Annotated in this window: 38 protein-coding genes, 1 tRNA gene and 9 pseudogenes; 26 read left to right on the top strand and 22 right to left on the bottom strand. The window is 69.2% G+C overall.

Features of this window, described 5'->3' with window-relative positions:
• The 5 genes from ACFE86_RS04200 to ACFE86_RS04180 all read left to right on the top strand — a co-directional run.
• Positions 1 to 372, top strand: a 372-nt coding sequence (locus tag ACFE86_RS04200; RefSeq protein WP_375454069.1) for a transporter associated domain-containing protein, incomplete at its 5' end; no start/stop codon positions are given.
• A 356-nt stretch (positions 373 to 728) separates the two neighbouring features.
• Positions 729 to 1,937 (top strand): diguanylate cyclase domain-containing protein, encoded by a 1,209-nt coding sequence (locus ACFE86_RS04195; protein ID WP_375454068.1) that lies wholly within the window; start codon positions 729 to 731, stop codon positions 1,935 to 1,937.
• A gap of 260 nt (positions 1,938 to 2,197) precedes the next feature.
• Positions 2,198 to 3,226 (top strand): histone deacetylase family protein, encoded by a 1,029-nt coding sequence (locus tag ACFE86_RS04190; RefSeq protein WP_375454067.1) that lies wholly within the window; start codon positions 2,198 to 2,200, stop codon positions 3,224 to 3,226.
• A 121-nt stretch (positions 3,227 to 3,347) separates the two neighbouring features.
• Entirely contained in the window at positions 3,348 to 4,130 is a 783-nt protein-coding gene (locus tag ACFE86_RS04185) for a class II aldolase/adducin family protein (protein WP_375454066.1), read from the top strand.
• A complete protein-coding gene (locus ACFE86_RS04180) occupies positions 4,127 to 4,771 on the top strand; it encodes a pyridoxamine 5'-phosphate oxidase family protein (RefSeq protein WP_375454065.1) in 645 nt (214 codons plus the stop codon). The genes ACFE86_RS04185 and ACFE86_RS04180 overlap by 4 nt, the downstream gene beginning before the upstream one ends.
• A 64-nt stretch (positions 4,772 to 4,835) precedes the next feature.
• Here ACFE86_RS04180 and bfr read toward each other — a convergent pair whose 3' ends face one another.
• The 4 genes from bfr to ruvC form a co-directional block, all read right to left on the bottom strand.
• A complete protein-coding gene (gene bfr, locus ACFE86_RS04175; protein WP_375454064.1) occupies positions 4,836 to 5,333 on the bottom strand; it encodes a bacterioferritin in 498 nt (165 codons plus the stop codon).
• Between the two features lie 49 nt (positions 5,334 to 5,382).
• Complete coding sequence (locus ACFE86_RS04170) at positions 5,383 to 5,661, bottom strand: bacterioferritin-associated ferredoxin (protein ID WP_375454063.1); 279 nt, start codon at positions 5,659 to 5,661, stop codon at positions 5,383 to 5,385.
• 205 nt (positions 5,662 to 5,866) lie between these two features.
• Positions 5,867 to 6,484: a Holliday junction branch migration protein RuvA gene (gene ruvA / locus ACFE86_RS04165; protein WP_375454062.1), complete on the bottom strand. Its 618-nt coding sequence runs from the start codon at positions 6,482 to 6,484 to the stop codon at positions 5,867 to 5,869.
• 21 nt (positions 6,485 to 6,505) lie between these two features.
• Positions 6,506 to 7,069 carry a crossover junction endodeoxyribonuclease RuvC gene (gene ruvC, locus ACFE86_RS04160; protein ID WP_375454061.1) on the bottom strand — a complete coding sequence of 188 codons (564 nt, stop codon included), beginning with the start codon at positions 7,067 to 7,069 and terminating at the stop codon, positions 6,506 to 6,508.
• Positions 7,070 to 7,249: 180 nt separating this feature from the next.
• Here ruvC and ACFE86_RS04155 point away from each other — a divergent pair, with 180 nt between their 5' ends.
• Positions 7,250 to 7,573: a hypothetical protein gene (locus tag ACFE86_RS04155; RefSeq protein WP_375454060.1), complete on the top strand. Its 324-nt coding sequence runs from the start codon at positions 7,250 to 7,252 to the stop codon at positions 7,571 to 7,573.
• A 13-nt stretch (positions 7,574 to 7,586) separates the two neighbouring features.
• On the opposite strand, the gene ACFE86_RS04150 is transcribed toward ACFE86_RS04155, so the two are convergent.
• Positions 7,587 to 8,333, bottom strand: coding sequence for a YebC/PmpR family DNA-binding transcriptional regulator (locus ACFE86_RS04150; protein ID WP_375454059.1), 747 nt, complete (start codon positions 8,331 to 8,333; stop codon positions 7,587 to 7,589).
• 172 nt (positions 8,334 to 8,505) lie between these two features.
• On the opposite strand from ACFE86_RS04150, the gene ACFE86_RS04145 reads away from it, so the two are divergent.
• The gene (locus ACFE86_RS04145) at positions 8,506 to 8,739 is read left to right on the top strand and encodes a hypothetical protein (protein ID WP_375454058.1); all 234 of its coding nucleotides are present in this window, start codon (positions 8,506 to 8,508) and stop codon (positions 8,737 to 8,739) included.
• A 4-nt stretch (positions 8,740 to 8,743) separates the two neighbouring features.
• On the opposite strand, the gene ACFE86_RS04140 is transcribed toward ACFE86_RS04145, so the two are convergent.
• From ACFE86_RS04140 to ACFE86_RS04125, 4 genes are all read right to left on the bottom strand, one after another.
• Entirely contained in the window at positions 8,744 to 9,487 is a 744-nt protein-coding gene (locus ACFE86_RS04140; RefSeq protein WP_375454057.1) for an HAD-IA family hydrolase, read from the bottom strand.
• Entirely contained in the window at positions 9,481 to 10,170 is a 690-nt protein-coding gene (rpe, locus tag ACFE86_RS04135) for a ribulose-phosphate 3-epimerase (RefSeq protein WP_375454056.1), read from the bottom strand. The genes ACFE86_RS04140 and rpe overlap by 7 nt, the downstream gene beginning before the upstream one ends.
• A gap of 109 nt (positions 10,171 to 10,279) precedes the next feature.
• Entirely contained in the window at positions 10,280 to 11,140 is an 861-nt protein-coding gene (locus tag ACFE86_RS04130) for a phosphoribulokinase (protein WP_375454055.1), read from the bottom strand.
• Positions 11,141 to 11,164: 24 nt separating this feature from the next.
• Complete coding sequence (locus tag ACFE86_RS04125) at positions 11,165 to 12,223, bottom strand: class 1 fructose-bisphosphatase (protein ID WP_375454054.1); 1,059 nt, start codon at positions 12,221 to 12,223, stop codon at positions 11,165 to 11,167.
• 203 nt (positions 12,224 to 12,426) lie between these two features.
• Here ACFE86_RS04125 and ACFE86_RS04120 point away from each other — a divergent pair, with 203 nt between their 5' ends.
• Both ACFE86_RS04120 and ACFE86_RS04115 read left to right on the top strand, forming a co-directional pair.
• A complete protein-coding gene (locus tag ACFE86_RS04120) occupies positions 12,427 to 13,389 on the top strand; it encodes a LysR family transcriptional regulator (RefSeq protein ID WP_375454053.1) in 963 nt (320 codons plus the stop codon).
• On the top strand, positions 13,386 to 14,615 hold the full coding sequence (locus tag ACFE86_RS04115) for an NAD(P)/FAD-dependent oxidoreductase (RefSeq protein WP_375454052.1): 1,230 nt from the start codon (positions 13,386 to 13,388) through the stop codon (positions 14,613 to 14,615). Before ACFE86_RS04120 ends, ACFE86_RS04115 begins: the two co-directional genes overlap by 4 nt.
• 36 nt (positions 14,616 to 14,651) lie before the next feature.
• Here the strand turns inward: ACFE86_RS04115 and ACFE86_RS04110 are convergent, their stop codons facing one another.
• Positions 14,652 to 14,834 (bottom strand): hypothetical protein, encoded by a 183-nt coding sequence (locus tag ACFE86_RS04110; RefSeq protein WP_375454051.1) that lies wholly within the window; start codon positions 14,832 to 14,834, stop codon positions 14,652 to 14,654.
• A gap of 267 nt (positions 14,835 to 15,101) precedes the next feature.
• On the opposite strand from ACFE86_RS04110, the gene ACFE86_RS04105 reads away from it, so the two are divergent.
• Positions 15,102 to 16,313, top strand: coding sequence for an efflux RND transporter periplasmic adaptor subunit (locus ACFE86_RS04105; RefSeq protein WP_375454071.1), 1,212 nt, complete (start codon positions 15,102 to 15,104; stop codon positions 16,311 to 16,313).
• A gap of 13 nt (positions 16,314 to 16,326) precedes the next feature.
• A complete protein-coding gene (locus ACFE86_RS04100; RefSeq protein ID WP_375454050.1) occupies positions 16,327 to 19,470 on the top strand; it encodes an efflux RND transporter permease subunit in 3,144 nt (1,047 codons plus the stop codon).
• Between the two features lie 213 nt (positions 19,471 to 19,683).
• Here the strand turns inward: ACFE86_RS04100 and ACFE86_RS04095 are convergent, their stop codons facing one another.
• A complete protein-coding gene (locus ACFE86_RS04095) occupies positions 19,684 to 19,914 on the bottom strand; it encodes a recombinase family protein (protein ID WP_375454049.1) in 231 nt (76 codons plus the stop codon).
• Between the two features lie 670 nt (positions 19,915 to 20,584).
• Between ACFE86_RS04095 and ACFE86_RS04090 the strand changes: the two genes are divergently transcribed.
• Positions 20,585 to 21,331 (top strand): TetR/AcrR family transcriptional regulator, encoded by a 747-nt coding sequence (locus tag ACFE86_RS04090; protein WP_375454070.1) that lies wholly within the window; start codon positions 20,585 to 20,587, stop codon positions 21,329 to 21,331.
• A 771-nt stretch (positions 21,332 to 22,102) separates the two neighbouring features.
• Here ACFE86_RS04090 and ACFE86_RS04085 read toward each other — a convergent pair.
• Positions 22,103 to 22,630: pseudogene (locus tag ACFE86_RS04085) on the bottom strand (ISAs1 family transposase); the annotation flags it as partial.
• Positions 22,631 to 22,790: 160 nt separating this feature from the next.
• On the opposite strand from ACFE86_RS04085, the gene ACFE86_RS04080 reads away from it, so the two are divergent.
• The 3 genes and pseudogenes from ACFE86_RS04080 to ACFE86_RS04070 form a co-directional block, all read left to right on the top strand.
• Positions 22,791 to 22,875, top strand: a tRNA-Leu gene (locus ACFE86_RS04080).
• 85 nt (positions 22,876 to 22,960) lie between these two features.
• Positions 22,961 to 23,209 (top strand): annotated as a pseudogene (locus tag ACFE86_RS04075) (DUF6538 domain-containing protein); the annotation flags it as partial.
• Between the two features lie 468 nt (positions 23,210 to 23,677).
• Positions 23,678 to 24,106, top strand: a pseudogene (locus ACFE86_RS04070) (transposase); the annotation flags it as partial.
• On the opposite strand, the pseudogene ACFE86_RS04065 reads toward ACFE86_RS04070, so the two are convergent.
• A pseudogene (locus ACFE86_RS04065) lies at positions 24,065 to 24,486 on the bottom strand (transposase); the annotation flags it as partial. The pseudogenes ACFE86_RS04070 and ACFE86_RS04065 overlap by 42 nt on opposite strands.
• Positions 24,487 to 24,652: 166 nt before the next feature.
• On the opposite strand from ACFE86_RS04065, the gene ACFE86_RS04060 reads away from it, so the two are divergent.
• Positions 24,653 to 25,783 (top strand): acyltransferase family protein, encoded by a 1,131-nt coding sequence (locus ACFE86_RS04060; protein WP_375454048.1) that lies wholly within the window; start codon positions 24,653 to 24,655, stop codon positions 25,781 to 25,783.
• On the opposite strand, the pseudogene ACFE86_RS04055 reads toward ACFE86_RS04060, so the two are convergent.
• From ACFE86_RS04055 to ACFE86_RS04040, 4 genes and pseudogenes are all read right to left on the bottom strand, one after another.
• A pseudogene (locus ACFE86_RS04055) lies at positions 25,748 to 26,592 on the bottom strand (IS630 family transposase). The gene ACFE86_RS04060 and the pseudogene ACFE86_RS04055 overlap by 36 nt on opposite strands.
• Positions 26,593 to 26,674: 82 nt before the next feature.
• Complete coding sequence (locus ACFE86_RS04050) at positions 26,675 to 27,784, bottom strand: GNAT family N-acetyltransferase (RefSeq protein WP_375454047.1); 1,110 nt, start codon at positions 27,782 to 27,784, stop codon at positions 26,675 to 26,677.
• A 372-nt stretch (positions 27,785 to 28,156) separates the two neighbouring features.
• Positions 28,157 to 28,366 (bottom strand): annotated as a pseudogene (locus ACFE86_RS04045) (IS5/IS1182 family transposase); the annotation flags it as partial.
• Between the two features lie 298 nt (positions 28,367 to 28,664).
• Positions 28,665 to 30,017 carry an O-antigen ligase family protein gene (locus tag ACFE86_RS04040; RefSeq protein ID WP_375454046.1) on the bottom strand — a complete coding sequence of 451 codons (1,353 nt, stop codon included), beginning with the start codon at positions 30,015 to 30,017 and terminating at the stop codon, positions 28,665 to 28,667.
• 329 nt (positions 30,018 to 30,346) lie between these two features.
• Between ACFE86_RS04040 and ACFE86_RS04035 the strand changes: the two genes are divergently transcribed.
• The 9 genes from ACFE86_RS04035 to ACFE86_RS03995 all read left to right on the top strand — a co-directional run bounded on the left by ACFE86_RS04035 (position 30,347) and on the right by ACFE86_RS03995 (position 39,486).
• A complete protein-coding gene (locus ACFE86_RS04035; RefSeq protein WP_375454045.1) occupies positions 30,347 to 31,333 on the top strand; it encodes a glycosyltransferase in 987 nt (328 codons plus the stop codon).
• A complete protein-coding gene (locus tag ACFE86_RS04030; protein ID WP_375454044.1) occupies positions 31,320 to 32,462 on the top strand; it encodes an endo-1,4-beta-xylanase in 1,143 nt (380 codons plus the stop codon). The genes ACFE86_RS04035 and ACFE86_RS04030 overlap by 14 nt, the downstream gene beginning before the upstream one ends.
• Positions 32,459 to 33,433 carry a hypothetical protein gene (locus tag ACFE86_RS04025; RefSeq protein ID WP_375454043.1) on the top strand — a complete coding sequence of 325 codons (975 nt, stop codon included), beginning with the start codon at positions 32,459 to 32,461 and terminating at the stop codon, positions 33,431 to 33,433. The genes ACFE86_RS04030 and ACFE86_RS04025 overlap by 4 nt, the downstream gene beginning before the upstream one ends.
• A complete protein-coding gene (locus ACFE86_RS04020) occupies positions 33,430 to 34,206 on the top strand; it encodes a polysaccharide deacetylase family protein (protein WP_375454042.1) in 777 nt (258 codons plus the stop codon). Before ACFE86_RS04025 ends, ACFE86_RS04020 begins: the two co-directional genes overlap by 4 nt.
• Positions 34,203 to 35,576 (top strand): lipopolysaccharide biosynthesis protein, encoded by a 1,374-nt coding sequence (locus ACFE86_RS04015; RefSeq protein WP_375454041.1) that lies wholly within the window; start codon positions 34,203 to 34,205, stop codon positions 35,574 to 35,576. Before ACFE86_RS04020 ends, ACFE86_RS04015 begins: the two co-directional genes overlap by 4 nt.
• Positions 35,576 to 36,538 (top strand): glycosyltransferase family 2 protein, encoded by a 963-nt coding sequence (locus ACFE86_RS04010; RefSeq protein ID WP_375454040.1) that lies wholly within the window; start codon positions 35,576 to 35,578, stop codon positions 36,536 to 36,538. Before ACFE86_RS04015 ends, ACFE86_RS04010 begins: the two co-directional genes overlap by 1 nt.
• Before the next feature lie 122 nt (positions 36,539 to 36,660).
• Complete coding sequence (locus tag ACFE86_RS04005) at positions 36,661 to 37,692, top strand: GNAT family N-acetyltransferase (RefSeq protein WP_375454039.1); 1,032 nt, start codon at positions 36,661 to 36,663, stop codon at positions 37,690 to 37,692.
• 64 nt (positions 37,693 to 37,756) lie between these two features.
• Complete coding sequence (locus tag ACFE86_RS04000) at positions 37,757 to 38,518, top strand: FkbM family methyltransferase (RefSeq protein ID WP_375454038.1); 762 nt, start codon at positions 37,757 to 37,759, stop codon at positions 38,516 to 38,518.
• The gene (locus ACFE86_RS03995; protein ID WP_375454037.1) at positions 38,515 to 39,486 is read left to right on the top strand and encodes an NAD-dependent epimerase/dehydratase family protein; all 972 of its coding nucleotides are present in this window, start codon (positions 38,515 to 38,517) and stop codon (positions 39,484 to 39,486) included. Before ACFE86_RS04000 ends, ACFE86_RS03995 begins: the two co-directional genes overlap by 4 nt.
• Positions 39,487 to 39,510: 24 nt before the next feature.
• Here the strand turns inward: ACFE86_RS03995 and ACFE86_RS03990 are convergent, their stop codons facing one another.
• Both ACFE86_RS03990 and ACFE86_RS03985 read right to left on the bottom strand, forming a co-directional pair.
• The gene (locus ACFE86_RS03990) at positions 39,511 to 41,178 is read right to left on the bottom strand and encodes a GMC oxidoreductase (RefSeq protein WP_375454036.1); all 1,668 of its coding nucleotides are present in this window, start codon (positions 41,176 to 41,178) and stop codon (positions 39,511 to 39,513) included.
• Positions 41,179 to 41,833: 655 nt separating this feature from the next.
• Positions 41,834 to 43,438 (bottom strand): GumC family protein, encoded by a 1,605-nt coding sequence (locus ACFE86_RS03985; RefSeq protein ID WP_375454035.1) that lies wholly within the window; start codon positions 43,436 to 43,438, stop codon positions 41,834 to 41,836.
• Positions 43,439 to 43,766: 328 nt separating this feature from the next.
• Here ACFE86_RS03985 and ACFE86_RS03980 point away from each other — a divergent pair.
• Positions 43,767 to 43,922: pseudogene (locus ACFE86_RS03980) on the top strand (transposase); the annotation flags it as partial.
• A 178-nt stretch (positions 43,923 to 44,100) separates the two neighbouring features.
• On the opposite strand, the gene ACFE86_RS03975 reads toward ACFE86_RS03980, so the two are convergent.
• From ACFE86_RS03975 to ACFE86_RS03965, 3 genes and pseudogenes are all read right to left on the bottom strand, one after another.
• Complete coding sequence (locus tag ACFE86_RS03975) at positions 44,101 to 44,913, bottom strand: WecB/TagA/CpsF family glycosyltransferase (protein ID WP_375454034.1); 813 nt, start codon at positions 44,911 to 44,913, stop codon at positions 44,101 to 44,103.
• Between the two features lie 280 nt (positions 44,914 to 45,193).
• Positions 45,194 to 45,506: pseudogene (locus ACFE86_RS03970) on the bottom strand (IS630 family transposase); the annotation flags it as partial.
• A 58-nt stretch (positions 45,507 to 45,564) separates the two neighbouring features.
• Positions 45,565 to 46,240, bottom strand: a pseudogene (locus ACFE86_RS03965) (IS630 family transposase); the annotation flags it as partial.

The following is a 46,240-nucleotide window of genomic DNA, read 5'->3' as shown; positions in this document are numbered from 1 at the left end:
GACGAGTACGGCGAGGTGATGGGCCTCGTGACCCTGGAGGACATCCTGGAGGAGATCGTCGGCGACATCGCCGACGAGCACGACGTGACGGTCTCCGGCGTGCGCCCGCAGGGCGACGGCTCGGTCAACGCCGACGGCGGCGTGCCGATCCGCGACCTCAACCGCGCGATGGACTGGAACCTGCCCGACGAGGAGGCGACCACCATCGCCGGCCTCGTCATCCACGAGGCCCGCGCGATCCCCGACCAGGGCACCGCCTTCAACTTCCACGGTTTCCGCTTCCAGGTCCTGCGCAAGGCCAAGAACCGGATCACCACCCTGCGCATCACGCCGCTGGAGCCGCAGCCGGGCACCAGGCGCCCCGACGCGTGAGGCCGGAAGCGGCACGGAGCCACGGAAACGACGGTGGGCCGCCGGCATCGCGGCCGTCTGTCCATGCGGATGCATACTTCCGCAAATGTATAAAAGATGCAGCCGCAGGAGCGATGCTGAAACCCTTGGCTTCGTGCCATGGTAAGGCAACCTTCAGTCCTTCGTTGCAATCTAGAGGGAAGTCTACCGGGCATCTGGGGCCTTTCCGACGACGTTGAGACCCGTTCGTCGGGAAGCGCGTCGCGACGAGGACCGGGAACCATGGCGATCCGCGTGATCGGCTGAGGTTCCGGTGTGCCCGCAAGGTCGGAGCCCGCCGATGTCGGGTCGCGTCGGAGGGAGGTGGCAAGCGGTCCATGCGTCTCGACATCTCGACCCTGCTGCTCGTGAACTTCGTCCTCACCTTCCTCGTCGGCGTGCTGTTCCTGCTGTCGTGGGTTCAGGCGCGCACCACCCGCGCGCTCGCGATCTGGGGAGTCGCCCATCTCCTCGGCGCGCTCGCCTCCGGCGGCCTGGCCCTTCGCGGGACGATACCCGACCGGATCTCCATCGTCTTGGCCAACGCGGTGCTGATCGCCGCCTACGGCCTGATCTGGAGCGGCGTGCGCGCCTTCGAGGGGCGCGGCCTGCGCCTGCCCGTCGCGCTCGGGGGCGGCGCCGTGTACGCGGCCGCCTGCACGGTGCCCGCTTTCTACGCCTCGATCGACGCGCGCGTCGTGCTGGCCTCCTCCATCGCCGCCGCGTTCTGCGCGGGCGGCGCGTTCGAGATCTGGCGCGGGCGCGGCGAGCGCCTCGTCTCGCGCTACCCGGCGGTCGTCCTGCTCTCGGCCTACGCCGTCTGCTACGCGGTGCGGATTCCCGCCGTGATCGCCGCGCCCTCCCCGCACGATCTTGAACCGCTCCAGTCGCCCTGGGTCGCGATCCTGTGCTTTGCCGCGATGCTGTTCACGATCGCGATCGCCTTCACCTTCATGGCGCTGACCAAGGAGCGGGCCGAACGCGCGCAGCGGCTCGCCGCCTCGTCCGACCCGCTCACCGGCATCGCCAACCGTCGCGCCTTCGTCGTCGGCGCCGAGGCGATGCTGGCGCGTCCCGTGCCCAGCGCCCTGCTCTTGTTCGACCTCGACCATTTCAAGGGCATCAACGACAGCTTCGGCCACGCCGTCGGCGACGGCGTGCTCATCGGGTTCTGCGTCATCGTGCGGGCGCTGCTGCCGGACGGCGCGGTCTTCGGCCGGCTCGGCGGGGAGGAATTCGCCTGCCTGATCCCGGACCGGACCCCGGAGGCGGCGCGGGCGGAGGCCGCGCGGCTCGGCCGCGCCTTCGCCGCGCTGCGCCTCCCCACCCTGCCGCGCCTGCGGGTGAGCGTCAGCATCGGCGTCGCGCTCAGCACCCCGGGGGCGGGCGATTTCGATGGCCTGATGCGCCGGGCCGACCTCGCCCTGTACCGCGCCAAGCACAACGGCCGCAGCCGCACGGAACTCGCCGCGGCAGAGCCTTCCCCGCACGGCGCCGGGGGCCCGCTCCCGGCCTGCCGGGCGACCGCGCGTCACTCCGCCGGCTAAGCATCATTGCGCGAAGTGGCCGCCGGTTCGCGCGAAAAAAATGATGCGGCACCAAAGAGATCGAAGCAGGCATTCGTGGGGCGACCCACGAATGCCTGCTTAGGCTGCGCCCGCGCCGCCGCGTCTTCCCGCGCGAGATCCGGTCGGGTCGGGTTCGAGCCGGCCGACGCGGACGGAGGGCCCGGTCCGCGTCAACGGCGCGTTCCTTGAAGCCGAAGCCCGCATCCGCCTATCAGGCCGGATCATCCGGGCGAGGGCCGATGCGCATCTTCCATCACGCCGACGCCGTCCGGCACGATCCTGAGCGTTATTTCCGGCGCGGCGCCCTCGTCGCGCATCCGGAACAGGCGATCCGCTACCGGGTGCTGCGGGATGCCGCGGCCGGCGCCGGCCACGCGCTGATCGACGCGCCCGACCACGGCCTCGACCCGATCCTCGCCGTCCACGAGCCCGGCTACATCGACTTTCTCCGGCGGGCCTGGGATCGACGCGCCGAGATGCCGGGCACTGGCGACGAAGTGCTGGCCGGCATCTTCGCCCGGCCGCAGATGCGGAGGCGGCCGACCGGCCTGCTCGGGCTCGTCGGGTTCCACACCGCCGACACCTCGACGCCGATCCGCGCCGGCACCTGGGCCGCGGTCCGCGGTTCGGCGCAGGCCGCGGTCGCGGCCGCCGACGCCGCGCTGGCCCACGGGCATGCCTACGCCCTGTCGCGGCCCCCCGGGCACCACGCCTATGCCGGATCGGCCGGCGGGTTCTGCTTCCTCAACAACAGCGCCGTCGCCGCCGAGCGGATGCGCCGAACCGCCGGCGGCCGGATCGCGATCCTCGACATCGACGTGCATCACGGCAACGGCACGCAGGGCATCTTCTACGAGCGCGCCGACGTGCTGACGGTCTCGGTCCACGCCGACCCGTCGGACTACTTCCCGTATTACGCCGGCTATCCGGACGAGACCGGCTCGGGGGCGGGTGCCGGCTTCAACGCAAACCTCGTGCTGCCGCCCGGATCGGGTGACGAGCCCTGGCTCGACGCGATCAGGGCCGGCCTCTCGGCGGTCCTGGCGCACCGCCCCCGCGGCCTCGTGGTGGCGCTGGGCCTCGATGCGTCCGAGGACGACCCGATCGGTGCGCTCGCGGTCACGCGCGGCGGCTTCGCGGCGGCGGCCACCGCCATCGCCCGCGCCGGCCTGCCGACCGCGATCGTGCAGGAGGGCGGCTACCTGTGCGAGGCGCTGCCGCACAACCTCGTCGCCGTCCTCGACGCCTTCGACGCCGCCCGGCCCTGATCGGCGCGGGTGGCCCGGCAGGACGCCGAGGCTCCGCCGGCCCTCTACCCTTATGGGTTGCGCGGCCCGGGGCAGCGGTGCAGGTTCCGCGGAGGCACCACGATCTCGCGAGGCGACGCCCATGAGCAATCCGGTCCGGCTCCGGCCGCAAGGGTCCGAGCACCCCGCCGCCGACGCGATGCGCGTCGACCTCGCCGCCGCCTACCGGCTGATCCACCGGCTCGGCCTCGACGACAGCATCTACACGCACATCTCGGCGCGGCTGCCGGGGGCCGAGCACCGCTTCCTGATCAACCCCTACGGCCTGCGCTTCGAGGAGGTGACGCCGGCAAACCTCGTCACCGTCGACATCGACGGACGGGTGACCGACGATCCGCTCGGGCTCGGCATCAACCCGGCGGGCTTCACGATCCACAGCGCGATCCACGCCGCGCGCCACGACGCGATCTGCGTGCTGCACACCCACACGGTCGCCGGCGTCGCGGTCTCCTGCCAGGCGGAGGGGCTGCTGCCGCTGAACCAGTGGTCGATGCAGTTCGCCGGCCGCATCGCCTACCACGACTACGAGGGCATCGCGCTCGACCTCGACGAGCGTCGGCGGCTGGTCGCCGACATCGGCGACAAGTCCGTGATGGTGCTGCGCAACCACGGCCTGCTCACCTGCGGCCGCTCGGTCGGCGAGGCGTTCAAGCTGATGCACAACCTGGAACGCTCCTGCCGCGCGCAGCTCGCGGTCCAGGCCGCGGGCGCGCCCGTGATCCGGCCCTCGGCCGCGGTGGCCGCGAGGACCGCGGGCCAGTACGCGGCCGGCTACGAGCGCGTCGCGGTCGAGGGCGCACCCGACCACGAGTGGGACGCGTTCAAGCGGATGCTCGCGCGCACCGACCCCGATTTCGTTTCATGAGCGAGGCGCCGGACCACGACGCCGACGCTGCCGGGACCATCGACGCGCCCGAGGCGCTGCGGGTGCATGTCGGCCCCGTGCTGCCGCTCGCCGAGCGCAAGGTGATGCGCCGGCTCGATCGCTTCGCCCGCGACTTCATCGCGCTCTCGCCCTTCCTCGTGCTCGCCTCGATGGACGGCGAGGGCCGGGCCGATGCGAGCCCGCGCGGCGACGCGCCGGGCTTCGTCCGGGTGCTCGACGCGGCGACGCTGCTGATCCCGGACCGGCGCGGCAACAACCGCGTCGACAGCTTCGGCAACGTGCTGGCCAATCCGGGCATCGGCCTGATCTTCCTCGTGCCGGGCATCGACGAGACCCTGCGGGTGAACGGGCGCGCGCGGCTCGTGACCGGCGCCGACCTGCTCGAACCGCTGGCCGCCCAGGGCAAGGTGCCGACGACGGGCCTGCGCGTGTCGGTGGACGAGGTGTTCTTCCACTGTGCCAAGGCGCTGATCCGCTCCAGGCTGTGGGCCCCGGAATCCCGGGTGGAGCGCGCGCGCTTCCCGAGCCTCGGCCGCATCCTCGCCGAGCAGAGCGGCACGGTCAGCGTGGCCGACGCCGAGCGCGCGATGGAGGAAGGCTACCGCACGCGGCTGTATTGACCGGCTGGGCGGCCCGCTTGGCGGGGCCGCGGGGCAGGGGACGTCGCTCCCACCGAACCGGCAATCACTCGGCTTCGGGCGCGACCGGCTCCAGGCCGCCGATGTGGCGCTGGGCGTAGAGCGGCAGGCCGATCTGCGCGATCAGCGTCTGCTGCGTCTCGAGGAAGTCGATATGGCCCTCCTCGTCCTCGGCGAGGTCCTCGAACAGGCGCTTCGAGACCCGGTCGTTGATCGAATCGCAGTACTTGGCCGCCTCCAGGTAGAGCGCGCGCGCCTCGACCTCCGCGGCCAGATCGCAGGCGATGATCTCCTCGACGGTCTGGCCGATCCGCAGCGGGTCGAGTTCCTGAAGGTTGGGGAAGCCGTCGAGGAACAGGATGCGGTCGACGAACCGGTCCGCGTGGTTCATCTCCTCGATCGACTCCTTGCGCCAGAACTTGGCGAGGTCGATGTAGCCCCAATCGTTGAGCATGCGGAAATGGAGCCAGTACTGGCTCACCGCGGTCAACTCGCTGCGCAGGCCGCGGTTGAGGTACGCGATGACCTTGATGTCGCCCTTCATGGAACCCGTACTCCCCCTTGGATGGCGGGGGAACGCACCGGGCCACGCCTCAGGCGGCGATCCCCTCCTCCGCAGCCTGGACCTTTCCCAAACCGCAGCCGGTTGCGCAACCCGTCCCGCAGGCATGGGCGTCGTGGCCGGCCTCGATCGCCGCGGCGGCGAGCGCGTCCCGCATGATCGTGCGGATGGTGCGCGCGCAGCGCCCGCATTGCGGGCTGCAGCCGAGGCAGGCATGGACCTGGGCCGGCGTGCGCGGGCAGCCGGGACCGGGCCCGAGGCATCCGCGCACGGCGCCGTCCGACAGGACGTTGCAGGAACAGACGATCATGCGATCCAAAAACCTGCTGACGCGGCACCCGTATCCCGCGGCGGCCCCGGCGCGCGGGGCCGCCCATCGGCCGGCGTTCCAGTTTAGAATTCTTGAAAACCGCATGTTTTCAAGGTGTTGGTCCACCACGTGAGATGCCATCCCGCGTCCCGCGGGTCAAGGCGCCGTCGCGACGGCCGCGCGCGGACGGGTCCCTTGATCGACCCTACCGCGCCAGCTCCCTCAGCCCGAGCCGGATCAGCACCTTCGTCTCGGCGCCTTCGCCGGCGCCCTTCAGGGCGGTCGCGATGGCCGCCGAGGCCTGGAGCTGGGCGTAGCCGAGGTTGACCAGGGCCGAGATCGCATCCGCCACCGGCTGCGGCGCGGTGCGGTCCTCGACCGCGCCGGAGAGCGCGATCAGCGCCGGATCGATCGGCGCGAAGGCCGGCGCCTTGTCCTTCAGCTCGGCCACGAGCCGGGCTGCGAGCCGCGGCCCGACGCCGGGCGCGCGGGCGACGGCGCCCCTGTCGCCGAGGGCGATCGCGGAGGCGAGCTGGGGCGGCTCCAGCACGGAGAGCACGCCGAGCGCGACGCGGGCGCCCACGCCCTGCACCGTCTGGAGCAGGCGGAACCACTCGCGCTCGGCATCCGAGCGGAAGCCGTAGAGCCGGATCATGTCCTCGCGGACATAGGTCTCGATCGCGAGGGTCGCGGCCTCGCCCGGCTTCGGCAGCCGCTGGAGTGTGCGCGCCGAGCAATGCACCACGTAGCCGACGCCCTGGACGTCGAGGATCACGAAATCCTCGCCGTAGGAATCGACCACGCCCTTGAGCTTCCCGATCATGCCGGCCCCCGTGTCCCTGCGTCAGCCGAGCTTGGCCAGCGCCGCCGCGATCCGCGCGGCGCCGGGGCCGGCGGCGTCCGGCGGCGGGTTGGCGCGCTTCAGCGCATGCGCGCCGCGATGGTTGACGTGGGTGATGGCGATGGCGAGCGCGTCGGCCGCGTCCGCGAGCCTGAACTCCGCCTTCGGCAGCAGGAACCGCACCATCGCCTGGATCTGGGCCTTCTCCGCGTGGCCCGAGCCGCAGACCGATTTCTTGACGAGGTTGGCCGCGTATTCGAACACCGGCACGCCGGCCAGCGCCGGCACCAGCAGGGCGATCGCCCGCGCGTGGCCGAGCTTCAGCGTCGCCTGCGCGTCCTTGTTGACGAAGGTCTCCTCCACCGCGACCTCGTCGGGCGCGAAATCCCGGACGATCCGCGTGATGCCCGCGTGCAGTTCGCGCAGCCGCAGGGCGAGCGCCAGGTCGCCGTCCGAGGCGACGACGCCGCAATCGACATACGTCAGCTTGGCCCCCGTCACCGTCACCACGCCCCAGCCGGTGCGGCGCAGGCCCGGATCGATGCCGAGGACGCGGATGGGGGTCATGGACGGGACCTGATCGGAACGGCGCGGGGACCGCATCCGCTCGACCCTCGGCACATAGCGTGAACGAAGGCTTTCGCCAAACCGGCGCGGGACCGGTTTCCGAAGCGGGCCCGATTGGTCTATCCTTCGTGCGAGGGCCAGCCGAACCGGTCCGGGCCGATCACGCATGGGGGCTGGCGGATGACCATCGAGTGGCTCGTGCCGACCGCGTGGCTTTTGCCGACCGCGTCGCTCTTGCCGACCCTGGCCTTCCTGGCGCCGCTGCCGCCGATGCGGCCGGAGCCGCCCAAACCGCTGCGCGGGAACGAGTGGGCAGCCACCGTGGTGATCGGCAGCGTGTGCCTGATGATGGTGCTGCCGATGATCACGATCTGGAGCTTCTGGGGACCGCACGATTCCTTCCGGGTGCGCTGCGAGGCCTCGGGCGGCCACGTGGTGCAGGACCCGGCGGCCGGCGTCGCCCCGTATCGGTGCGATCGCAGCGGGTCGGCAGCCTCACGCTGAGGACCGCCCGCGCTCACGCCTCGAGCTTGGCCACCAGCGCGTCGGAGAGCGCGAAGTTGACGTAGACGTTCTGCACGTCGTCCTGGTCCTCGATCACCTCGACGAGGCGGACCAGCTTCTCGCCGGTCTCGTCGTCGACGTCGAGCGTGTTCTGGGGCTTCCAGACGAGGCCGGTGCGGGTCGGCTCGCCGAAGCGGGCCTCCAGCGCCCTGGCGACCTCGCTGAGCGCATCCTGCGCGCAGAACACCGCGTGGCCGGCCTCGTCCGAGCGCACGTCGTCGGCGCCGGCCTCGATCGCCGCCTCCAGCATCGCGTCGGCATCGGCCACCGAAGCGGAGAAGCCGACGACGCCCACGCGATCGAACAGGAAGGCAACGGCGCCGGTCTCGGCGAGGCTCCCGCCGGACTTGGTGAAGGCCGAGCGCACGTCGCTGGCCGTGCGGTTGCGGTTGTCGGTCTGCGCCTCGACGATCAGCGCAGCCCCGCCCGGGCCGTAGCCCTCGTAGCGGATCTCTTCGTAGCTCTCGCTGTCGGCGCCGGACGCCTTCCTGATCGCCCGCTCGATGTTGTCCTTCGGCACGTTCTCGGCGCGTGCCGCCAGGATCGCGGCGCGCAGACGCGCGTTCATCGCCGGGTCCGGGACGCCGAGCTTGGCCGCCACCGTGATCTCGCGGGCGAGCTTGCCGAACAGCTTCGAGCGGACGGCGTCCACCCGACCCTTGCGGTGCATGATGTTCTTGAACTGGGAATGGCCGGCCATGGCGTCGCGCGCTTCTTGTCGTTGGCGGCGGAGAGCGGTCGCCCTCGACGCCGCCGGGCGGGGAATGCCGGCGTTTATACGCTCGCGGGGCTGGGCGAGGCAACGCGGATGGCCCGCCCGAGGATGATCGCACCGGCGTGGAAGGATCGGGCGCGCCGGGCGTTCACGCAGCATGGTCGATCGCAGCACCGACGAGGACTGGATGCGCAGGCAGGTCGATACCGATCCCGGTGCGCGGAGCGGCTTCCACCGGCGCGCCGCCGGCGGCATGACGGCGACCGATCGGACATGGCTGACGCTCGGCCTCGCCGCCGCCCTCGGGCTGGTCGCCGGGGCGACGCTGTTTGCGACCGAGGCGCAGGGGCGCGACGCGGCACGGCACCGGCCGGCCCGCCGGCCGCGCTGACGGGTCAGGCGGTCGCGTGCCAATCCTTCAGCGCCGCCAGCGTCACGACGCCGTCCGGCCAGGTCGCGCCGCGTATATGCCGATGCGGCCGGCCCGGCTCCCCGAGGTCGGACACCGCGGAGAACGCGCCGTCGAGCCGGTGGCTCCCGGTGTAGCGGCTGCGGGTGGCGAGCACCGGCAGGCCGGCATCCAGCGCCGAGCGGATGCCGGCGGCGGAATCCTCGAAAGCGATCGCCTCCGACGCAGCGATCCCGAGGCGCCGCACCGCCAGATCGAAGATGTCCGGCGCCGGCTTCTTGCGCGCCGCCTCGTCGCCCGAGGCGATGACGTCGAACGGCCGGTCGCCGGCGGGGAAGTTGACGGCGATCAGGCTGTCCACGTTGGGCCGGCTCGTCGTCGTGGCGACCGCGAGCAGGACGCCCGTGGAGCGCGCTTCCGCGACGAGCCGCGCGATGCCGGGCCGGAGCGCCAGCGCCCCGTCCGCGACGAGTCTGCCGTAGATGTGGGTCTTGAGGTCGTGGATCTCCGCTATCCGGGCGCGCAAGGGGGCGGCGTCGGCGTGGCGGGTCGCGATGTAGTGGGCGAGCCGTTCCTTGCCGCCCATCACCGCGAGCAGGTCGGCGTAGAGTCCCGCATCCCAGGTCCAGGGCAGGCCGAGCATGGCGAAGGCGCGGTTGAACGCCTGCCGGTGCAGGTCCTCGGTCTCGGCGAGCGTGCCGTCGACGTCGAAGATCAGCGCCTTCAGCATGAAAACGCGTCGCCGCCGGTCGCCGCCTCGGCCCCGGCGCGGACCGCGGCGATCCGCGCCGCGTAGTGCGCCGGACCGTCCTTGAACACGGCGTTGCCGGCCACGAACACGTTGGCGCCGGCCGCGGCGGCGCGAGCGGCCGTCCCGGGATCGATGCCGCCGTCGACCTGGATGTCGATGGCGCGTCCGGCCGCCATCGCCCTGACCCGCGCCACGGTCTCCAGGGCGCTCGCCAGGAAGCTCTGGCCGCCGAAGCCCGGGTTCACGGTCATCACCAGGACGAGTTCGGCGATGTCGAGCAGCGGTTCGATGGCCGCGGCCGGGGTGCCGGGGTTGATCGCGACGCCCGCGCGCTTGCCCAAGCCCTTGATGGCCTGGAGCGAGCGGTGGATGTGCGGGCCGGCCTCGACATGGACGGTGATGCCGTCGGCGCCGGCCTCGGCGAAGGCGGCGAGGTAGGGGTCGGCCGGCGCGATCATCAGGTGGACGTCGAAGAAGGTTTTCGCGTGCGGTCGCAGGGCCTTCACGACCGGCGGGCCGAAGGTGATATTGGGCACGAAATGCCCGTCCATCACGTCGAGGTGAATCCAGTCGGCGCCGGCCGCGACGAGGCTGCGCGTCTCTTCGCCCAATCGCGAAAAGTCGGCGGACAGGATCGAGGGGGCGATGATGGCCTTGGTCATGCGGGGCGTTCCGGGACGGGAGGCGACGATGCGCGCTCGCGCGGGGCTGATGATGCGTCCGGACGACGGCCCTGACCAGCCGGACGTCCGTCCGCCACGACGTGTCCGCTCAGGCCAGCCGCCGCTTGCGCTCGACCAGTTGCATGATGATCGGCGTGAGGATGAGCTGCATCGCCAGATCGAGCTTGCCGCCGGGGATGACGATGGAGTTGGCCCGGCTCATGAAGCTGCCCTCCAGCATCGAGCGCAGGTACGAGAAGTCGATGCCCTTCGGGTCCTTGAAGCGGATCACCACCATCGATTCATCGGCCGTCGGAATCCAGCGGGCGATGAACGGGTTCGAGGTGTCGACGGTGGGCACCCGCTGGAAGTTGATGTCCGTCCACGAGAATTGCGGGCAGATCGTCTGCACGTAGTCCGGCATCCGGCGCAGGATCACGTCGGTGACGGCGTCCGTCGAGTAGCCGCGGAACGAGCGGTCCCGGTGCAGCTTCTGAATCCATTCGAGGTTGATGACCGGCACCACGCCGATCTTGAGGTCGGGGTAGCGCGCGAGATCGACGCTCTGGTCGACGACGCAGCCGTGCAGGCCCTCGTAGAACAGCAGGTCCGAGCCGGGCTCGAACGCCTCCCAATCCGAGAAACCGCCCTGGCGGATGCGATAGCGCGCGGCGTCCTCGGCATCGTGGGCGTAGTGCCGGGTGCGGCCCTCACCGGATTCGCCGTAGCGGCGGAACACCTCCTCCAACTCCGGCAGCAGGTTGGCGCGGGGGGCGAAGTGCGACAGCGTTGGCTCGGCGGCCATCATCGCGTGCATGGTCTCGCGGTCGAAGGCGTGGAAGCCGTCGCCCTCGATGTAGACCGCCGACACGTCCTCGCGCCGGAAGATCTGCTCGAAGGTGTTGCGCACCGAGGTCGTGCCGGCGCCCGAGGAGCCGGTGACGGAGATGATCGGGTGGCGGGCCGACATGCGGTTACGCGGCGACGGCTGCGGTCACGAGCGCATCAGCCCGCGCTGGCCGAACAGCGGCGAGCGCCCGGCGGCGTGGTTGCGCCCGTCGTAGTACTTGGCGACGCAGGCGACCTCCTCGACCGAGCCGAACACCAGCGGGACGCGCTCGTGGATGCCGGTTGCCGCGATGTCGAGGATGCGGCGCTCGCCGTCGGTGGCGCCGCCGCCGGCCTGCTCCACCAGCATGGCGACCGGCGCGGCCTCGTAGAGCAGGCGCAGGCGCCCCTGCGCGTAGCCCTTCCGCCCGTCGCCGGGATACAGGAACACGCCGCCGCGCATCAGCACGCGCTGCGCGTCGGCCACCAGCGAGCCGAGCCAGCGCATGTTGAAGTCCTTGTCGCGCGGCCCCTCGGCGCCGCGCAGGCAATCCTCGATGAACGCCTTGATCGGCCCGTCCCAGTGCCGGGCGTTCGAGGCGTTGATCGCGTATTCCTTGGCCGCGACCGGCACGTCGAGCGCGGCGTGCGTCAGCCGGAAGGCGCGCTCTGCGCGGTCGAGGACGTAGACCTGCGTGCCGCGGCCCAGCGTCAGCACCAGGGCGGTCGCCGGCCCGTAGGTGACGAAGCCGGCGGCGACCTGCGCGGTGCCGGGGGTGGTGAACGAGGCGATCGGGTCGCCCTCCACGACGACCGTCGGGCGGATGCCGAAGATCGTGCCGACGGCCATGTTGACGCCGATGTTCGACGAGCCGTCGAGCGGGTCGATCGCGACGGCGAGCGGCGCCCCGGCGTTCAGGTGCATCACGCCCTCGGCCTCCTCGGAGGCGACCTCGGCCACCGGCGCCCCCCGCAGCGCCGCGGTGACGCGCTCGTGGGCGATCACGTCGAGCGCCTTCTGCACGTCGCCGTCGCTGTTGTGCTCGCCCGTGGCCGCCAGATCCCCGCCGAGCGCGCCGCGGCCGATCACGTCGCCGATGTCGATGGCGGCCTCGGCGATCGCGGCGATCACGGCGGCGGTGTCCCCGAGCCCCGGCTCGCCCGCGACGGCCTCGGCGAGGCAGGCGTCGAGCCGAGATCCGAGTGCCGCTGATCCTGTCGCCATCCGCCCGACCCTTCCCGCTGGAACTCTGCCCGCCGGACATCCCGCCGCACCGGCGTTCGAGACCCGGCCCGCGCCGCATGCTCTACGCGCCGCGCCACCGCCATGATACCGCCCGGCGTGCCGCGATCACCAGGGACCGTCGCGGCGCGCTCAACAAATCTAAGACATCTTGCGGCGGCCTACAAAAAAACTAGAAACGCCCGATGCGCAACCTGTCCCTCAAGCAGCTCCAGGCAGTCGCCGCGGTGGCCCGGCTCGGCACCATGACGCGGGCCGCGCAGGAGCTCAACGTCACCTCGGCGGCCCTCTACGCCCGCATCCGCCAGTTGGAGGAGGAGGCGGGCCTGCTGCTATTCGACCGCACGCCCACCGGCCTGAAGCCGACGGACGCCGGCCGCGAGATGCTGTGGGCGATCGACGGCATCAACACCGTGCTGGAAACCTGCGCCGACCGCCTCCGGACCCTGAAGGGCGGCGCCGGCGGGCGGGTGACGATCGGCGTGGTCTCCACCGCCAAGTACTTCGCGCCGCGGGTGATCGCTGGCTTCGTCGAGCGCCATCCCGGCGTCGAGATCAACCTCTCGGTGCGCAACCGCGGCAACACCGTCGAGGCCCTGCGCAACTACGAGATCGACTTCGCGATCATGGGGCGCCCCCCGCGCGACTTCGCGATCGAGGCCGAGATCTTCGGGCCGCATCCGCTGGTGCTGATCGCCGACCCCGGCCATCCGCTGAGCCGCCGCCGCGGGCTGGCCCGGGCCGACATCGCCGAGGAGGCGTTCCTCGTGCGCGAGGACGGCTCGGGCACCCGCACGGTGTTCGAGGAGTTCATGAGCGGCATCATCATCAGGCGGGCGAAGCTCGGCATCGATTCCGGCTCGAACGAGACGATCAAGCAGGCGGTGATGGCGGGCCTCGGCATCGCGCTGCTCTCGGCCCACACGGTGGCCGCGGAGGTCGAGAGCGGCCGCCTCGTGCTGCTCGACGTCCAGGGCCTGCCGATCCGGCGCGACTGGTACGCGGTCCGCCGGGCCGACAAGGTGCTGGGCCCCGCGGCCGCGGCCTTCTGGGACTACCTGATGCGCGACGGCGCGCGCTGGTTGCCGGGGGTCGACCTGCCGGGTTTCGCCGCGCTCGCCCCGGCTTCAATGGGTGCCGTATCGTGAGCGCGGCGGGCGTCGTCGTCGTCGGCGCGGGCCAGGCGGGCTTCCAGGTCGCCGCGTCGCTGCGCGAGGCGGGGTTTTCCGATCCCGTGACGCTCGTCGGCGACGAGCCGGGACTGCCCTACCAGCGGCCGCCGCTGTCGAAGGCGTACCTCGCCGGCAGGACCGATGCCGAAGGGCTCGACCTGCGCCCGGCTGCGTTCTTCGCAGAGCACCGCATCGCGCTTCGGGCGGGCGTGTGGGCCGCCGCGATCGACCGGGCGGCCCGGACGCTGCGGCTCGGCGACGGCGATGGGCTCGCCTACGACCACCTCGTGCTCGCCACCGGCGCACGCAACCGCCCGCTGCCGGTTCCGGGCGCCGACCTCCGAGGCGTGCGGCAACTGCGCGGGCTGACGGATGCGGATGCGCTCCGCGCCGCGCTCGGCGACGCCCGCCGCATCGTGGTGGTCGGCGCCGGCTTCATCGGGCTCGAATTCGCGGCGGTCGCCGCCGCCCGCGGCCTCGACGTCACGGTCATCGAGGCCGCCGGCCGGCCGATGGCGCGGGCGGTCTCCGCCGAGACCGGCGCGTTCTTCCGCGGCGCCCACGAAGGGATCGGCGTCCGCTTCGCCTTCGATGCCGCGATCCTGGCGATCGAGGGCGAGGCGGGACGGGTTGCCGCGGTTCGCCTGTCGGACGGCCGGTCCGTGCCGGCCGATCTGGTCGTGGTCGGGATCGGCGTGCTGCCCAATCAGGAGATCGCGGCCGAGGCCGGACTCGCCGTCGCCGACGGCATCCGCGTCGATGCGTTCCTCACGACCATCGACCCGGCGATCTCGGCGATCGGCGATTGTGCCCGCTACCCGAGCCCGTTCGGCCTCGGACACGACGGCACCATCCGGATCGAATCGGTGCAGAACGCGATCGACCAGGGCCGCTGCCTCGCCGCGCGACTCGGCGGACGACCGGCGGCTTATGCCGCATTGCCCTGGTTCTGGAGCGACCAGGGCCGCCACAAGCTTCAGATCGCGGGTCTCGCGGCGCCGTCCGATGCGGGCGTGCTCCGCGGTTCCGGCGATGCCTTCTCGGTGTTCCGGTTCCGCGGCGACCGTCTGACCGCGGTGGAATCGGTCAACCGCGGCGGCGACCACATGATCGCCCGGCGGCTCCTCGGCGCCGGGCGGGCTTTGACCGCCGCAGAGGCGGCCGATCCGCGCTTCGATCTCAAGGCGCTGGCCATGGGCTGACCCCCGCGAGGTCCGCTAGGTCCGGGCGGCGGACGCTCAGGAGATCAGGTCGAGCTTGGCGGCCTCGAGCCCGTCGCCCCGCACCGCATCCGGCAGCGCCGAGAAGTCGCGGTAGCCGGCCTCGCGCGCCATCGCGTCGAGGGCGGTCTGCTCGTCGTCGGCCGAGCCGGTCCAGAGGACCGCGCCGTTCTTCTTCTGACGGACCTGGAAGATGCTCATCGGACGCCCGCAGCTTGGTGAATAGCATTTTAACGTGCTCGACGCGCGCCGGTTGCCAATATCGCGTGCTGAAGCTTTGCTCCTCGCGCCTGCGGCCATCCTGCATCCGATTGCGGACGACGGCCGGCCCTTCCCCGGTGTAGGGTCGGGCCGGCGGACGGCTGGCGCCGGGACGCGCTGCCTTGAGGCGCGGCCATGAAATCGCCGGGCTGCACGGCGACACGGGATGCCGGGCGTTCCGACGCCGGCGAGCGAGACGTGACCGTGATCTTTCCTATCGTTGCCGCCCTGCGCGTCGCCGGCCTCGCGACCCTCCTGTCCGCGGTCGCGCCGCCTGCGCAGGCGGTCGAGACCGCCGCGGTTCCGGAACCGCAGGCGATCGCGCCCGCGATCACCGTCGTGCCGGCCGAGACCCGCGAGATCGTCGAGCGTGCGGTGATCACCGGCACCCTGGTGCCGCGCGACGAGATCCTCGTCTCACCCGAGATCGAGGGTTTTCGCATTACCGCGTTGCTGGCCGAGGAAGGCGACCGCGTCGCCGCGGGCCAGGTGCTCGCAGAACTCTCCACCGAGATGATCGCGACGCAGGAGGCCTCGAACGTCGCGGCTCTGGCCCGCGCGGAGGCGGCCATCGTCCAGGCGCGGAGCCAGATCGTGCAGTCGGAGGCGGCCCAGACCGAGGCGCGGCTGTCGCTGGAGCGGGCGCAGGCCCTGATCAAGACCGGGAACGCCACCGCCGCCATCCTGGAGCAGCGCGTCTCCGCGGCGCAGAGTGCCGACGGCAAGCTCGCCGCCGCCCGCGGCGGGCTCCAGGCATCCGAGGCGGATCTTGCCACGGCGAAGGCGGCCGGCGCCGAGATCGCCCTGCGGCGCGCCCGCGCCGCGATCCGCGCCCCCGAGGCCGGCATCGTCAACCGCCGCACCGCCCGCGTCGGCGGCATGGCGAGCGGCGTCGGCGAGCCGCTGTTCCGCCTGATCGCCCGCGGCGAGATCGAGCTGGAAGGCGAGGTGCCCGAGGGCTGGCTGCCCCGCATCAAGGTCGGCGATCCGGCACGCCTCGACCTCGACGACGGGCGCGAACTCGCCGGCAAGGTCCGCCGCGTCTACCCGGAGGTCGACCGGACGACGCGGCTCGGCAAGGTCCGCATCGCGCTCGGCGACGATCCGGCTCTGCGCATCGGCGCCTTCGGCCGCGGCAGCGTCGAGGTGGCGCGGCGGACCGGCGTGTCGGTCCCGGTCTCGAGCCTGCTGTTCTCCGCCGACGGAAGCGCCGGCGTGCTGGCGGTGCGGGACGGGCGCGTCGAGGCGCGCAAGGTCGTGACCGGCCTCTCGGCGGATGGGTTTTCCGAAGTGCGCAGCGGGTTGTCGGCCGGCGAGACGGTCGTCGCCCGCGCCGGCAGCTTCCTGCGCGACGGCGACCGTGTGCGGGCCGTGCCGCCCAAGGCGGCGACGCCGCTGGCCGACGCGACGGCACGATAGAGGGCCGAAACAGATGCGCCTGAACGTCTCCGCCTGGGCGATCCGCCGGCCGCTGCCCTCGATCGTGCTGTTCCTCGTGCTGATGCTGCTCGGGCTCGTCAGCTTCCGCAGCCTGCCGATCACCCGGTTCCCCAACATCGACATCCCGATCGTCTCCGTGACGATCACGCAATCCGGCGCCGCGCCGTCCGAGCTCCAGACCCAGGTCACCAAGTGGGTCGAGGATTCGGTGGCCGGCGTGAAGGGCGTCAAGCACATCCTCTCGACCATCACCGAGGGGTCGTCGGTCACCACCATCGAGTTCCGGCTCGAAGTGAACAGCGATCGCGCGGTCAACGACGTCAAGGACGCGGTCTCGAAGATCCGCCTCAACCTGCCGCGGACCATCGACGAGCCGATCATCAACCGCGTCGAGATCGCCGGCCTGCCGATCATGGTCTACGGCGCCTCGGCGCCCGCGATGACGCCCGAGGACCTGTCGTGGTTCGTCGACGACGTCGTCGCCCGCGGGATCCAGGGCGTGAAGGGCGTCGGCGGCGTCGAGCGGCTCGGCGGCGTCGCCCGCGAGGTCCGCGTCACCCTGAAGCCCGACCGGCTGCTGGCGCTCGGCATCACCGCGGCCGACGTGAACCGCCAGCTCCGCCTGACTTCGGCCGACATGGCCGGCGGGCGCGGCGAGGTCGGCGGCCAGGAGCAGTCGATCCGCACGCTCGCGGCCTCGGCCACCCTCGACACGCTCGGCGCGACCACGATCGTGGTGCCCGGCAACCGCAAGGTGCGGCTCGACGAACTCGCGACGCTCACCGACACCGCCGAGGAGCCGCGCACCTTCGCCCGCTTCAACGGCGAGCCGGTGGTCGCCTTCGCGATCTCGCGCTCCTCCGGCGCGAGCGACGCGGAAGTCTCAGTCGGCGTCGCGCAGAGAATCGCGGTGCTGCACGCGGCCAATCCGGAGGTGCGCTTCGACCTGATCGACACCTCCGTCACCAACACGGTGGGCAACTACCACTCGGCGATGCTGGGGCTGCTCGAAGGCTCGGCGCTCGCGGTGATCGTCGTGCTGCTGTTCCTGCGGGACTGGCGGGCGACGCTGATCGCGGCCGTCGCGCTGCCGCTCTCGGTGCTGCCGACCTTCTGGGTGATGAGCACGCTCGGCTTCTCGCTGAACGCCGTGAGCCTGCTTGCGATCACGCTGGTGACCGGCATCCTCGTCGATGACGCCATCGTCGAGATCGAGAACATCGTCCGCCACATGCGGATGGGCAAGACGCCCTACCGCGCGGCGCTGGAGGCGGCCGACGAGATCGGGCTCGCGGTCATCGCGATCACCGCGACGATCATCGCGATCTTCGCCCCCGTCTCGTTCATGGGCGGCATCGCCGGGCAGTACTTCAAGCAGTTCGGCCTGACGATCGCGGCCGCCGTGTTCATGTCGCTGCTGGTCGCGCGCCTGATCACGCCGCTGCTCGCCGCCTACTTCCTGCGCGACCACGGGCCCGACCACACCCGCGAGGGCGTGGTGATGCGCGCCTACACCCACCTCGTGGCGTGGTCGGTGCGGCACAAGTTCGTGACGCTGGTGGCGGGCCTTGCCTGCTTTGCCGCCTCGATCATGTCCACCGGCCTCCTGCCGGCGGGCTTCCTCCCGGCCGAGGACGCGGCCCGCACCCTGTTCGTGGTCGAGCTGCCGCCGGGCGCCAAGCTCGCCGAGACTGCCCGCGTCACCGACGGGCTGGTGGAGAAGATCCGCGGCCTGCCGGAAGTCCGCAGCGTCTTCGTCGACGGCGGCCGGCAGTTGCCGGGCAAGAAGGAGGTCAGGCTTGCCAGCCTCACCATCAACCTGACGCCGAAGAACACCCGTCACCGCACGCAGAAGGAGGTCGACGTCGCAGTCGGCGCGATCTTGCGCGATGTGCCCGACATCCGCTTCTGGGCGCTGCGCGAGGGCGGCCAGCGCGACCTCGCGCTGATCCTCTCGGGGCCGGACAAGGCGGTGGTCGCCGACGTGTCGCAGCGCCTCCAGCGCGAGGCGGCAGGCGTCCCTCACCTCGTCAACGTCATCTCGACGGCGCCGCTCGACCGCACCGAGATCCGCATCCGCCCGAAGGCCGGGGTCGCGGCCGACCTCGGCGTCTCGACCGACCTCATCGCCGAGACGGTGCGCGTTGGCACGATCGGCGACATCGGCGCGAACTTGGCCAAGTTCAACGCAGCCGACCGACAGGTGCCGATCCGGGTGCAACTTCCCGAGATCTTGCGCGGGAACCTGAGCCAGTTGGAGACCCTCAAGGTCCCGGTGAAGGGCGGTACCGCCGTGCCGCTCTCGACGGTGGCCGACATCTCGCTCGGCCAGGGCCCGACGGCGATCGACCGCTACGACCGGGCGGTCCGCGTGGCGCTGGAGGGCGACATGCAGGGCTCGGACGCGCTCGGCTCGCTCATCGATCAGGTGATGAAGCTGCCGACGGCCACCAGCCTGCCGCCGGGCGTGACCATCAGCCAGACGGGCGATGCCGAGGTGATGGGCGAGGTGTTCTCCGGCTTCGCGCTCGCCATGGGCGCCGGGCTGATGATGGTGTTCGGGGTGCTCATCCTGCTGTTCGGCTCGTTCCTGCAGCCGATGACCATCCTGTTCTCGCTGCCGCTCTCGATCGGCGGCGCGATCCTCGGCCTGCTCGTGTTCCACAAGCCGATCTCGATGCCGGTGGTGATCGGAATCCTGATGCTGATGGGGGTGGTGACCAAGAACGCGATCATGCTCGTCGACTTCGCCGTCGAGGAGATGGCCCGCGGCGTCGACCGCGCCACCGCGATCATTGATGCCGGCCGCAAACGCGCGCGGCCGATCGTGATGACGACGATCGCCATGGCCGCCGGCATGGTGCCCTCGGCGATGGCGCTCGGCATCGGCGGCGAGTTCCGCGCGCCGATGGCGATCGCGGTGATCGGCGGCCTCATCGTCTCCACCGGGCTGTCGCTGGTGTTCGTGCCGGCGATCTTCGTGCTGATGGACGACCTCTCGCGCCTGATCACCCGCGTCTTCTCCCGCTTCGTCGGCGAGCGCGACGACCCGGACGACGAAGCGACCGCTCAGCCCGGTTATGCGGCGAACGACGGGCGGATCTATCCGGCCCCGCCGCGGGTGGCGGCGGAGTAGGGGATGGAGTTCTCGGCGGCGGTATTTCCGATCAAAGGGTATGGGTTGCCTTCGCGCGACGCAGAATCGGTTTTAAGAGCTCGTTAAGCTTGCTGGCGGCGGAAGGCCCTTCGGCTGCCCGAACGTCTCCCGCACCTGTGCCACGAACGCCTCGGCCTGCGCGACAGCCCATGCGGCGTCGCCCGACCACCGCTAGAGCCGTGTCCGATCACTTTAGGTCGGGCACGGCTCCAGGTCCTTGTTTTGACGTGCTTGCCTGCGACGAACCGGCATCCACTTCGTCGGAGTGCGCTCTAGGAGGCGGGCAAGCTGCTGACGGTCAGCGCGCGCACCGCCCACCGTGTCACGGAACACTTTTTCACACCCGGCAGCCTGCAGCCCCTCCAGTTGGGCGTCGAGGGTCTGGCCGTCAGTCTCCACAAGATCATAGCCGTACACGGTCATGCTATCAGCCTAGCAAGATCAGCATACTTAAATGAAAGTATCTTTTGATAAGATGGACCTTTGAGAAATTGGCCTCTCGGTCTTATGCAAAAGTCCTGATTTGCGCATGGCGCCGCATGCCGTACGCGGGGCAGCGTCGTGGTATTCATCGGCAAGGAGTCTTTGTCCCTCCTCACTCTGCCGGCGCCACCGTCGCCGCCTGCACGTTCGCGCGCAGCGAGGCCGCGGCGAAGCCCTCGGTCTTTATCGCCTCGACGAAGCGCCTGAGATAGACGTCGGGCGCGGTGAAGGCGATGCGGTCGGCGCGCGTTCGCGGACGCTCGCCGACGGCTCCTCGGCGCGTGCCGCGGAGCCGAGGATGATTGCGAGGGCGAGCATCGCCGGAAGGCTTCGCATGGTCCCTCCGGCCTTCACGACGCGGTCATCTGGATGAGCGGCTTTGCGGAAGGGCGGGATAAGCGCGGACGGGTTCTCGGGCATCGGTGAGCGGCCTGCTGCGGCAAGCCCGCGCGAAGGCACTGCCAGCCGACGGGTCCGTACCTACATAAGGGCGGCCTGCATATCGCCACCGAGCCCGCGCTGGATCGGGACGGGGGCCGGACAAGGCTTCGGGCCGCCCGCTCCCGACGGGGCGGTCGCCTTGAGACGACGGACGAGGAGAGACCGCATGATCGAGACCGCAGGCTCGCCGCGCAGGGGCCGCAAGGCGGCTGTTCCGCCCGGCCCCGAGACCGCCGCTCCGACGAGGCCGCCGCGCGAGGCCGCGATCGAGGCGCTGATGCGGCTTGCCGCCGAGCAGCCGTGGAACGACATCGAGGTCGGCGACATCGCCCGCGAAGCCGGCTTGAGCCTCGCCGAACTCCGGGAGCTTTTCCCCTCGAAGGGCGCGGTGCTCGGCGGCCTGTCGCGGACCATCGACCGCACGGTGCTGGAGGCGGACGGCTCCGACCTCGCCGAGGAGCCGACGCGCGAGCGCCTGTTCGACGTGCTGATGCGCCGCCTCGACGCGATGACGCCCTACAAGCCGGCGCTGCGCCGGATCGCGTATGCCCTGCGCGGCGACCCGCTCTCGATGCTCGCGCTGAACGGCCTCGCGCTCAATTCGCACCGCTACATGCTGGCGGCGGCCGGCATCGACACCGAGGGGCCGCTCGGCCGGCTCAAGCTCCAGGGCGTGGTGATCGCCTTCGCGCGCGTCGTCGAGACCTGGCTGGACGACGACGACCCGGCGCTGGCCAGGACCATGGCGCGGCTCGACAAGGAGATCCGCAAGGGTGAGCGTTTCATGGAGCGCGCCGAGGACGCCCGCCGCCTCGTCGCCCCGCTCCGGGCGCTCGGACGCGCGCTTCTCGACCGTCGTCCCGGCCGCCGCAGCGTCCCGGACGCGGAACAGGCCGAGCCCGCCTCCGGGATCTGAGCGTCGACCGGCACGCCGGGGGGGCAGGGACAAGGTCGGCGATGGAGCGGGGCTTCTTACGCCCGGCCCGGGCTCGGGCATCCGCGCGGGTGGCGCCCCGCAGGCCGGCACCATCCGCCGCCGGCCTCGTTTCAAGGTCCTGCGCGGCGATCCTCGGCGTCTGATCGACCTGACCGGGCGACGGCATCATCCCGTCGTTCGACAACCCCTACGGTTGAACGCAGGATCGCCGCTCTCCGGTCCTTGGCAATCGCAACCCTGCGCGGTCTCGACGCGAATGCCCGTACCGTGCCGTCGTGCGCCCAGTCCCCGACGGGATTCGGTAGGCAGGTGCGCGCGATACCGTGCACCGCCGGCCATCATCATGCGAGAATTCCGATGGCCGGGTTCATATCCGATCCCGTCTCCTGCGCCCGACCCGCGACGGGCCCGGTCGGGGGCATCCGCCGCGCCTGCGGCTGGCGACCGCGGCGGATCGGCCTTGCACCGCCGTCGGTGTTCGACGGCGATCTCGCTCCCAGGCCGGAACGTTACGCCCTCTTGCCGCCCTCGGCGTCGCGAGTCCGTGGACGCCGCCGGGAAGAGCCACCGGGCGCAGGGCGATCGCTTGAAGGTTTTCACGCGGACTGAGTGACGATGGCCCGGAGATAGTCGTGGTTCCAGGCGGCGGCTTTTCGACGGGTCTTAAGGCTGTCCTTGTCAGATGCTCTGCGGATGAGGTTCATGGCCATGTGTTTGATGGTGGCCATGTTTCTGAGGGCCGTTGTCCTTGCGCAGACGCATGCCCATCGCGCCGATGGTCACCAGGGCGCCGGTGAGATGCAGCCGCTCCAGCAGGAGCGGGATCGCGACGATCTCGTTGGCCTTCTCCCCCACGGCTTCCTGGCCGAGCACCAGGCGCTGGCGCGTGGCCCAGGCCGAGACCACGTGGAGGGGATGGCAGCCCTTGGCGCGGGCGCGGCGCGAACTCTTGCCGTCCACCGCGACGATATCTGGTTCGGCCTCGCCAAGGGCCTCGACCCAACGGGTGAAGCACTTCGAGAACAGGCCCAGATCGAGGGCGTTCAGGACGTCGTTGAGCGTATCGTGCGACGGGATGCCGTGAGCAAACGGCAGCATCGTGCGCAGAGAATCCAGTTTCTCCCGGCCCCAGCGCCGGACCTCGACAAAATCCTCTGCCGCCGCGAGTGTCGCACACAGCACCAGCAGCATGATCTCGGGCAGCGGATAGACCACCTTCCAGTTCTGGCGCGGGTCCTCCAGCGCCGAGAAATGGTCCAACAGCGCCTTGCCCGACATCGGAGACCTCACCGGAAAGAGGCGCCCTAGGAATCACGCAAACCGCAACACCGGAATCCCGTCGCTTCAAGCGATCGCCCTGCCACCCGGCGGAATCGCGATTGACGGGACCGATGGCACCCCCTACACGAGCCCTCGTCCGACCCGGAGCGGTCGGCATGCCCAGGTGGCGGAATTGGTAGACGCGCTGGTTTCAGGTACCAGTCTTGCAAGAGGTGAAGGTTCGAGTCCTTTCCTGGGCACCATTTTTCTGAGAAGCGTCTTCACCTCAGAAACTTAAGCCGGAACAGTGAGTTGTGCTAGGCCGACCGTGCAACAACGGCGTGCCCCATGCTCTTCCGGCTCCCCCGTCCGATGAAGCGGTCAGACTCCTCTCTCCCACAGTTCAAGCATCGCATTCCGGCGGACGTTCGCGCCTTGGCAATTGGCCGGACGTTATCGGTGCCTTTGGGTTCCGAGACCGCCCACGTCACGATTACGGCGAGCATGGCGAGCCTGCGGTTCTCCCTGCGGACGCGAGACCCGAGCGAAGCCAAGGCGCGGCAGGGTCAAGCGGCTGCGGCCGTCGAACGGTTCTGGACCGCTCTGCGCAAATCCCAGCCCGCCACTCTCGACCACAGGCAGGCCACTGCCCTCGCCGGAGACCTCTATCGGGCTTGGGCGGACGCGGGAGCGGATCGCACGGTTGCCATGGTCCACCGCGGGGACGGTCGATGGGAGCGGGACCACAGCACGCCCGATGAAGAGCGAGCCGGCTTTGAAGCCGCCCTCGGGCGACTGGAGACCGCGGCAGAGCACAGCGAACCAGCCGACTTGGAGCACCTTGTCGGACCTCTCGTGGACCGCCTGCTGTTGACCAAAGGCATCGCCAGCGTGGATGCAGAGACTCGCCCGATGCTCTTGGATGCCTTCGTGACCGGCCTTCGGGATGCGTTCGCGGCCCGCAAGCGGAATGCCGAGGGCAACTATAGCCCTGATCCCATTGCAGCCCGCTTCCCCGCTTTTGAGCCACCCCGCACGAAGGAGACGCCACGCCAGCCGCCACCGGCCAAGGCCGCGCGGCGATTGGGCATTGCCGAGAAGCTCGCCGCAGTGATCCCGGATCGTCCTTCGACAGGCTCAGGATGAGGGCGATCTGAGCCGGGTTCTGCATCCGCTGCCCGAGATCCTGCTGGCCCGCATCCTGGCCATCGCCTGCGGCTACGAGGATGCCGACGACCTCGACCATCTGCGCGCCGACCCCGCCTTCAAGCTCGCCTGCGGACGCCTGCCCGAGAGCGGGCCTGATCTGATGAGCCAGCCCACCGTCTCGCGGATGGAGAACACACCCGGCCTGCGTGACCTGATCCGCCTCGGGCGGGTGCTGGTCGACGTGTACTGCGCCAGCTACGCCGTGCCGCCACCCTGGGTATCGACTACACCTGCGACGTGGTACACGGGCATCTCGCCCTGCGCCAGGGTGAGCGAGACCAGAGACTGGCAGTTGACCTGTTTGCCCAGCGCGCCGCAGTACTGGCGCGTCACCCCGACCGCGAGTGTGCCCTTCTTCGGCAGGGCCGTGTCGTCGATCACCAGGCAGGCATCGGGTCCGTCCACCAGCCGATCCGCCTGACGGGCCAGTTCCCTCCAGGGCGGCCCGTCATCCCAGGCCGGGCGGCGATGAAGTGCTGCAACTGGTCGTGGCCCGACAGCCCCAGGCGTACCGCCATCGGCTGAAGGCTCTTGCGATCCCCCGGACCGAGGAGGCCCCGGAGATAGAGCGGTGCCCAGGTACGCCGGGTCTTGCAGCCCATCACCGCCAGAAACGGCGCCAGCCAGGTATCGAACCCGTCTGTCCCCTCGCGATCCTGATCCATCGCCGCCCCCAGAGCCATCCTGGGGGGGGATAACGCGTCACAACCCTCCAAAGTGCCCAGGTAGTGCTAGCCCTTCCAATCGATCCGACACGGTGAGATGAGTGCTGCGACCGAACCGCATCCTCATCGATGGTGCGCATCCATGCTCGCGGCCACAAGGTTAAACATGACGAATGCGAGCTGCCCTCCGCCCGGACCGAGCGGTCCAGGCGAGGTAACTAGTGCAGCCTCGTCCCATCATCTGAAATCAATTCAGTATCTTCGTGCGCTGGCCGCGCTGTTGGTGCTCGTCTACCACCTTGGGCACCAACTGACGCGGCTGGGCTATGCTGGTGCTTGGCCAGACTGGCCGCAGCGCGGGGTCGACATCTTCTTCGTTATTAGCGGCGTCGTCATGTGGCTAACGACCGGGGGACACCAGGGCGGCGTCCTAGCCTTTTATGGACGCCGGATCCTGCGTATCGCACCCCTTTACTACCTTCTCACGACGCTCGCAGTAGTCGTCCTCCTGACTTTTCCCAAGTCCGTCCAGAGCGGGCGCTTCGACCTGGCGCACGTATTCGGTTCGTATTTCTTCGTGCCGGTCTGGCACCCGGTCATCCCGAAGGCGGTCCCACTTCTGGTGCCGGGGTGGACCTTGAACTGCGAGATGGCCTTCTACGCGATCTTCGGCGCGACGCTGTTCCTACCGAGTCGGCTGCGCATCCCGGCCTCCGGCGCGGCGCTCGCGCTGATGGTGCTGGCTGGGATCCATGGGCCCGCCGGGAGCGCGGCCGCATGGCTCTACGGATCAAGCATCCTGCTCGAATTCGTCCTCGGCCTCGTCCTCGGTGCCTTCATCCGGGCTGACCACCTCCTGCCCGTACCCATGGCATGGTGCGCGCTCCTGCTTGGGACGCTCGCGCTCGCGAACTCATTCGCCCCAGAGTCGGCCCGGGTCCTGATAGCCGGACTGCCTGCTCTAGCGATTGTGGCGGGAGCGGTCTCGTTGGAGCGACGGGACCGGATGCCCCTGATCCCAGGCCTGCTCGTCCTGGGGGACGCCTCCTACGCGCTCTACCTCGCGCACGAGATCGTACTATCGGCATTCACTCAACTCGTGATTAGGTCGGGACTCGGCGATCGGGCATGGATTGCGCAGGCCTACGTACCGCTTGGGATTTGCATCTGCGTGGGTTCGGCCGTGATGCTCCGCCGCCACGTTGAGCAGCCAATGCAGCGGCGGCTCGACGGGGCGGTGAGGTGGTCCGGCCTAGCGGCGTCAAAGCGCGCGGTCCGGTTGACCAAGCCGACTTAGAGCCGTTTCCGCTGACGTTGGGTCGAAGGCGTCGTATCCTGCGGCGGCGAGATAGTTGCGGCATTCTTGAGGGTGGAAGGCTTTGAAAGCCTCTTGGATGGCGGCCCAGAGGTCTGGGACGGTGCGCGCAGCAGCGGTGCGTCGCAGTGCTTTCAGCCTGGCGAAGTCTTGCTCGATGGGATTGAAGTCGGGTGCGTAGGAGGGGAGGTAGAGCAGTCGCGCGCCTGCCGCCTCGATGGCCTCGTGCACGCCGGCGACCTTGTGGGAGGGCAGGTGTCGAGGATGACGGTGTCGCCCGGCTTCAGCACCGGGACCAGGGTGTCGGTGACGTAGGCGCGGAAGCACTCACCGTTGGTGGCCCCGTCGAACAGGGTGGTGGCGACGAGACCGCTGGTGCGCAGGGCGGCCGTGACGGTGGTGGTCTTGTAGTGCCCGTGCGGCACGGCGATGCGGCAGCACTCTCCCCCGTGGGGACCGGCCGTAGGGTCGCACCATGGTGGCGGCGGCGGCCGTCTCGTCGATGAAGACGAGGGTGTCCGGATCGAAGTTGGGCTGGGCGGCAAACCACGCTTCGCGTGCGGCTCTCACGTCTCCAAGATCGTCTCGGCGTGGGCTTCGATGGCGGGCGGAGGCCGGTCGCCGCCCACGGGTCTGAGAGCGATCTCACCCTTGTCCCGAAAGCGCGCGTGCCAGCGGATCGTGCTGGCCTTCCCGATACCGAATCGCTCGGCCGCCTGCCGCCGCGAGGATCCCGTTTCGATCGCCTCGATGACGCGCTCGCGCAGATCGACCGACAAAGCTGACCGCATGGCGCTCTCCCTCGAAAGCGCACCATCGAATCAGAACGCGCCCGTCACCGCTACTCCCGACTCAATGCGAAGGGAAACGGCTCTAACGCGCCGAGCGCCGGCGACGGATGTGCGTCGTGACGGCAAAGATCAGCCGGGCCCAGGGTCGCTGCGCGACCCAATATCCGCCCGCGAAAACCGTCTTCTGCGGACGCCAGCGGGTTTTCGACACGTCGGTCCCCGTTCCAAGGTTGAGCACGCGGACGCGGTGTTCGATCGCCCAGCGGATCGCTTCGGCGACGACCGTCGTCATCACGCTGTATCGCCCCCAGTTCGGATCGTAGCCGGAATAATAGAGGTACACTTCATCGCCGAGCACGATGCCGATGCGGGTGGCGACGATTTCCCCCGCGATCACGAGCTGGAAGATCCGTAAGTTGCCCATCCCCGACGATGCAAGACCGTAATCCAGCAGGAACCGGCGTGCGTTGAGATCAGCGAAGACGTCGGGATGAGGGACGGAGTCGCTAGCGTGTGACCGGCGTCGGTGCAGGTCAAGGAAACGGCACAGCGCCGCCTCGGCTTCCCCGGGCTCCGACACGACGCGCAGGGTAAAAGCGTGCCCGTCGCGCGACAGCGAGTTGTAGCATTTGCGCAGGCTCTCCTTGATGTTGCGTGGCAGGCTTGCGCGGAAGGCATCCCAATCGTCCGGCAAGATCAAGTAATGGTTGGACAGCGCGAAAGAGTGACGGAGCGTATCGTAGGGGGGTGTATCATTCGCGCCGTCTTCCAAGCGACGCAATCCGACCCATTGGACCCAGTCCCATTCGAGGCCGGAGGTCTTCCAGTAGTTTTCGAGCGTCGCGAGCACCCTAGCCAAGTCCTCCGGTCGGCAGACCGGGCCGCGCACCTCCGTCAGATTGGCGTCCGCACCGAAGAATTGCAGTTCCTCAGATTTGATCGGCCCGACGGAGGGGCGGCATGTCAGCATCATTGGTGCGACGGCGATGAGCCGGGCGCCGTCCCGGACCGCGAAGACCCGCATGCGGTCATGGGCGCGACGATTGACCCGGGCGAAGTGGCGCCACCAAAGCCTGCACCACAGGGGCGACGTGAACGGAACGCGCGGCGACAGGCTCGCATCAAGCGCGTTCCATTCGGGGTCGAGACGCGCGAGTGCGGTCTCGTCCTGAAGTGTCTCTACGGATAGCACCTTTCAGCTCCTCGTCGGCGGTTCGTCCGCATGGAACACGGCTTTGGGCATTCTGCGCTTGAACCGCGCGACGATTTGGACGGCTGAACGCAGCCATTCGGTGGCGAGGCCCAGGTGCGTTCCCGCAACGCGATATGAATGAACTCGATTGGTGATGCCCCGGCTCCAAAAAAGCTTTTATATTCGTTGCCCGGTCCTAAATCGACATCGATTTTGTGTTCCCGCGCCCATTTCAAGCAATATTCCTTGAGCAATAGGCCCCGGGAATATCGAGTCCCATCCGCACTGAAAGCCGCGAAGATGCATTCAAGGTGTCAATGTCCCGTGCTGACGAATCGAGCCGCCACGATCTGCTCCACCGTGCTTAAGAGCCTATTCCGGTAGGACGGTTCGCCATGTGATGACGGCGCAGGAGAAGTGGAGCAGGGCGGGATAGTTTTCGGACTTCTTATCCCTGCCGATGAGGATGCGGCGGAAGCGGTTGAGCCAGGAATGGGTCCGCTCGACGACCCAGCGGCAGGCCTTCTTGCCGGCCTCGCTCTTTCCTGCGACCTCCTCGCCGCGGGTGAGCAGGTGGCGGGTGACCATATCATGCAGATAAAGATCATACGTCGTACCGATCAGCCATGAGCCAGATTTGCCGGCGCATTTGGCCCAGTGACGCTTGTGCGTCAGCATCCATGTCAGGATGTGCGCGCGCCGGGCGCTCTCCGTGACGACGGCGAAGTCGATCTTGAAGCGTTCCGACATGCCTACCGTCCGGCCGAAAAGGTGCGTCGCGCCGCGCGGGATCGGGCAGAAGGCCGGTTCCTCGGCGTGCTGGTGCAGCACCGGATGCGGTGCGCTCCGGTGGGGTTCGGACGCGACGGGCGCGGATGCGTCACGACCGTCCCGCCGGTTCGACGGAGGCGGATGGTGCTGGAACCAAGGTGTCCGCCTGCGTCCGAGCGCCCGCGCTGCAGGCCGCGAAAGCCAGGATCCACTGAAGGAGATGGATGTCCGGCCGGGGCAACGACGATTCGTCATAATTGATGATGGCGATAGTCGTGAGGACGATCACGCCCCAGGCGGCCGTAGCCCAGCACTGAGCCCACCAGGCGCGGGCCGCGGCCCACAGCGTCGCGAGGCCGAGCCCCACCACGAGGAGCAGGCCGGGCATACCGAGCTCGAGCTGCACTTCCAGATATCCGCTGTGGGCGCTCGGCGTCACCCAGCCGATCGCGGCCCAGACGTCCTGTGCCGCAGGCGTTTCGGGGAGCCAGAACGCCGAGTAGCCGTGCCCTAGGGCGGACCCGTCCGCGATGACCTGACCAACGGCGGCCCAGATCTCGGTGCGCCCCGTCAGCGAGGAATTTTTACCTAGAAGAGCGAAGAGGTCGACCGGCACGACCCAGATGATCCAAAGCGCGAGGGAGGCTGCCATCAGCCCCGTCAGGAGACAGAACGCGGCGAACACGCTCGCATTGATGAGGAGCACGGGCCCGGCCGTCATGAGGGCCACAACGAGGCAGAGCAGGAACGATGTCGTCGCCTGCGCGAGGACGCACGCGCCGCCGGCGAGCGCCAGGCAGGCGAGGTCGGCCGGCACGATCCTGCGGCGGTGCAGCACGAGGCCGCTCAGGGCCACCGTCCCAACGACCATCGCGTCGCCGAGGCTGTTCTTCTGCGAGAACACGCCGCGCACCGCGCCGGCATAGCCCCCGACGTCGAACCCCGAGGCCGGGACGACGGCCGCCACGGCGAAGCTGGCGAGGGCTGCGATCCCGGCGACGGCCACCTGCAGGCGACAGATCAGGAGCGTTCCGAGGACGGCGTGGGCGTAGACCGCAAACATCATCAGCGTCGCGAGGGTCAGCGATCGGCGCAGGGATGCGTCCGGCGCCTGCGACCACAGGCTTGAGGCCGCGGCGAGCAAGAGCAGCAGCAGGAACGGCCTGACGTCGGCGAGGGCGCCCGCGCAGGTCCGGCGGTGGCGGACCACGAAGGCGACGCCGACGAGAAGCACGGCCGCCTGGTTGAGCGTCGCCATGCCGTCTACGGTCAACTCGCTGTCATCGCCCGTTTCGTTCAGACCGAAATGGACGCCGATATAGACGAGGAGCGCGAAGACCGCGTAGGCGACCTCCGGAAGGCTCGCACCGGAGAGCCAGGACGCTCTCGATCCGCGAAGGGCCGCGGAGCCGTCGGCCCCCGGCAGGCCGGTCGCAGGGGGCTCGGGGACCTTGTCCGTCATGGTCGATCCGTTCGCCGCACGAGTCGGGCATCATCGGGGTATCGTCTGAAGAAAGTGTGTCGCAGGGCCCGTCCCGGTCCTGCGGCGTGCATCTTCCGGCGCTCCGGACGAAGGTGGAACCGGCACGGCGCCGTTCCGAGGTGCGATTAACCGTTCGCCGATCCGTGACGAGATTTTCAGCGGTAGATCAGCTAAGGTTGCATCGAAGTCGACGTGCCGTCGGTTTCCCACCGCCGGGCATCTAATCATCGGCCCGCTTCGCCGCGTGCCGTCCGGTTCATCTTTGCTCGAACCGTAGGGGCACCGCATCTTGTCAGGTCCGGGCCGCCATGATTGAGAGCCTCGACGCTTCGGCGCGCCGCCGCTACGCCCTGATCGCCCCGAGCCGGGACGAGGGCGGGACGATGCGCCGGACCCTGGACAGCCTGCTCGCCCAGACGGTGCCGCCCGCCTGCCTCGTCTTCGTCGACGATGGCTCCACGGACGACACGCAGGCGATCCTGGCCGCGTACGCGCCGCGGATGCCCTACCTGCGCGTCGTCCATCGATCGGATCGCGGCGTGCGCAAGGTCGGCCCCGGCGTGATCGAGGCGTTCAACGCCGGCTTGGCCGAGATCGATCTGTCGACGGTCGAGTTCCTGTGCAAGCTCGACATGGACCTCGCGTTGCCACCGCGGTACTTCGAGAAGCTGATGGACCGGATGGACGCCGACCGGGAGATCGCCACCTGTAGCGGAAAACCCTTCTTCCCCGACCTTCGAACCGGCGCGTTGATCAGCGAGCACATCGCCGACGAGTTCTCGGTCGGCATGACCAAGTTCTACCGGGTCTCCGCCTGGCGGCTGATCGGCGGGTTCCCCACTTCGATCGGCTGGGACGGGATCGATTGCCACCTGTGCCGCATGCACGGCCTAAAGGCCGTCAGCTTCCCCGATCCGGATCTCAACTTCATCCACCTGCGTCCCATGGGATCGAGCCATGTCAGCCTGTGGCACGGGCGCATGCGTCACGGCCTCGGGGCCTGGGTGATGGGAACCCCGCCCCTCTTCATGCTGGCCGCGACGGTGTATCGGATGAACAAGCGGCCGCGCGTCGTCGGCGCGGTTGCGATGCTGTGCGGCTACCTGAAGGCCTGGGCGGGCGGCGTGAAGCGCTTCGATGCGCCGGGCTATCTGGCCTTCGTGCGCGACTACCAGTTGCGCGCCCTCGTGATCGGGCGCGGGCGCTCCGCCGAACACATGCGCCTACTGCGGCGTCTGCCCGGCCCGCCCTTCGAGCACCCGGCAGCGATGCGGGCCGACCATGCGGGCGACTGACTGGCCCGCGGCCCGGGGCCTGCTCATCGACCGGCGTCGCCTTTTGGGCGTCCTGGCGGCCACAGGCGCGGCGGTGCGACCGGGCGCTCCGAACGCGGCTTGCCGGGCACCGAGCCTCGCCGCGCTCGCGGCGGAGAAGGGCCTCATGTTCGGCATGGCGTTGACCCGTGAGCAGGTGCGGGAGGCCCCCCCGCTGGTCGCGGTCGCCCTCGCCCAGGCGGCGATGCTCGTGCCGGGCAACGAGCTGAAATGGGTGCGGGCGGAGCCCGAGCCAGGCCAGTTCGACTTCGCCGACGCCGATGCCCTCGTGGATCTCGCCCACGCGCACGGCCTCCTGTCGCGCGGCCATGCCCTGGTCTGGCACGAGGCCCTTCCGGCCTGGATGGGCCCGGGCCTAACGCGCGCCGAGGCGGGCGCGGCGCTGTCCCGTCACATCAAGACCCTGTGCAGCCGCTATGCCGGGCGCATGCATTCCTGGGATGTAGTCAACGAGGCGATCGAACCCTCCGGGGCCGGGCCCTTGCGGCGAACGCCGTTCCTCGCGGCCCTTGGCGAGGACTATATCGCGCGCGCCTTCGCGCTCGCCGCCGAGGCCGATCCCGACGCGATCCTCACCCTGAACGAGTACGACCTCGAGCGCGACACTGAATGGCAGGCCCGGCGCCGGGCCGCCATGCTGGACTTGCTGAACCGCCTCGTGCGTCGACGCGTGCCGGTCCGCGCCCTCGGCGTCCAAGGGCACCTCGATCCCGCCAAGGGGCGGTTCGATCCCGAGGTGTTCCGCGGCTTCATCCGCGCGGTCGCGAGCCTGGGCCTCTCGGTCTTCATCACGGAACTCGACATCACCGACCGGACCCTCCCCGGCGCCGTCGTGGCCCGAGACCGGGCTGCGGCGGAGGAGACCCGCGCCTACCTCGCCGCCGCCCTCGCGGAACCCGCCGTCCGGCTGGTGGTGACCTGGGGCGTCAGCGACGCCTATTCGTGGGTCGATGGCAATCCCCGGACCCGCCGCACCGACGGGCTCACCTCGCGGCCCCACCTCTACGACGCCGCCTTCCGGCCCAAGCCGCTCCGCGCGGCGGTGGCCGAGGCGCTCCGCTCCGCGCCCGCCCGGGGCATCGCCCGATGAATACGCCCGCCGCGGGCCTGCGCCGCCACCTCGCCCGCTTCTTCCGCCAGCATCCCCGCCTCCATGCCACGGCGCATCCGTCCTACCAGTACCTGCGTCGGCTCTTGCGCCGGCGCGAACTGAGCCAGCACGGGGCCGTGCGCGACGCCGGGGCCGGCAACGAACTGCTGCGCGACGCCATCCAAGGCGGCGGGCCGCACGGGATCGCCAAGATCGGCTCGCTCGAAGCCGAAGCCCTGGTCTGCTTCCTAGGGCGGACCGGCTACCCACCGCTGCTGATGGAGCAACTCGTCACCAATGTGGGCCTGTTTCCTGGTACGCCCGACAGCATCGACCGGTTCTGCGACGCCTATCTCGCGGCCCTCGCACGGATCGACCTCCTCGCGGTGTGGGGACAACCCGGCGAGGCCGAGATCCTGCGCCGCGTGCCCCCCCCCGCCGAGGTTCCGCCGCGGACGCTCCTCCACATCGACAGCTTCGAGCCGTGGTATCACGCACATCCCTGGTCGCGCGCGCTCGCGGACAAGCGCGTCGTCGTGCTACATCCCTTCGCGGCGACGATCGAGCGCCAGTACGCCCGGCGGCGGGAGGTGTGGGGCTCCCGCGCAATCCTACCTGACTTCGACCTGCGCACGGTGCGGATGCCATTCAGCCCGGCCCTCGCACCGTCGCGGTACGGCTCCTGGCACGAGCAGTTTGACCACCTCGTCGGCGAGATCGCGTCGCGGCCCTGCGACGTCGTGATCGTGGGCGCCGGCGGCATCTCCCTTCCGGTTGCGGCATGGGCCTGCACGCAGGGCAAGGTCGGCTTTCACATGGGCGGCCTGACCCAGATCCTGTTCGGCATCTTGGGGCGACGCTGGGAGAAGTCCGCCATTATCACGGCGCAACGGAACGACGCCTGGGTCAGGCCGAGCGGAGCGGAAGCGCCGGCGGCGGCCAGCAAGGTCGAGCAGGGATGCTACTGGTGAGGACGGGCGCCGACCAACCCGTTCCCCGGCTGCGCCGCGTCGTCGGGCGCGTGCTGGCGTGGCGTTGCGCGCGTCGGCTCGCCATTCTTCCGGACGATTTCCGCCCCACCGTGTCGTTCACCTTCGACGATTTTCCCGCCTCAGCCGTGGAGGCCGCCGTGCCGATCCTCCGGGACGCCGGGATGGCGGCGACGTGGTACGCGGCGAGCGGCCTGTTCGGGCAGCCGAGCCCCGTGGGGACCGTCGCCTCCACCGATCAGATTGTCCGGCTGCACGCCGACGGACACGAGATCGGCGATCACACACGCCGGCACCTCGACGCCCGGGCGGTCACGGCGGACGCGTATGGCCGCGACATCGATGAGAACCGCCGTGTCCTGGCGGGCCTGCTGCAGGGAAGCGCCGTGCGCTCCTTCGCTTATCCGTTCGGCGGCGTGACGGTGGGCGCCAAGCGCGCCGCCATGGTGCGGGCCGTGACCTGCCGGAGCACGATAGCGGGCATCGCGCGGGGCAGCGTCGATCTCGCCCTGCTGCCGGCCAACCCGGTCTACGCGGGGGCGGCGTCGCTGGATTCCGCGCGGGACGTGATCGCGCGAGTAAGGGCGACGGGGGGCTGGGCGATCTTTTACACGCACGACGTGGCGCGCGCGCCGTCCCCCTGGGGATGCACCCCCGACGCCTTCGCCGCGCTCGTTGCCGCCGTCGCGCGGGCCGGCCTGCGCGTGGGCACCGTCGGCGCCGTCGCCGGCCAGATCATCCGGCCTCCTGCATGACGATCGGGACAAGCCCCGCATGGGTCTTCGCCGCGGCGCGGCGCCACCACCGGACGTTGGCAGGCGTCGTCGACCAGGGCGTCGTCGGGATCGGCAACCTCGCGGTCGGGCTCCTCGTGCTGCGCGCCGCGACCAAGGAGGAATACGGGCTCTACAGCCTCTGCTACATGACGCTGATCCTGCTGAACGGCTTCTCCAACGCCGTGTTCGCGGCCCAGCTCACCGTGTCCTACCACGAGCGGCCCCGGCAGGACCGGGACGGCTTCGCGGCCTCGCTCCTGCGCGGCCAGTTGCTGCTCAGCGCGTCCCTGTCCCTGGTCGTCCTGGCGATCGCGGGCCTGCTCCCCGAGAGGGTGCTGCCGGCCGAGATGCGCGAGCTCCTGATGGTGTCGGCCCTGGCTTGCCCGGCGGTCATGGCGCACGATTTCCTGCGAAGCTACTTCTTCCTCGTCGACCGGCCGATGAACGCCGTCATGCTCGATCTGCTCCTCGTCACGGGGTGGTTCGTTGGTACGATCGGCCTCGGTGCGGGCGCGATGACATCCCACACCCTAGCGGGGTTGGCGGCCTTCGGGCTGTCGGCCTGCGTAGCGGCAGGCGCCGGCCTCGTCCTGTCCCGGCTGCCACTCCGGGCCGAATGGCGCTCGGCGCTCGGCGCCGTGGCGGTCGCCTGGAACCACGGACGCTGGGCGCTCGGAGGTGCCGCCGTTACGGCACTGCAGAACCAAGGGCACGTCTACCTGCTCGGCTGGCTCGGCAGCGCCAGGGCGGTCGGCGAGCTCAACGCCGCGCGAGTGCTGATGATGCCGATGGGTCTCCTGATCGTCGGAGTCGGACGGACCCTGACGCCCGCCATGGCCCGGCTGGCAGCGGAGGGGCGCCTCGCGGATATGAGCCGGACTGCGAACCGCACCCTGACGGGCGTCGTATCGGTCATCGGCCTTTACTCGTTGGCGATGCTGGCCGGCGAGGACTGGCTCATCGGCCGGGTGCTGGGGGCAAGCTACGCGGGGATCGGCCCCCTGGTGGCGCTGTGGATGGTGGTCCTGCTGCTGCAGGCCGTCGATGCCAACCTGTCGGCCGTCATGCAGGTCGCCAAGCGGTTCCGTGAACTCACCATCATCAACATGTGGACGGTGGGTCCAGTGGTGGCCGGCGCCATCCCTATGATAATGGCCTACGGTGCCGAGGGCAACCTCGTGGCGCTGGCAGCCGGCTATGCCGGGATCACGCTGCTGCTCTGGCGCGAGGCCAAGCGAGCCATGGCCGGCCTCCGGGCCAGCGTCGCGGGCCGTCCGCGCAGCGCGGAGGTCGTCGTTGGCGTCGGGAAGCCGGACCGGGTTCCACTGTGCGATCCGGAAAGACGATGATGCCGGCGGACACGTCCGAGATGCCCGGCGTCACGACGGTGAGCGTCGTGATCTGCACCTTCAATCGCCCTGCCCTGCTGGCACGCGCCGTGCGGACCGCGCGGACGCAGGTGTTGCCAGCCGGCGTCGCGGCCGAGATCGTGGTGGTCGACAACGCACCGGACAGAAATGCCGAGCCCGTCGTCGCGTCGCTCATCGGCGAGGCCGGGCTGCCGCTGCGTTACCTCGCCCATCCGGTGCCGAACATCTCCCACGCGCGCAATTGCGGCGTGATGGGGACGGCCGGAGCACTGGTCGTCTTTCTGGACGACGACGAATGGTGCGGCCCGGGCTGGCTCGCCGCCTTGGTCGGCACGGCGCTGGAGACGGGGGCCGACGTCGTGTTCGGGGCCGTTCTGCCCGATTTCCCCGACGGACCGCCGGACTGGGATCCGAGCGGGAGGCCCTTCGCGCGCAGCCTTGATCGGCCCACCGGCACCCGCATGGGCATCCACCACGACGCGCGAGCGAGCGGACGCTGGATGGGTACTGGGAACGCGCTCCTGCGGCGCGACACCTGCCTTTCGGAGGCTGCGCCGTTCGACCCGCGCCTCGGACGATCGGGCGGGGAGGATCACGACTTGTTCGTCCGGCTCGACCGGGCCGGCCGGCACATGGTCTGGTGCGGCGAGGCTGTCGTCCACGAGGTCGTGCCGGCCGAGCGGACCCGCTTCGACTACATGCTTCTACGCAACCGGCGCGGAGGCCAGCAATGGGCTAGCGTCGCGGTGTGGCGCGCGCGGCGACCGGCGGTGACGACGGCCTGGATCGCGGTCAGGGCCAGCGTCCAGCTCGCCCTGGTGAGCCTCGCCTGGGCGGCCTCCCGCCTCCGCGGCGCCCCCGATGCGGGAGCCCGCCGGCTGAAGGTCGCGCAGGTCTCAGGCAAGCTCCTGTGGTGGACCATGCCGCGGGGGCACCGCTGATGGAGGGGCTGACGATCCGCGTCCACGCCACGCTGCGAGACGCCGAGGCAGACCTCGAAGCGCCGGGTCTCGCCGGCTACGCCTTCGGGCGTCACGCGTGGCTCCGTGCTTGGCACGACACGATGGGCGCGAGCGCCGGCGTCGTGCCCGCCATCGTCGTGCTGGCGGATGCGCGGGTGCGGATGGTGCTCCCGCTCGGCATCCGTCGCAGCAAGGGGGTGCGCGTCCTGGAGTTCCTCGGCGGGACCGTGACCGATTACAACGCGCCGCTCGCCGATCCGGCCTTCGCCGCGAGCCTGGACGCATCGTCCGTCCAGGCCCTCTGGACGCGGATCGGCGCGGTGCTGCCGCCCCACGACATCGTTCGCCTGGTGCGAATGCCGGCGTCCCTCGACGCGCCGGGCGGGGCCGGTGAGGCACAGGTGCCGAATCCGCTGGTCCACCTGCCGGGCGCGAGCGCCGCGGGGCTCGCGCGCAGCGTGGCACTTCCGGACAGCTACGCGGCGCTGGCGGCCTCCCTCAGGCGCAAGTTTCGCCAGGACACGATCCGCTGTCGCCGCCTGCTCGAGAACGAAGGGTCCGTGCGGCTCCTCGTGGCCGACGACGATGCGACAATGCGGACCGTTATCGCGGCCGTGAAGCCTATGAAGTCGCGCCGCTGGACGGACACCGGAAGCAGGGACTGGTTCGCGAATGCCGACTTCGCGGATTTCTACGACGCGATGGGCGGGATGACGCTGCCAGAGGGGCGGGTTCACGGCAGCGCCCTCACGGTGGGCGACACCCTCGTGGCGGCCCATCTCGGGCTGGTCTACCGCGACCGCTTCTACCTGCTCCTGGTCGGATGGAAATCCGACGGCTGGCAGCGCTTCAGCACGGGGCGCCTCATCATCGATGCCCTGATGCAGGCGACGATCGATGACGGTCTGCGGGTCTTCGATTTCACCGTCGGTGACGAGGCCTACAAGCGGGAGTGGGTCGATACCGAACTGCCCCTGTTCGCCTGCGAGCGCGCCGTCGGCGCGCGCGGCCATTGGGTCCTGACCGCCACGGCCCTGATCGATCGACTCCGCGCTCGCGCCAAGCGGGTCGCCTGGCTCCGGGGAGCCGTCCGCAGGCTGGCCGGTCGGCCGAGACTGCCGGGCAGGAAATGAGGTCGATGCGTCCCGAACGAGGCTTGGCGCCGGACCCGCAACGGTCCACCCCGACGAGGAATCCATGAGCGCGATCCGCCAAGTCTTGAAGGACGGGAGCCGTCGACTGGCCTTGCGGGCCGTCCGCATGGGGCTGCCGTTGCCCGGTCGCCCGCTCCAGGCGCTGGCCGAGCATGTCGGCCTGCGCGACCTGATCCGGCGGGAACGGATCGACGTCGTGCTCGACGTCGGCGCTAATACAGGCCAGTTCGCGCAAGGGCTGCGGCAGGCCGGCTTCGCCGGCCGGATCCTGTCGTTCGAGCCGGTCCGCCGGGACTTCGAGGCGGCGTCACTGCGGATGCGGAACGATCCGCTCTGGACCGGGCTGCGCATGGCGCTGGGCGACGTCGACGGGACGGCCGCGATCAACGTCGTGCCGAGCCTGACCGTGATGAACTCGCTGCTGGCGCCGATCACGGCGTCGCGTCCGCTCGACATCGAGCAGGTCGATATCCGCCGTCTCGACGGCTTGCTGCTGGACCTCCTTCCCGATCTCGCCGCCCGCCGCATCCTTCTGAAGATGGATACGCAAGGGTACGATTTGCGCTGCTTCTCAGGTGCCGAGGGGTGCCTCGGTGCCGTCCAGGCCCTGTACTCGGAACTCTCGGTGCTACCGATCTATGCCGGCGCGCCGCATTACCTCCAATCCCTGGCCCGCTACGAGGCGGCGGGCTTCGCCCTCGTCGACCTGTCGGTCGTGTCCCGTCGCGGCGACGCTATCCAAGAAATGAACTGCCTCATGCGTCGCGTGCGCCGCGACGAAACCGAAAGGGCCCGCGCCGCGTGACCCGTGTTCTAGTTCTCGGTGCCGGCGGGTTCGTCGGCGGTCATCTCGTCGCCGCGCTCGCCGCCAACCCTGACTTCGAACCTGTGGCCCTAGTGCGCAGCGGGCGCGGCACGGTCCCGCCGGGCGTCGCGCTGCATCGGGCCGATGCGACGGACGCCGAAGCCCTGAGCCGGGCACTCGCCGGACTCGACGTCGTCGTCAACTGCATCGCGGGCGACGAGGCCGCGATGGTGGCGTCCATGCACAACCTCGTCGACCTGACTGGGTTGGGACGCGTCCGGCGCCTCGTCCACCTCAGCAGCATGGCGGTCTATGGGTCGGCTTCCGGCACGGTCAACGAGCGGCGGCCGCTCGACGGATCCGGCGGCCCCTACGCCCGTGCCAAGGTCGCCTGCGAAAGCATGATTGCCGCCTCCGCGACTGTCGCCGCCCGGTCGGTCGTCCTCAGGCCGGGCTGCGTCCACGGTCCCGGCAGCCCCCAATGGACGCTGCGGATCGGCCGGCTGCTGCGCCAGTACCGGATCGGCGACCTCGGCGAGAACGGTGACGGGACCTGCAACCTGACCTTCATCAACGACCTGATCGAGGCCATCCTGGCTGCCCTGCGTCGACCGGCGGCGGCCGGCGGCACCTTCAACGTGTCGGTCCCAGATCCGGGGAACTGGAACGCCTATCTGACGGATCTCGGCCGCGCGATCGGCGCGGTGCCGGTCGCGCGCGTCTCCGGCCGCCGGCTGTCCGCCGAGGTCAAGCTCATCGCACCGGCCCTGGTCGTCGCCGAGCGAGTGCTGAAGCGATCCCCGGTGGGCGCGAGACTCCCGCCGGCGGTGACGCCCTCGATGGCACGGCTGTGGCGGCAGGAGATCACCCTCGATCATCGCAGGGCCGACGCCGTGCTGGCCTTCCCGCGCGCACCGGCGCGGCAGGCGATCGCCGCCGCGGCGGACTGGTTCCGGACGCAGGTGTGAACAGTATCGACGGCGGGGGCGCCCTCACGCCGCCCGGGCGAGAGCGAAGGCGCGCTTCAGCCAGTCGGCGAGCCGGAGCGTCAGGGCAACGACCGTGAGGGTCGGATTGGCTTGGCTGGAGGTCGGGAACACAGCCGCTCCTGCAAGGAACAGGTTGTTCAGGCCGTGCACCCGGCACTCAGTGTCGACCACGCCGGAGGCCGGCGTGGCGCCCATCCGCGCGGTGCCGATATGGTGGCCTCCGTACGCCCCGTCGCGCAGCATGTGGTGGGCCACGCTATCCGGATCGTAGTCCAGCCGGCCCCGGCCCCAGCGTCGCAGCGCGTGATCGAGCAGTGACAGGGCGACATCCGCCGTGCGGATGTCGACGGGCGAGTAGCGCCAATCAAGGCGGACGCGCTGAAGGCCGAGGGCGTCAGTCGTCCGGTCGAGAGTGACCCGGCTGTCGGGGTTGGGCACCTGCTCGCCGTGATAGTCCAGGCTGAACAGGTTGCCGGGCGGGCGCACGATCACCGACGGGTACTTGCGCGCGGCAAGCGCTCGGTGCCGCACGCCGTGCAGGAGGAACCCCGCCGTCGCCACGGGTTCGCGCGCGACGTTGCCGAGGTGGCGCAGCCAGAGGCTTGCCCCGCCGCCACGGTTCTGCAGGCGCTTGGCGTGCTCGTAGCCGATGAAGGGCTTGGCGAGGTAGAGCGCCGACAGGGGGCCGCTGCCGTGTCGCGGGTCGGGAATGGTCGGGAAGTGCAGGCGCAGGACGCCGTTGGCGATCCCGTGCTCGCGCTGGGCCGCGTCGCTCAGCGTCCAGCGTCGCCGGCAATACGCGCCGTCCTCGGCCCGCTCATATCCGCTCCAGACGTAGTCGCGCGGCACATGCAGCTTGACCGACCCGATGGTGCCGGCGATGTGGCACATGTAGAACCGGCCGACGAGGTCGTGCTCGTTGCCAATCCCGCCCGACCGATGACGGTGCGACGCCAGCAGCAGCCTGGGCGTCTCGATGCCGCCGGTGGCGACGACCACATGGCCGGCCGTGATGCCGAAGCGCCGCCCGGCGAGCGTGGCAACCGCGACATACCGGACCGTGGTGCCGTCCGGATCGGTGACGAGTTCGAGCGCGTTGGCACCGAGCAGGACGCGGACGTCCTCACTCGCCGCCAGCCGGGCGCGATAGCGCGCACCGAAATCGGTGGGGGGCGAGAAGCGTTCGATGCGGTCGCCGTCGAACCCCTCGGGCGCGAAAGACCGGATCGTCGGCCGCATGCCGTCCGGCAGCGCGGCGGCGGCCGAGAACTCGTAATCACCCGCCTCGCACAGGGCGTTGGCGGCCGGGTACCAGCGCGCAACGTCCTCGTAGTCGATCGGCCAGCCGCTCTGCGCCAGCCAGGGCCGCGCCGCGAAGTCGATCGGGTCGAAGGGGATGCAGCGGCCGCTCCAGACGGTGGTCGTCCCGCCCATCATCCGCTGGCGGTAGCGGTCGGTCGGGGGGTGGAGATCGGGATTGGCGACCTCACCGGCATAGAGAGCCTGTGCCGCCGCATCCGGCTTCAGGCTGCCGCCTTCGAGCAGAATAACGCGCAAGCCGTGATGAAGAAACTGGAGCGCGAGCGTGATCCCGGCCGCGCCCGCGCCGACGATGCAGAGGTCGCAGGCGAGGTCGGTTCCGTTGTCGATCGTATCGGCCGAGAGGATCATGGGTTGGCACCGGGCAAAGAGCTTGACACGCGATCCGTCCCGCTCCTCGCAGTGAGCCCCTCTTTCGGCTGGGGCAATCGTAAGACCGAACGTGTAGCGTTCCTGGTAGAGGCGTATCGTGCGCAGTGTTTCCCACAGACGATGCTGCTACGAAAGATCTAGTGGTCTAAATCTTACAGATGGAACCCATACCCTGGATGCCCTTGCAACCCTACACCGGGACATCACCGCATCTTTTGAAAAATTTTTCTCATACTTGTTTGTTCATAATTTAGTTTTAATGTCATTTAATCGCGTTAAAAAATGCAACCGCACAAGGAGCTAGAGCGTTTTCCACAATCCGAGGATCGTGGAAAACGCTCTAGAGTTGGAAACGCGTTGATGTTCCCGCGACGCAGCAATACGTTCCACCTCCTTGGCATGACTCACGATGTCCATCTCATGGCTCCGGGCATCGTCTTGTCGCGCGCGAATTCGTACATTGCCGTCGCGGGCAAAGGTGTGGCGAGCCTCGATGCTGGCGCGACGCTCGGATTGCTGCCTCGCGGTCTTCCGAGACTTTGCTGTCGGATGCCCTCGCGCGACGCGGAGGACTCTGCACCGCCGCTCAACGAATTCTGTACCGCTTGAGCGACGCGCGAAATGACTTTTCGTCCTATGGTCGGGCAGGCCAAGAGGGTAGGTCAGGAGGGGACGCCAACGGGCGGGGCGCCCCGGAGCGGGTCGTGTTTCGGGCCGCCCCCGCGTCGGCGGACGGCGACACCGGTTGCGATGCAAGGTCGCCACGCTCCATCACGCCCCGCACGGTCGTCCCGGTCGGAGGAGCGAGACGCCGGGCCCAGGCCGAGAGGATTCGGGTTCTCCGCAACAGGATGTGGGCGACGGCGAGCCAGAAGCCAAGAGCGGCCCCCGCGATCAGTAAGACGATGCCTCGCGGCGGGAACACGCGCTGCAGAGGGGGCTCGGCGGTCGAGATGACCCGCGCGATGCTGAAGTCGAGTTGCTCGATTTCGTTCATCTCCCGGGATCGGCCGAGGACTGTGTTGAGCAGGTTCTTGTTGATCTCGACCTCCTGCTGCAGCTGCGTCCACTGGGCCAGCGCGCTGCTCGTGCCGGAGGCCGCGTCGGACAGGCGATCGACGATGGCCTGCGCGGCTTTCTCGGCAGCCGACGCGCGCTGGTATTCGAGCTGTGTGGCCTGCCGGATGCGCCCGAGTTCGGCCTGAAGCGACTGGTCGATGCTGGCGAGTTGATCGCGTGCGTTGCGGACCGCCGGATGACGCGGCCCGAACTGCGTGAGAGCCGCGTCCCGTTGTTGTCTCACGTCGGCCTGCTTGCTGCGCAACTGGGAGATCGTGATCGACGCGACGGCCTCGGGCGTGTTGCCCTCGGGGGCTTGGCCGGCGTCCATGCGGGCGAAACCGTCGAGATGGGCTCGGCTCCGAACCCGTTGCGTCCGCGCCTGGGCGAGCTGCGCATTGGCTTCCGTCAGTTGCTGTTCGCTGTTCAGCTGCGTCCGCGTTCCGACCAGTCCGTGCGTCTCCCTGAACGCCTGCGCCCGCGCTTGCGACTGCCGAACCCGTTCGCGCAACACGTCGAGACGGCTTGTCAGCGCATCGTTGGCACGGCGGGCCTTTCCGGCATGGGCCGCGGACTGCTCGTCGAGATAGGCCAGGGCGACCGCATTGGCGAGCTGCGCCGCCGTCTCGGCCGTCGGTGCGCGGGCCGACACCTCCATGATGAAGGTCCGCTCGGGGCGCCTCACCGTGATGCGGTCGGCGAGCGCCTGGATCGCTCTGAAGCGTCGGGTCTCCGAGGAAGGCGGTTCGGCTACAGCAACGCCGAGCAGGCCTTTGATTCGCTCCGTAATCGTCGCACCCACGCCGCCGCCGGACGCCGGATCGTCGGCGAGTCCCTGGGCCGCGACAACCCGCGACAGAACGCTCCACGACGTGACGATCCGTGCTTGACTCTCGATGAAACTCACCTCGGAGTTGTTGTCTCCGCTCGGGGCCTGCCCGGGCGGTGTGGCGAGCGGTTGAAGGCTGCGGCTGTCGATGAACAGCGTCGTTGTCGCGACGAAACTCGGCGGGATGAACAAGCTCGCACCGTAGGTCAGGACCGCGCAGACAACGCTCGCACAAGCGATCAGGCCCCAGCGCTCCAAGAGCCACGACAGGATCTCAACATAGCTCGCACGCCCGCCATCCACCACCGGCGGTGGGCGTTTGAGGTGGATGCTGTGAGGTCCGTCGAGCATGCGTCAGGCTCCGCGCACTCTAGAACGGTACATCAGTGTGCGCCCTCGAAACCAATCCGCCGCATTGCAAGCAAGACATTCCCACGGTCCGTCCACCCGTCTTCGCTATACCCACATGCCTTTCCAGCCACCCGCAGTCGGGATGGCAGATAATTCCGGGCTATGCTCGCAAGCTTACGATCATATGTTGAAAATTCAGTGCACTTCGACAAGGAGTCGACAGGAAGCACGACAAATTCATGGGATTAAGGTTATTTCAGTCGCTTGTCGTTTGTCGGCCAGGGCGTGATCGGGTGCCTTCAACGGCACGGCCAGTACGCGCGCAAGCATCGCCCGGTCTGCAGCGACGCGGTCCGCTTACCCGTCCGACGTGTCCGATAAGGAGTGGGCGCTGGTAGCGCCGTATTTGGCGCTGCTGCGGGAGAGCTCGGGCCAGCACGACCATGAGCTGCGCGAGGTGTTCAACGGCCTGCGCTTCATCGTGAATGTCGCGCGTTTGCGACACGCCCGGAGCGGTTCTCCGCGCTCGGTGCCGGTCGCTACTGCATGGCCATCCAGTCGATAATTGCGATCGGCGCCGCATCGTTGCAGAGGCAATCTCTCGTGCTGCTACAGCCGATCAATTTGTGCTGGAACAGGTCGGGGTATGACGGCAGAAAAGCTTATGCTGCCCGCGACCGGCGCCACCGGTCAGAGCGGGCGTAATTTAGGACCACCCAGACGATGCGAGGGCCGTCGACCAAGTAGCGACGGCAGAGACGACGGGGCTCACAGGCTAGTCGAAAAAGCCATTCCAAACCGGCCGCCTGCATAATCGCAGGAGCGCGGCGACGCTCACCGACAAGAAATTCCAAGCCGACGCCAATGCATAGACCAATGCCATGCGCCTGGCCGCCGCGGGAGAGAGCCGCTGCAATCATTTCTTGTTGCGGTGAGCCGACAGCAATAAACATAAATTGCGCCCTGACCGCCTCGATCTCGGAGACGGTTTTTGCCAGCGCGACAGGATCATCGCGCAACCCCATTGGTGGCCGGATCTGTGTGACGCCAGTCAGGCCACATCGCTCCGCGACTAGCGTGCCCAACCCCGTGGTGCCGCCGACGATCAGGATCGGCGTGGACCGATCGAGGTCTGGATGCGTCAGCAATGCCGCGACTAGATCAGATCCTGGCGTTGCAGGAAGGTCGACGCCGATCATCCTAGCGAGCAAACTCAACACGCGGCTATCGTTGATGCACAGCCAAGCATCTCGATAGAGTTGCGCCACTTTTGCGCTGATGTTGACGCGTAGCATATGATCGACGTTTGGCGTAACGAGGTAGCGAAAAGGCTTTTGAGGATGAGCCGAGAGCAAAAAAACCAGGGCTTCAGTCAAATCTAATCGATCAAAATCCAGATCTAAAAATGAGATTTGTTGGTTGACAGCATCTTGCGTTGAATGGCCGGGACATATCGGATCTACCGCGAACGACATCGTGCTGACCTTTTGCTGAGCTACCAACAGCCGGCAAATTTCGCCGTGTGAACCCTGAAATTTGTGGCTTGCGAAGGCCGCTACACACGTGAGCCTGCACGCGGCGGGCCAGTCCGAACGATCGAACTCAGTACGGTTTATCACCAAACTCGGACGAAATCGCCGTTAAGCGCGATGACGCGAACACCAATCTAAGCACAACCGCATAACAATCAGTGATTGCATATATGATCGATCGCGATGAGCATCTACGGAACGGCCTTATACCAGCCGGCACTGATCATAACCGGTACGCCCAGTCGCGCAGTCCGATGGGCATGATCTTCCATGGTTGGTCGACGAGCCGCTTACAGGCTTTGCAGCATTGATTGACGATGTCGTCGTAGGAGACGAAGATCCGGTCGCCGAGCCAGTTGTCGCGTAGGAACTGCCAGACGTCCTCATCCTGAGCCCGTCGAAGGATCGACCGGGTTGAGTTCCGGGGCGCGGGCCGGCAGCGACAGGAACGTGATGTTATCGGGGACGACGAGATCGTCGGCGATGTGCCATCCGGCGCCGTCGAGCATCAGGACGGCGTGGGCGCCGGAACCGATATGGTACGGCCGATCTCGATGAGAACCGCGCAGCCGTTCGCCATCCAACGCGACGTGACTACTGGTGCGAGTCTAACACTTGGTGTCCGCGCTTTGCGGCTTGGATGATGCGATCCGGGTCGGCGGTCCAGACGAAGGGCTTCGGGTCGCCGTTACTCTCGGCGATGAAGCGTTTGATGGCGGCCTGCACCTCGATCAGCGATCCAAACACGCCGCGTCTGAGCTGGCGTCTTGCGAGCTTGGCGAAGAAGCCCTCGACGGCATTGATCCACGAGGCTGAGGTCGGGGTGAAGTGGAAGGTCCAGCGCGGGTGGCGGTCGCGCCAGGCGCGGACCTTGGGGTGCTTGTGGACGGCATAGTTGTCCAAGATCGCGTGGACGATCTTGCGCACCGGTATCGCCGCCTCGACCGCATTGAGGAAGCGGATGAGCTCCTGATGCCGGTGACGCTGCATGCAGCGGCCGATCACCTTGCCCTCCAGGACGTCCAGAGCGGCAAACAGGGTCGTCGTGCCGTGGCGCTTGTCATCGTGGGTGCGCGTCGTCGGCTGGCCCGGCTTCATCGGCAACGGGTTCTGCGTGCGGGCGAGCGCCTGGATCTGGCTCTCCTCATCCTGAGCCTGTCGAAGGATCGTCGACCGAGAGCACGACGGCATGGGCGGGCGGGTCGACGTAGAGCCCGGCTCCTGTCGAGCGACCACTTCTCGGTGGACGGTACGCTGATCGAGGCCTGGG

Origin of the sequence: uncultured Methylobacterium sp. (assembly GCF_964244095.1) — a bacterium.
In the GTDB taxonomy this organism is placed as follows: domain Bacteria; phylum Pseudomonadota; class Alphaproteobacteria; order Rhizobiales; family Beijerinckiaceae; genus Methylobacterium.
This window is presented reverse-complemented; position numbering and strand designations above follow the sequence as displayed.

Bases quoted from the DNA above. Each gene is read 5' to 3' on its own strand.
- ACFE86_RS04195 (WP_375454068.1), top strand. From the start codon at position 729: ATGCGTCTCGACATCTCGACCCTGCTGCTCGTGAACTTCGTCCTCACC.
- ACFE86_RS04190 (WP_375454067.1), top strand. From the start codon at position 2,198: ATGCGCATCTTCCATCACGCCGACGCCGTCCGGCACGATCCTGAGCGT.
- ACFE86_RS04185 (WP_375454066.1), top strand. From the start codon at position 3,348: ATGAGCAATCCGGTCCGGCTCCGGCCGCAAGGGTCCGAGCACCCCGCC.
- ACFE86_RS04180 (WP_375454065.1), top strand. From the start codon at position 4,127: ATGAGCGAGGCGCCGGACCACGACGCCGACGCTGCCGGGACCATCGAC.
- bfr (WP_375454064.1), bottom strand. From the start codon at position 5,333: ATGAAGGGCGACATCAAGGTCATCGCGTACCTCAACCGCGGCCTGCGC.
- ACFE86_RS04170 (WP_375454063.1), bottom strand. From the start codon at position 5,661: ATGATCGTCTGTTCCTGCAACGTCCTGTCGGACGGCGCCGTGCGCGGA.
- ruvA (WP_375454062.1), bottom strand. From the start codon at position 6,484: ATGATCGGGAAGCTCAAGGGCGTGGTCGATTCCTACGGCGAGGATTTC.
- ruvC (WP_375454061.1), bottom strand. From the start codon at position 7,069: ATGACCCCCATCCGCGTCCTCGGCATCGATCCGGGCCTGCGCCGCACC.
- ACFE86_RS04155 (WP_375454060.1), top strand. From the start codon at position 7,250: ATGACCATCGAGTGGCTCGTGCCGACCGCGTGGCTTTTGCCGACCGCG.
- ACFE86_RS04150 (WP_375454059.1), bottom strand. From the start codon at position 8,333: ATGGCCGGCCATTCCCAGTTCAAGAACATCATGCACCGCAAGGGTCGG.
- ACFE86_RS04145 (WP_375454058.1), top strand. From the start codon at position 8,506: ATGGTCGATCGCAGCACCGACGAGGACTGGATGCGCAGGCAGGTCGAT.
- ACFE86_RS04140 (WP_375454057.1), bottom strand. From the start codon at position 9,487: ATGCTGAAGGCGCTGATCTTCGACGTCGACGGCACGCTCGCCGAGACC.
- rpe (WP_375454056.1), bottom strand. From the start codon at position 10,170: ATGACCAAGGCCATCATCGCCCCCTCGATCCTGTCCGCCGACTTTTCG.
- ACFE86_RS04130 (WP_375454055.1), bottom strand. From the start codon at position 11,140: ATGTCGGCCCGCCACCCGATCATCTCCGTCACCGGCTCCTCGGGCGCC.
- ACFE86_RS04125 (WP_375454054.1), bottom strand. From the start codon at position 12,223: ATGGCGACAGGATCAGCGGCACTCGGATCTCGGCTCGACGCCTGCCTC.
- ACFE86_RS04120 (WP_375454053.1), top strand. From the start codon at position 12,427: ATGCGCAACCTGTCCCTCAAGCAGCTCCAGGCAGTCGCCGCGGTGGCC.
- ACFE86_RS04110 (WP_375454051.1), bottom strand. From the start codon at position 14,834: ATGAGCATCTTCCAGGTCCGTCAGAAGAAGAACGGCGCGGTCCTCTGG.
- ACFE86_RS04100 (WP_375454050.1), top strand. From the start codon at position 16,327: ATGCGCCTGAACGTCTCCGCCTGGGCGATCCGCCGGCCGCTGCCCTCG.
- ACFE86_RS04095 (WP_375454049.1), bottom strand. From the start codon at position 19,914: ATGACCGTGTACGGCTATGATCTTGTGGAGACTGACGGCCAGACCCTC.
- ACFE86_RS04060 (WP_375454048.1), top strand. From the start codon at position 24,653: ATGACGAATGCGAGCTGCCCTCCGCCCGGACCGAGCGGTCCAGGCGAG.
- ACFE86_RS04040 (WP_375454046.1), bottom strand. From the start codon at position 30,017: ATGACGGACAAGGTCCCCGAGCCCCCTGCGACCGGCCTGCCGGGGGCC.
- ACFE86_RS04035 (WP_375454045.1), top strand. From the start codon at position 30,347: ATGATTGAGAGCCTCGACGCTTCGGCGCGCCGCCGCTACGCCCTGATC.
- ACFE86_RS04030 (WP_375454044.1), top strand. From the start codon at position 31,320: ATGCGGGCGACTGACTGGCCCGCGGCCCGGGGCCTGCTCATCGACCGG.
- ACFE86_RS04025 (WP_375454043.1), top strand. From the start codon at position 32,459: ATGAATACGCCCGCCGCGGGCCTGCGCCGCCACCTCGCCCGCTTCTTC.
- ACFE86_RS04015 (WP_375454041.1), top strand. From the start codon at position 34,203: ATGACGATCGGGACAAGCCCCGCATGGGTCTTCGCCGCGGCGCGGCGC.
- ACFE86_RS04010 (WP_375454040.1), top strand. From the start codon at position 35,576: ATGCCGGCGGACACGTCCGAGATGCCCGGCGTCACGACGGTGAGCGTC.
- ACFE86_RS04005 (WP_375454039.1), top strand. From the start codon at position 36,661: ATGGGCGCGAGCGCCGGCGTCGTGCCCGCCATCGTCGTGCTGGCGGAT.
- ACFE86_RS04000 (WP_375454038.1), top strand. From the start codon at position 37,757: ATGAGCGCGATCCGCCAAGTCTTGAAGGACGGGAGCCGTCGACTGGCC.
- ACFE86_RS03990 (WP_375454036.1), bottom strand. From the start codon at position 41,178: ATGATCCTCTCGGCCGATACGATCGACAACGGAACCGACCTCGCCTGC.
- ACFE86_RS03985 (WP_375454035.1), bottom strand. From the start codon at position 43,438: ATGCTCGACGGACCTCACAGCATCCACCTCAAACGCCCACCGCCGGTG.
- ACFE86_RS03975 (WP_375454034.1), bottom strand. From the start codon at position 44,913: ATGTCGTTCGCGGTAGATCCGATATGTCCCGGCCATTCAACGCAAGAT.